Consider the following 53899-nt stretch of genomic DNA (forward strand, 5'->3'; position numbering starts at 1 on the left):
CGAGCATCCCTCCCAGCTCGCGGAGTACCTTGCGGCCGGTAGCAAACCGAAGAGCGACTGGCGCATCGGCACCGAGCACGAGAAGTTCGGCTATCTCACCGACACCCACGAGCCACTGCCCTATGACGGTCCGCGCTCGATCCGCGCCGTGCTCGAAGGGCTGCGCGATCGCTACGGCTGGGACCCGGTCGAGGAAGGCGGGCACCTGATCGGGCTCACCAAGGACGGCGCCAACGTCTCGCTCGAGCCCGGCGGGGCGCTCGAGCTCTCCGGCGCGCCGCTCGAGACCATCCACCAGACCTGCGACGAGGTGAACGAGCACCTGCGCGAGGTGAAGAGCATCGCCGATGCCATCGGCGTGGGCTTCATCGGGCTTGGTGCCGCGCCCGAGTGGTCGCACGAAGAGATGCCGCTCATGCCCAAGGGCCGGTACAAGCTGATGGACGCCTACATGGGCCGCGTCGGCACCACCGGCACCACCATGATGCGGCGCACTTGCACGGTGCAGGTGAACCTCGATTTCGGCTCCGAGGCCGACATGGTCAAGAAGATGCGCGTGGCGCTCGCGCTGCAGCCGGTCGCGACCGCGCTCTTCGCCAACTCGCCCTTCTTCGAGGGCGCGCCCAACGGCATGAAGAGCTACCGCTCCTACGTCTGGCGCCATCTCGACGCCGACCGCACCGGCATGCTGCCCTTCGTCTTCGAGGACGGTTTCGGCTTCGAGCGCTACGTCGACTACGCGCTCGATGTGCCGATGTATTTCGTCTACCGCGACGGCAAGTACATCGATGCGCTCGGGATGTCGTTCCGCGACTTCATGAAGGGCAAGCTGCCGGCGCTGCCGGGCGAGATCCCGACGCTTTCGGACTGGGCCGACCACCTAACCACGATCTTCCCCGAGGCGCGGCTGAAGAAGTTCATCGAGATGCGCGGCGCCGATGGCGGCCCGTGGCGGCGGCTCTGTGCCCTGCCCGCCTTCTGGGTCGGGCTGACCTACGACAGCACCGCGCTCGATGCCGCATGGGACCTCGTCAAGGACTGGGACGCGCCGACCCGCGAAACGCTGCGCATCGCCGCCGCCGACCAGGCGCTCGACGCCCGGGTGGAGAACATCCACATGCACGAGCTGGCGCGCCGGACCGTCGAGATCGCCGAGGCCGGGCTCAAGGCCCGCGCCTGCACCGGCGCCGGCGGACTGCTGCCCGACGAAACGCATTTCCTCAATGCTCTGAAGGAAAGCCTCGACAGCGGCAAGGTGCTGGCCGACGAGCTGCTCGACCACTACCGCGGCGACTGGGGCGGCGACCTCGGCCGGATCTACGCGCAATACAGCTACTGAGGCCGTCGCGGCCGGTCCGCCGCCCGTTCGGCTTCAGGCACTGGCATCGGTGCAGGCGCTGGCTCGGGTTTTGACACGGGCCCCGCTTCTGACACGGATGTCAGGCGCTGACGCGCCGCGAGACGTTGCGCTGGAAATACGCGTGCATCTCCTGCCTGCGCCGGGCGAGTTCGTCCGGCGAGGGCCGCGCCCCGGCTTGCAACAGTACCGCGTGGAAATCCAGCGCGCTCGGCGCGGGTCCGCGGCGACCCCGGGCGGTCCGGCGTCGCGCGCCTTCAGGGTGAGGGCGTTGCAAAGGCAGGACTGAAGGGCGGCGACTGATCCGGACATCCCGAGCCTCCATCTGATCGAAAGGGGGGCGATGCGTTCCGTTCGCACGCGAGGCTCGGCGCCGCGTGGGGTGGAAATGCGACCTGACCGCGGCCAATCGGGGGAGGAGCCTGCGAACACCCGACACCCAGCGATGCCTTCGGCTGGCAGGGTTTGAGGGGCGTTGATCCGGAGGGGGAAGGAAGACCTCGGCGCCACACACTGGGTGGGGGCTGAAACGGCGTGACGCCGAGGGAAGCCTTGAACAGCTACCCCAGCTGTATCGCCCGGCAATCGGGCAAGAATGTGATTGGTTGGAGGTAATCCCGCGGCACCCATGCCCGGCCTTTGACCTCGTGCGAATACGCCCGCGCGGATGCCGGGAGCGGGTTATCATCTGTCGCGCTTCAGGGGGAGAGGGTGTAGACCTCGGCACCGCACACTGGGTGGGGGCTGAAACGGCACGGCGCCGAGGGAAGCCTAAGCAGCTACCCTTCTCTTATCGCGGACCATTCGGGCGGCAATGGGCTCGGATTGCGGCGCTTTCGGGGAAATTGCGCGGCCGCCCGGTCCTTGCCGGGAACGGCGCGGTGCGTCCCCAAACAGAAAGGCGGGTCTCTGAACTGAGAGGCGCTTCCTGCCGGGGCTCTGGCACATCCGCCGTGCCACGGACGACCGAACGCTTTGGCACATCCGCCACGATCAACAAACACGATCACCAAACGAGACACGCTGCTACCGATTGCGCTCCGCCGGCCGAACCCATTGCCCCCCGCAGGCCGAGTAGAGCCCAACCCGCAGGCTGCCCGACGCTTACGCAGGCGCGTCCAGACAATGGCAACTGCTCCGCACCGACCGGCATCCGCATCGCTTCACACGTCTCGGGCCCTTTGGCGGGCACCTTGCTTCGGCTCCTTCAGATAGGACCTGATCTCGAGCCGGTTCCGCCCGTCATGATGCCGACAGCTCAGATGATCCGAGAGGCGCCTGACAAGATCCCCGCCAAAGCCGTGCTCAGGCAGCTTCCGAGCGCCTGCCACAGTCCACGGCAGGCCCCGTTCGCGCTGACGGCGCTCCCGGCATCGCCCTCCCGACCGAACCTCTCAGTCCTGCGACGCCTCCCCCTCCGCCCGAATACGGATCTCGAGCCGGTTGCGTCCGTCGTCGTGTCGATAATTCAGGTGATCCGAGAGGCGCCGGATCAGGTGCCAGCCGAAGCCGCCCTCGGGCAGCTCCTGCGTGCCCACGTCAAGCCGCGGCGGCGCCCCCTCGGGCAGCCGGCGCCCCGGCATCACCCCGCCCCCGTCGCAGATCACCAGCTCGGCGGTCCGGCCACGCGTCACCACGCTCAGCCGGATCTGGCCGTCCCCCGCGCTGCCATAGGCATGTTCCACGATGTTGTTGAGCGCCTCCGCCAGCACGAGCTCGGCGGTGCCGCGCGCCTCGTCGTCCCAACCCGCGTCCCGCAGCGCCCGCCGGACCCGGTCGAGCGCCGCGCGAATCTCCTGCGGGCTGCTGCCCAGCGAAAGCTCCAGCGAGTGGCTGCTCTGAGGCGACGTGTCCGGCATCGGCGCGGGCTCCTCTCGATGCGCGCGTCAGCTGCCCCGCCCGTCGCGCGCCGCGTCCACCGTCTCGTGAATGACGAAAATCGTGTCCATCCGGGTCAGGCGGAAGACCTTGTCGACCATCGGTCGCAAGGCCGCCAGGTCGAGCCGCTGGCCCTGCCCCATGCCCTTCATCGCGGCGACAATGGCCCCGAGCCCGCTGGAATCGATGAACTCCACCGCGCCGAGGTCCAGCACCACGCGGGCGGTCGCGGGCGAGACAGCCTCGCGCACGGCATCCTTGAACTGGATCGCGACGGCGGCATCGATCCTGCCCTCGTCGACGCGGATGATCTGCGGATCCTCCGTATCGGTCACGGTCAGCTGCATGTCAGGGGTCCCGGTTGTCTCAGATCACGGGCAGGCTAGACGGCATTCCTTACCATTCGGTATGCAGGGCCATCGGGTCGAAGGAGGAGACGACATGTCCGAGGTTGTGATCACCGGCGCGGCGCGCACCGCGATGGGCGGATTCCAGGGGGTCTTCGCCGATCTTCCGGCGGCCGAGCTTGGGGGCGCCGCGATCCGCGCCGCCCATGCCGAGGCCGGCATGCCCTCGGTGGACGAGCTCTGGATGGGCTGCGTGCTGCCCGCGGGCCAGGGCCAGGCGCCGGCCCGTCAGGCGGGCTTCGCGGCCGGGCTCGGCGAGACAGTGCCGGCGACCACGCTCAACAAGATGTGCGGCTCCGGCATGAAGGCGGTGATGGCGGCGCGCGACCAGATCGCGCTCGGCCAGGCGGTCACAGTGATCGCCGGCGGCATGGAAAGCATGACCGGCGCCCCCTACCTGCTGCCCAGGATGCGCGGCGGCGCCCGCATCGGCCATGACAAGGTGATCGACCACATGTTCCTCGACGGGCTCGAGGACGCCTACGACAAGGGCCGCCTCATGGGCACCTTCGCCGAGGAGTGCGCCGAGGCCTTCCAGTTCACCCGCGAAGCCCAGGACCAGTACGCCATCGCCTCGCTCGACAACGCGCTCGACGCCGAGCGCAGCGGCGCCCTCGCGAACGAGATCACCCCGGTGCACATCCACGCCCGCACCGGCGAAGAGATCATCACCCGCGACGAACAGCCCGGCCGCGCGCGACCGCAGAAGATCCCGTCGCTGAAACCCGCCTTCCGCAAGAACGGCACGGTGACCGCGGCCAATTCCTCGTCGATCTCCGACGGCGCCGCGGCACTGGTCCTCACCACCCTCGACCAAGCCACCGCCACCGGCGCCACGCCGCGCGCCCGCATCCTCGGCCACGCCAGCCACGCCCAGGCGCCGCACCTTTTCCCCACCGCACCGATCCCCGCCGCGCAGGCCCTGCTCGACCGCATCGGCTGGAAGAAGGGCGACGTCGATCTCTGGGAGGTCAACGAGGCCTTCGCCGTGGTCCCCATGGCCTTCATGAAGGAGATGCGCCTGCCCCGCGACGTGGTGAACGTGAACGGCGGCGCCTGCGCGCTCGGCCACCCGATCGGCGCCAGCGGCGCGCGCATCATCGTGACGCTGCTCAACGCGCTGGAAACCCGGGGCCTCAGGCGCGGCGTCGCCGCCATCTGCATCGGCGGTGGCGAGGGCACGGCGATTGCCATAGAACGCCTCTGACCCTTCATCTTGCCAGATAAACTCCGGGGGTGAGGCGCGCATGCGCCGAGGGGGCAGCGCCCCCTGCCCCGCCGCCACGAGGACCACCATGACCGTCGACTATCCCACGCTCGCCAGGACCGTCGCCGCGCTGACCGAAGGCGAGGACGACGCGGTGGCGCTCATGGCCACCCTCGCCTGCGAGATCCATCATTCCGACGACCGCTTCGACTGGACCGGCTTCTACCGGGTGACCGCGCCCGGGCTGCTCAAGATCGGTCCCTACCAGGGCGGCCACGGCTGCCTCGTCATCCCGTTCTCGCGCGGCGTCTGCGGCGCCTGCGCGCGCAGCGGCGAGACCCAACTCGTGCCCGACGTCGAGGCATTCCCCGGCCACATCGCCTGCGCCAGCTCGACCCGCTCCGAGCTCGTCCTGCCGGTGCGCGACCGCTCAGGCGCCATCATCGCCGTGCTCGACATCGACAGCGACCTGCCCGACGCCTTCACCGAGGCCGACGCGACCGCGTTGCAGGATATCCTCGACGCGACCTTCGCACGCTGACCCGGGCCCCTTGCGGCGCGGCCCGGGCTTTGCCAAAGGGGGCTGCATGAGCGATATCTACGATCCGCCCAAGGGCGACATCCCCATCCTGCACGCCGACACCGACCTGCTGGTGGTCGACAAGCCCGCGGGGCTTCTCTCCGTGCCCGGCAAGGGCGAGGCGCTCGCCGACTGCCTGATCACCCGGCTCGAAGCGGCCTTTCCCACCGTGCGGCTGGTGCATCGGCTCGACCGCGACACCTCGGGGGTGATGGTCTTCGCGCTCACCGCCCATGCGCAACGCCACCTCGGGATGCAGTTCGAGACCCGCAAGACACGCAAGACCTATGTCGCCCGGGTCGCCGGACGGCTCGAGCCGAAGACCGGCACGGTCGATCTGCCGCTGATCGTGGACTGGCCCAACCGGCCGCTGCAGAAGGTCTGCCACGAGACCGGCAAGCCCGCGCTCACCGACTACAAGGTGACCAAGTCGAACGACACCGAAAGCCGTGTCCGCCTGCACCCGCTGACCGGCCGCAGCCACCAGCTGCGGGTGCACATGCTGGCCCTCGGCCACCCGATCCTCGGCGACCCGCTCTACGCTCCCGAGACCGCGTCGCAGTACCCCCGCATGATGCTCCACGCCGAAGAACTGCGCCTGCATCACCCGGAAAGCGGCATTGGTGTGAAGTTCCGCGCCAAGACCCCCTTCTGACGCGCCTCCCCCGGCAGCGCCGACCCGAAGCCGTCTGAGCGACCCCGGACGACAGCCCGCCACCCGAGCCTGTCCCCCCATGCCGACAACGCGTCGCGGCGGGGGGGCGCCTCGCGGTCCCCGACGACCTTCGTCAGCGCCGTGTGGACGGCGTGGGAGACCTCGCCGGTCTGGGCGTTCCAGTAGTGCGACGTGCTCTTGCAGGGCAGCGCCATGTGCGGGTGGACCTGCCGGTGCAGAAACGCGCGCGGCAGCAGGTGAGTGTCGACAAGCGCGGCCCCGGGGTCCTCGATCAGGTGCAGGGCGGTGGCGCGGGTGAGCATGCCGGGGCCGGTCTTGGCGTTGTCCCGCCCGAGCATCGCGCGCAGCGACAGGTCGACGGCCCTGGCGATGACGGGATGGCCACGGGGCGCGCAGAGGAGGTTGTTCTCGATGCTGCCGAGCGTCGGCTCGGGGAACACGACCAGCCCGGCGCCATGCTGCAGCAAGGCCTCCTGGGGGCCGGTCAGCAGGTCGTCCGCGTCGGCATAGATTCCGCCATCCGCCATCAGCAGGAAGTCGCTCTCCTCGGCGACGTGGCTGGCGAGCTTGAAGGCCCGCACGTGCTCGGTGCAGTCAGTGTCGCGCAGCCAGCGGAGGGCCGAGCCCCGGTCGAAGAGCGTGTCGTGCCAGCCCGGGACCGCGCGCCAGCTCTCCATGATCGCCCGAATCGAGTCCGGGACCTCGGTGCGGTTCCAGTACTGGACGATGCGCCGCGGCACGATCGACGCCGCCGCGGGGCGGGCATCCCAGGGTGTACGGTCTGCCAGGCGTCGATGACCTTCTTCGCGGCGAAGTGGTGCCTGCGCACCAGCTGTGGCGGCGGGGCCTTGCCCGGGCGCCTGCGCCGCTGGTCCTCGTAGAGCCGGAGCTCCGAGACCAGCGCGCCGCGGTGCACGACCCCGAACTGCGAGGCGAGCTTGCGGGACTGACCGGGCGCGGTCTTGATGGCGATGGTCTCCGCCTAGGCATCCTCGAGCCGCCCGAGCGCCAGCAGCGCACGCAGCAGGCTCAGGTCGCCGGCGCCGCGCTGCCGGTTGGCGATCTGCGCCCGGATGAGACGGGCCGCCTCGGCCATCTCGCCGGTCTCCATCGCCAGCAGCTGGCGCAGCCCGTCGATCTCGGCGGGGTTCCGACCGCGGTCCAGCGCGTCGAGCCACTCGCGGGCCTCCCCGGTCTCGCCGCTGCGGACATAGGCCTGCATCAGCCTCCGCCGCTGGCCCGACACGCCCGCCCTGCGGCCTCGGCGATGCCCTGATCGCCCGGAAGCACGCCAAGAGCCTCGTCCGCGAGACGGAGACAGGCCCTGGCATCCTTGCGCTTGCGCGCCACCTCCAGCCGACCGAGCCGGGTCTCGCGGTGCAGCGGATCTGCCGCGTGCAATCGGCCTCAGCCGATGCGCGTCCGGCAGGACAGCTTCGCGCCCGGCGAGCCGCATCGCGACCTGCTGCTCATCGCCAGCCACGGGGTGATCGTCGATGACCTCGTGATCGACGCCGGGGCGCTGGTCAACGGCACAACCGTTTCCCATGTGCCGAAATCCGAGCTTCCGCCTACCGTCACCTACGACCACATAAAGACCAGCGACCATGACGTGATCCTGGCCGAGGGACCCGAGACCGAAACCTTCGTCGACGACGTGGGCCGCAAGGCATTCGCCAACTACGACGAATACGTCGCGCTCTATGGCCACGAGGAGGTGATTGCCGAGATGCCGACGTCCAGGATCTTTACCCGGCGACTCGTCCCCGCGTCCATTCGCGCAAGGCTGGCAGCGCGAGGGAACGCCCTCGACCGGGCGGCCTGACACCACTCGCGGTTCGGCATGGGGATGGCGGCCGAAAATCGCCCGCCATCTTTCGCGTGGGACCTGCGGAGGCGGTGGACCGTGCCGCGGTGGGCGAGGTGCTGCGCGACATCGCCAAGGACGACCGGCGCGCGGCGGACGTGATCGTCAATCTGCGGCACACTCCGCTTCGTCTGCAGCCCGAGGAAGAATGCTTGCATCGAGCTCGCCCTGCCGGCGCCATGAGCGAGGACGCCCACCGACACCACGCAGGCGATGAACAACGCGGGCGGGTACCGCTGGGTCGCCACCGCGCTTAAACACATGGCCTTTGCAGAGCCCGACAATGCCGAGGCGAAGAACCTGCTCGCCGACGCGCTGACCCAGATGGGCCACCAGACCAAGATCGGCCCATGGCGGAACTTCCAGCTCTCGGGCGCCAAGGAACTTCGCGACGGCGTCGTCGAGGCCGCCCCCCCCCTGCAACCGCCTCGCCCGACATCGTGCGCAACCTGCCGCTGGGGACCTGCCTCGATTATCTCGCGGTGCGCCTGAACCACCGCGAGGCCGCCGGGCAGGAGATCGCGCTCGACTTCATGATGACTGATGTCGGCGACGCGTTCGAGGCTACGGTGACCAACAGCGTGATGAACGACACGCTGGACGGCCAGGGGCCGAGGCGGACGCCACTGTGACGCTGGACCGGACCGTGCTCGACGGCATCAACCTCGGCCAGACCACGACGATGGACGCGATCGCAGGCGGCTGCGATACGGTCGACGGCGACGCGCAGAAGGTCGAGGACGTCGTGGGCCTACTTGACGGTCTGGCTCAACATCGTGACGCCCTGAGCGGGGCCCTGCTCCGCACGGAGCGTCGCTTGCCGAAGAGCAGAGAAAGACGCCTCCCCGGAGGCGGCTTTTGCTGTCGGGTGGCCGTCCGATGCCCGCGGGAATGGCGTCTCGCCTCCCGCGGTCGTCAGGTCCTGTTTTCCGGCGCGGCAGTCACATCGGAGTGGGTACAGAACTTGCCACATGTCCGCCACATTTTCGCCCAAATCATGAATGATAGGTTCATCTCTCGGATCAGCCGAGGGCTGGCCGGGCTCTGCGGGAACCGCCGCAAAGCCACTTTCGACTTGGTAGGGGTATCGGACATGTATGCTGGAGCCATTGCAGTCATCGTCGCTCTCGGCTGTGTCGCGGAATTGTTTGAAGTCCGCGCTGAAAAGCGTCGTTCGGAAGCCGCGAAATCCAAGCGCGAAGATTTTCCCGGTCTGAGAGACTGACGAGATCCTTCCCGGGTCGCCCTCTGCCGACCCGGACGAAGCTACCTTGGTCTGTTTGGCCGGTTGTTCCCAATCATAGCCCAGAAGACCCGATCCGCTCCGGCCTTGCAGAGCGTGACGCGGGGCAACGCATCTTCAGGCAGCTCTCACCGAGACTGAACCCAACGTTCTCCACGGCGAGAGCCCGAGCGCCAGGGCCCACCCACGCCTGACCGAACACGTGCACGATGCGGTGTTCGCGCGGCGCTTGGCGCCGATCGTCACGCGACACTCCCCCTAAAAGCCCCCTAAAGGAAAGAGGCGGCCCGTTGGCCGCCTCCCCTGTCGTCCGGTCTTACTCGGCGGCCCAGCCCGAGACCGCCTTGATCTCGAGGAAGTCGTGGATCCCGAGGATCCCCGCCTCGCGGCCGTTGCCCGACTGCTTCATGCCGCCGAAGGGCGCGCCCGGGGCGCGGCTCTTGCCGTTCATCTCCACCATGCCAGAGCGCAGCTGCCGCGCGAGGCGGTGGCGGCGTTCGGTGTCGGTGGACTGCACGTAGTTGGTCAGGCCGTAGGGCGTGTCGTTGGCGATCTCGACCGCCTCTTCCTCGGTTTCGAACTTCATGATCGACAGCACCGGCCCGAAGATCTCTTCGCGCGCGATGGTCATGTCCGGGGTCACGTCGGCAAAGACCGTGGGGCGCACGTAGAAGCCCTTGTTGAAGCCCTCGGGACGGCCGGGCCCGCCGGCGACGAGCCGCGCGCCTTCCTTGATGCCGGTCTCGATGAGGCCCTGGATCTTGTCGTACTGCACCGCGTTCACCACCGGGCCAATGTGCCTGCCGTCTTCCGAGGGCGCGCCCACGGTGACCGACTGCGCCACGGCGGCGGCTTCCTCGACCACGCGGTCGTAGATCGGTGCCTCGACCATCATGCGCGAGGGCGCGTTGCAGCTCTGGCCCGAGTTCTGCATCATGTGCAGCACGCCGCGCTTGACCGCCTTGTCGTCGGCATCGGCGAAGATCAGGTTGGCGCCCTTGCCCCCGAGCTCGAGGTGCACGCGCTTCAGGGTCTCGGCGGCGGTCTTCGAAATCGCGCGGCCGGCGCGGGTCGAGCCGGTGAAGCTCACCATGTCCACGTCCGCGTGACCCGAAAGCTGGGTGCCCACGCCCACGCCGTCACCGTTCACGAGGTTGAACACGCCCTTCGGGAAGCCAGCGGCGTCCATCATCTCGGCGAAGAGCATGGCCGAAAGCGGGCTCTCTTCCGACGGCTTCAGGATCATGGTGCAGCCGGCGACGGCGGCGGCGCCGACCTTCAGCGTCACCTGGTTCATCGGCCAGTTCCACGGGGTGATCAGCGCACAGACGCCGACGGCCTCGTGGATCATGCGGGTGTCGGGGAACGCCTCGGAGAAGGCCTTGTCGAACTCGAAGGTCTTGGCGGCGTCGATGAAGTTCTTCAGGTGAAAGCTGCCGGCGCCCACCTGGCTGGCGCGCGACAGCGCGATGGGCGCGCCCATCTCGAGCGTCATCGCCTGCGCCATTTCCTCGGCGCGCTCAAGGTAGACCGCGAGCAGCTTCTCGACGAGCGCGATGCGCTCTGCCACCGGGGTCGCCATCCAGCCCGGCAGCGCGCGCTTTGCGGCGGCCACCGCGGCGTCGGTGTCGGCCTGTCCGCCGAGGGCGATCACCGCGCAGGGCTCTTCGGTCGCCGGGTCGATCACCTGGTGGTCGCGGCCCTCGAGCGCATCCACCCAGGCACCGTCGATGTAAAACTGACGCTTCTCGATCATCTGAAGTCTCCCTTCGTGAGATTTGATCAAATTCTCTCTTGGGCGACACTCTGTCACGCGCCCTCTCCCGCCGCAAGCCGGGGTCTTTACATCGTGACCCGAGACTGTACCTAAATCAGAGAGACCCACGTCCGGCCCCGCACGGACAGGAAAGGAGACTTCCAATGGCACTGCGCATCAACGACGAAATTCCCAACCTTCACGTCGTCACCGACCTTGGCGAGTACGATCTGCACGACTGGATCGGCGACAGCTGGGCGATTTTCTTTTCGCATCCCAAGGACTTCACCCCGGTCTGCACCACCGAGTTCGGCGCCGTGGCGCAGCTTGCCGACGAATGGGCGAAGCGCGGCACCAAGGTGATGGGCATCTCGGTCGACGGCGTCGAGGAGCACAAGCGCTGGAAGGGCGACATCGAGAAGACCTCGGGCGCGTCCGCCGGCTTCCCGATCGTGGCCGACGATGACCTGAAGATGGCCAAGGCGCTCGACATGCTGCCCGCCGACGCCTACCTGCCCGACGGCCGCACCCCCGCCGACAGCGCCACTGTGCGCTCGGTGTTCATCGTGGCGCCGAACAAGAAGGTGCAGCTGATGATGACCTACCCGATGTCGGTGGGCCGCAACTTCGCCGAGGTGCTCCGTGCCCTCGACGGCCTGCAGCGCACCTACGAGCAGCCGCTCGCCGTGCCCGCCAACTGGGAAACCGGCAAGGACGTGATCGTGGCCCTGTCGCTCGACGACGCGGCGGCGGCAGAGAAATACGGCGAGCTCGACATCAAGCTGCCCTACCTGCGCTACGCCAAGGACCCGGCCTGATCCACGGCCCCCTGAACGGCCCCCTGAGATGACGAAGGCCCGCCTGTCACGGCGGGCCTTTTTGCTGGCGGGCGGCGCCCCTCAGACGTCGAAGCGATAGACCCCGCCCCGCCCCCGCGCGATGGCGTGGCGCTCGATCATCCGCCTCGTGTGCGGCGGCTCGCTGCCGCGATGCAGCTCCAGCAGCCGCGCATAGGTGCCGTGGTCGGCCTTGGTCCGGCGGGTGTTGTGGCGGATGTACTCGACCCAGGTCGGTACGTGGTAGGTCTCCTGCCAGATCCGCGGGTTCTCGAGATCGCGCATCAGCACCCAGTTCTGCGCCCCGTCGCGGATCCGCACGCGGCGGCGCTCGGCCATGACCTCGAGGAACTGCGGCAGGTCCTGCGGGTCGATCTCGAACTCGGTGACAGCCACCACCGGCCCGCTGCGCGGCTGCACGTCGAGCTGCAGCATCGGCTCGCGGAAGAGCCCCAGCGGCGACAGGTCGAGATTGCCGTATTCCGGCAGCGGCCGGCGCAGACCGACCGCGGCGGCGAGTGCAAGGATGCCGGCCGCGCCTGCGAAGGCCACCAGCAGGCTCTGCCCGTCCGAGACCGCGCCCCAGAGCCAGCTGCCCAGCGCCATGCCGCCGAAGCTGGCGGACTGGTAGAGCGCGATGGCGCGGCCCACCACCCAGCGCGGCGTCGAGAGCTGCACCGTCACGTTGAAGAGCGACAGCGCCACCACCCAGGCCGCGCCGCTCAGCATCAGCGCGGGCAGGCAGAGCCAGAGCGAGGGCGACACCGCCAGCCCGGCGGTCGAGGCCATCGCCACCAGCGCCGCCAGCCGCACGATGTGCTCGTTGTCCATGCTCGCGCGCAGCCGGGAATTGGCCATCGCGCCGCCGATGGCGCCGACCCCGAAGGAGCCCAGCAGGATACCGTAGGTCGTCGCGTCGCCGCCCAGCCGCTCATGCGCCACCACGGGAAGCAGCGACAGCGCCGCCACCGAGCCGAGGCCGAAGAGGAACGCGCGCCCCATGACGTTGACGAGGTTCGGCGACATGGCGACGTAGCGCAGGCCCGACTGGATCGCGAGGCGCAGCGGCTCGCGCGGCAGCGCGTCGTCCGGCACCGGTGCCTTCCAGAGCCAGAGCGCGCCGATCATGGCGACATAGCTCACCGCGTTCAGCGCGAAGGCGGCCGCGGCGCCCGCCGCCGCCACGATGATGCCGCCGATGGCCGGGCCGATGGAGCGCATGGCGTTGAAGGCCATGGAGTTCAGCGCCACCGCCGAGGGCAGCTCGGAGCGCGGCACGATGTCCCCCATCGAGGCCTGCCACGACGGGTTGAAGAAGGTCGAGCCGGTGCCGATCATGAAGGTCAGCAGCACCAGCAGCCACGGCGTCATCAGCCCGGCCCACGCCAGCAGGGTCAGCAGCGTTGCCGTCGCCATCATGAAGAGCTGCGCCCCGATCATCACCTTGCGGCGGTCGTGGCTGTCCGCCAGCGTGCCCGCGAAGACCGCGAACAGCATGGTCGGCACCGTCACCCCGGCCTGCACGAGGCCCACCATGGCGTCGCTGTCGCTGATCTGGGTCATCATCCAGCCCGCGCCCACCGACTGCACCAGCGTGCCGAGGTTCGACACGAGCGAGGCCAACCATCGGTTGCGGAAGGCAGGAAAGCGCAGGACGGACAGGGGGTTGGATACGGGCTGAGGCATGGCGTGATCCGGGATTGCGGCAACCGCCGGACCGCGGGCCATGCCTCAAACTGTCACAGCCCCGGGCAGGGTCAACCCCCCTTCCCCGAAACGCTGGCGACTTGCCTCGCCCGGAGGCCACGGTCCGGCGGAATGCCTGCCAATAGCGCCCGGTATGCGCATACGTCCCGCCGGGCGCGTCAGTCCCCGGCCACTCACGTCGCTTATGGGCACAGCCCCCTCTGCGCGGCCGGCTTGCCCGCCACGGGCTCCGATCTGCGGCCGGCCAATCCCTGCCGGAAAGTCCCTGACGCAGCGCTGTCCCCGTCCGGGGCGGGGTCAGGATGCCAAGCGGGGCGATCATTACTCCAGATGCAAGGGCACCGCCTCCCCTTCACACGGGACAAGCCACCAACCGGCCTGACTGGCAGGGCGCTGACGAGCGCTTCCAGACGGCCAGATTTGCCGTCGTGGCGGCCTCATTACGCGACCAGCGATCACGAACGCGACGGGAGGCACCGGTCTTTGGCGTCGTCTCGCTTCGGAGACGGGCTGTAGCGGTCCCCGGAGGCCCGGCTCGTCGACGGCAGCGATTGCGCGACTTTCCGAAAACTACCCCGCGGGCAAGAAAATCCAACCCAGCGCACGCCCCGACCCGAGCGCAGGAAAACCCGGCCCGGCGCTTGGACCCGACCCGTGCGCACGAAAAAAGGGCCGGTGCGCACGGCACCGGCCCCTTCCGATAGATCTGTCCCGAGGGCTCAGAGCGTCGGGTACATCGGGAAGCGCTTCAGGAACTCGGTGACTTCGCCGCGGACCTTGGCCTCGACCTCGCCGTTGCCGTCCTCACCGTTGGCGGCAAGACCGTCGACCACCTCGATGATCCAGTCGGCGATCTGGCGGAACTCTTCCTCGCCGAAGCCGCGGGTGGTGCCGGCGGGCGAGCCCAGACGGATGCCGCTGGTCACGGTCGGCTTCTCGGGGTCGAAGGGCACACCGTTCTTGTTGCAGGTGATGTGCGCACGGCCCAGCGCCTTCTCGGTCGCGTTGCCCTTCACGCCCTTGGGGCGCAGGTCCACCAGCACGACATGGGTGTCGGTGCCATGGGTCACGGTGTCGAGCCCGCCCTTGATCAGCTGGTCAGAGAGCGCCTGCGCGTTCTTCACCACCTGAGCGGCGTAGGTCTTGAACTCGGGCTTCAGCGCCTCGCCGAAGGCCACGGCCTTGCCGGCGATGACATGCATCAGCGGACCGCCCTGGATGCCCGGGAAGATCGCCGAGTTGACCTTCTTGGCGATGGTCTCGTCGTTGGTCAGGATCATGCCGCCGCGCGGACCGCGGAGGGTCTTGTGCGTCGTGGTGGTGGCCACGTGGGCATGGGGGAACGGCGACGGGTGCTGACCGCCGGCCACGAGGCCCGCGAAGTGCGCCATGTCGACCATCAGGTAGGCACCGACGCTGTCCGCGATTTCGCGCATCTTGGCGAAGTCGATCTGGCGCGGGATGGCCGAGCCGCCGGCGACGATGATCTTGGGCTTGTGCTCGTTGGCGAGCTCCTGCACCTGATCGTAGTCGAGACGGTTGTCCTGCTGGCGCACGCCGTACTGGATGGCGTTGAACCACTTGCCCGACTGGTTCGGCTTGGCGCCGTGGGTCAGGTGGCCGCCGGCGTCGAGCGACATGCCGAGGATGGTGTCACCGGGCTGGATCAGCGCCTGGTAGACGCCCTGGTTGGCCTGGCTGCCCGAGTTCGGCTGAACGTTCACGTACTCGCAGCCGAACAGCGCCTTGGCGCGGTCGATGGCGAGGTTCTCGGCCACGTCCACCCACTCGCAGCCACCGTAGTAGCGCTTGCCCGGGTAACCCTCGGCGTACTTGTTGGTCATCACCGACCCCTGCGCTTCCATCACGGCGCGGGAGACGATGTTCTCGGAGGCGATCAGCTCGATCTCGTCGCGCTGACGACCGAGTTCGCCGGTGATCGAGGCGAAGAGTTCGGGGTCGCGGTCGGAGAGCGACTGGGTGAAGAAACCGTCATCGCGGTGCGGTGCGTTCATGAGGCGGGTCTCCCGGTGTCGTCATGGATTCGTCACGTGGCGACTAGGTAAAGGAAACCGGCGCCCCCGCAAAGGGATCAAAGCGGCATTGTTCCGGTACAACGGCGACGGCTCTGGCAGGTTGCGGAAACTTGTGCTTGTTTCGGAACCGAACGACCGAGTTCGGGAAACCCATGTCGCTGAAAATCGCCTTTTGCGCCTCGAATGCAGCCATCGCCCAATCCGCGCTGGAGGGGCTTACCCGCCGCTACGGCAACCACGCCGAGAACGGCGCGGACGTGATCGTGGCGCTGGGGGGTGACGGCTTCATGCTGCACACGCTGCACCGGACCGAAGAGCTGGCGGTGCCGGTCTACGGCATGAACCGGGGCACCGTGGGCTTCCTGATGAACGCCTATTCCGAGCACGCGCTCGAGGAACGGCTCGCCGCCGCCGAGGAGGCGGTGATCAACCCGCTCTCGATGCGCGCCCACCGCGCCGACGGCAGCACCCATCGGGCCCTCGCAATCAACGAAGTCTCGCTGCTGCGCGGCGGGCCGCAGGCGGCGCGGCTGGCGATCTACGTGGACGGCAAGCTGCGCATGCCCGAACTGGTCTGCGACGGTGCGCTGCTGGCCACGCCCGCGGGCTCCACGGCCTACAACTACTCGGCCCACGGCCCGATCCTTCCCATCGGCTCCGACGTGCTGGCGCTGACCGCGGTCGCCGCCTTCCGGCCCCGGCGCTGGCGCGGCGCGCTGCTGCCCAAGGCCGCCGAGGTCACCTTCGAGGTGCTCGAACCCGAGAAACGCCCGGTCATGGCCGAGGCCGACAGCCAGTCGGTTCGCGACGTGCTGCGGGTCGAGGTGCGCTCGGAACCCTCGGTCGCGCACCGGGTGCTCTTCGATCCGGGCCACGGGCTCGAGGAACGGCTGATCCGCGAACAATTCGTCTGATCGTCACGGAACCGGCAGGCGGATCCCGGCGTTTTGCTGTCGAACCCCGCGATGAGGCGGGACAGCCTGACGAAAGGAGACTTCCGATGAATTGGGATGTTATCGAAGGCAAGTGGAAACAGTTCAAGGGTGAGGCCCAGGTGCAATGGGGCAAGCTCACCAACGACGATCTCGACCGGATCGAGGGCAACCGCGACAAGCTGGTTGGCGCGATTCAGGAGCGCTACGGCATCGAAAAAGACGAGGCCGAGAAACAGGTCGACGCCTTCCACAACAAGCACGCGACCTGATTTTAGGCCCCGTAAGGCACGTACCCCGTAAGGCACGTACCGGCCCCGGCTTTCCCTCGCCGGGGCCTTCGTGTGTCCGGACCCCGGGTTTCCGGGCAATATCCGCCCTCTCATGCCCTGCACCGCCCCTTGTACCGCCTGCCGCGATCCGCTCTCTATGGCGCATCGACGCAGGGGCTGTGGCCGGGGGACGCGCATGATCGAGGGTTTTCACCACGTCGCGGTGATCTGCGGCGACTACGCCCGCAGCAAGGCCTTCTACACCGAGGTACTGGGCCTCGCGATCCTTGCCGAGACCCACCGGGCCGAGCGTGACAGCTGGAAACTCGACCTCGCGCTTCCGGGCGGCGGCCAGATCGAGCTCTTCAGCTTCCCCGCCCCGCCCGACCGTCCCGACCGCCCCGAGGCCAAGGGGCTCCGCCACCTCGCCTTCACCGTTGCCGATGTCGAGGCCGCCCGCGACCGGCTCGAGGCGCAGGGCGTCGCGGTCGAGCCCATCCGCACCGACGCGCTGACCGGCAAGCGCTTCACCTTCTTCGCTGATCCCGACGGGCTGCCTCTCGAGCTCTACGAGCGCTGAGCCGCGAATCCGTTGCCCGGTGCCGGCCGCGCTGCCATGCTTTGCGCATTGTACCGGGGGGAGGACACCCATGTTCCGCATCATTCTGGCCGCGCTGCTCGCGGCCGGCACCGCGTCCGCTGACTGCGCCGGCGACGCCGAGATTTCCGCATATGTCGACGCCTACCTGTCGCGCACGCCCGCCAAGGCGCTTGGCGCCGACGGCAGCCTCGAGGACGCGCTCTGCACGCAGGGCAAGCTGATCGCGGCGCTCGAGCCCGAGATGGGCCCCGTGGTGGGCTACAAGGTCGGGCTCACCAGCAAGCCAGCGCAAGAGCATTTCGGCGTCAGCGAACCGGTGATGGGCGTGCTTTACCGCGACATGCTGCTGGAAGACGGCGCCGAGGTGCCCGCGGGCTTCGGCACCGTGCCGCTGATCGAGGCCGACCTGCTGCTGGTGGTGGGCGACAACGGCATCCGCGAGGCCACCACGCCGGATGAGGTCGTGGCGCATCTCTCGGCGCTCCGACCCTTCATCGAGCTGCCCGATCTCACCTTCGCCGAGGGCGAGCCGGTAAACGGCATCACCCTCACCGCCATCGGCGTCGCCGCCCGGCTGGGCGTGGTCGGCGCCGACATCCCCGTCGAGGATCCCGCCGAGATCTCGCAGGCGCTGGCGTCGATGGCGGTGACGCTCGCCGCCGCGGACGGCACGACGCTGACCGAGGCTCCCGGTGCGGCGGTGCTCGGCCACCCCGCCAACGCGGTGCTGTGGCTGATGTCGAAAGGCGTGACGCTCAGGGCGGGCGACGTGGTCAGCGTGGGCTCCTTCGGCCCGCTCCTGCCCATCGCCAAGGCCGGTGACGGCGCGACGCTCACCTACGCCGGACTGCCGGGCGACCCGACCGTCTCGGTGCGCTTCGCCGACTGAGGCGCCTTGGCTTCTGCGGGACGCGAAAGCGGTGTTCGGCCGGGATCATCGGGCTGGACACCGGATGCTCCGACGCGTCACGCGCCTCTGCGCCGGACCGTCGACCCGGCTCGCCGGAACGTCCGGCCCACGGCAAGAACCGGGGAGTCGCGCCCCTTGCGTCCCCCTCTTCGGGAAGCCGGGAGAACACCGGCATTACCCCCGTCGCCCCTCAGGATTTTCTTCTTGTCACAACCCGGCGCGATGACGGACCATCGCGACGCAAACGGAAAGCAGGGTGCGCTCCCAATGTCCGAAATCATCTTCTACACCAACCCCATGTCCCGCGGCCGCATCGTGCGGTGGATGCTCGAGGAGCTCGGTCAGCCATACGAGACGCGGGTGCTCGCGTATGGACCGCCGATGAAATCGCGAGACTACCTGGCGATCAACCCCATGGGAAAGGTTCCCGCTGTGCAACATGGAGAGGCCGTCGTGACCGAAGCCGCCGCCTGCTGCGCCTATCTTGCTGCCGCCTTCCCCGAAGCAGGGCTCGCGCCTGAACCGGGCACGCCCGAGAGCGCGGCCTACCTGCGCTGGATGTTCTTCGCCGCGGGACCGGGCGAGGCGGCGATCACCAACGCCCACTTCAATTTCTCGCTGCCGGACGACCCGCAGGCGCGCGGACGCGCCGGGTACGGATCGCTGGAGGCGGTCGCCGATGCACTCGCTGCGATGCTCTCGGACGGGCGAGACTACGTCACCGGAACGACCTTCAGCGCCGCGGATGTCTATGTCGGGTCGCAAATTCTCTGGGGACGGATGCTCGGTTCTCTCCCCGAGAGGCCCGGATTTTCCGACTACGCCGAGCGCCTGACAACACGCCCCGCCGCCGTGCGGGCGCGCGAGATCGACGATGCGTTGATGGCCTCATCCGGTTGAGCAGGCCCGGATCGAACGAGCGGTAACGCACGCGGCCGGGCGCCACGGCGGGACCTGAGGCGGCATCCCCGGTCGCCGCACGACCCGAGACCCCTCGCGGCCGGTTCAGTCCGTCTTGGGCGCGCTGTCCTCCGCGTCGACGATCCGGATTGTGTCGTGGACATGGTGCAGCGGTGACGGGAACACCGGCATCCGCAGCGCATCGCCAGCGCGGAAACGCCAGCACTCCCTCTTGTCACACCCCGCCCGGACACGGCCAAAACACCGGGTCCGGGCGGGAAATTCAGGTCAGGCCGGCACCTTCGAGGCGTAGCCCAGCCCCTTTAGCGCCACGCCGATCTCGTCGAGGATGACCGGGTCGTCGATGGTCGCGGGCATCTTGAACTCTTCGCCGTCGGCGATCTTGACCATGGTGGCGCGCAGGATCTTGCCCGAGCGGGTCTTTGGCAGGCGATCCACCACGGTCACCAGCTTGAAGGCCGCGACCGGGCCGATCTGGTCCCGCACCAGCTTCACGCATTCCTTGCAGACCTCGGCATGGTCGCGGTCGACCCCCGAGCTCAGGCAGATGAAGCCGAGCGGCAGCTGGCCCTTGAGCGCGTCCGACACGCCGATCACCGCGCATTCGGCGACGTCGGGGTGCGAGGCCAGAACCTCTTCCATGGCGCCCGTGGACAGGCGGTGCCCCGCGACGTTGATGACGTCATCGGTGCGCGACATGATGTAGAGGTAGCCGTCCTCGTCCTTCATGCCCGCATCGCCGGTTTCGTAGTAGCCCGGGAACTGGCTGAGGTAGGACTTCTTGTAGCGTGCCTCGGCCTGCCAGAGCGTCTGCAGCGTGCCCGGGGGCAGCGGCAGCTTGATGGCGATGGCACCGAGCTCGCCCGCGGGCAGCTCGTGGCCGCCCTCGTCGAGGATGCGCACGTCGTAGCCCGGCATCGCCACAGAGGGGCTGCCCAGCTTCACCGGCAGCAGCTCGATGCCGATGGGGTTGGCGGCGATGCCCCAGCCGGTCTCGGTCTGCCACCAGTGGTCGATCACCGGCACGCCGAGATGCTTCTGCGCCCATTCGATGGTTGAGGGGTCGGCCCGCTCGCCCGCGAGAAACAGCGCCTGCAGGTCGTGCAGCTTGTAGCGCTTGATCCATTCGCCGTCCGGATCCGCCCGGCGGATGGCGCGCAGCGCGGTCGGCGCGGTGAAGAAGCTCTTCACCCGGTGGTTCTGGATGATCCGCCAGAACACGCCGGCATGGGGGGTGCCGATGGGCTTGCCCTCGAACACGATGGTCTGGGCGCCGGTGATCAGCGGGCCGTAGCAGATGTAGGAATGCCCCACGACCCAGCCCACGTCCGAAGCCGCCCAGAACCGGTCGCCCGGCCCGATGTTGTAGATGTTCTTCATCGTCCATTGCAGGGCGACGAGATGGCCCGCGGTGGAGCGGACCACGCCCTTGGGCTGGCCGGTGGTGCCGGAGGTATAGAGGATGTAGGCCGGGTGATTGCCCTCGACCGGCACGCATTCGGCGGGCTTCACGCCGTACTGGAATCCGTGCCACGAGAAGTCGCGGCCCTCGACCAGCTTCGCCACCTCCTGCGCGCGCTGGAAGATCACGCAGAACTCGGGCTTGTGGGTCGAGAGCGCGATGGCCTCGTCGAGCAGCGGCTTGTAATGCACCACCCGGCCGGGCTCGAGGCCGCAGCTCGACGCGATGATCGCCTTGGGCGTGCAGTCGTCGATGCGCACCGCGAGCTCGTGCGCCGCGAAGCCGCCGAACACCACCGAGTGCACCGCGCCAAGCCGGGCGCAGGCCAGCATCGCCTCGAGCGCCTCTGGGATCATCGGCATGTAGATGATGACGCGGTCGCCCTTCTCGATGCCGCGCATCTTGAGCGCGCCCGCCAGCGACGCCACGCGGTCGCGCAGTTCGGAATAGGTGATACCCTTGGTGGCGTGGGTGATCGGGCTTTCGTGCATGATGGCGATCTCGTCGCCCCGGCCCGCCTCGACGTGACGGTCCACCGCATTCCAGCAGGTGTTGACCAGCCCGTCCGAGAACCACTCGTACATGTCGCCGCCCTTGTCGAACAGCGCTTTCGACGGTTCCTTGACCCAGTCGATGGCGCTGGCGGCCTCCATCCAGAACCCCTCGGGATCCTCCTGCCACGCCGCGTACACGTCCTTGTAGCCCATGGGAAAGCTCCTCCTCTCACATCTGGGTAATGTCATGAGGCATGAGCCCCGCACCGAGCAAGTATGTTACCGCATGGCAGGTCAGAATATCGCAGGGTTTCGCGCTTAACAGGGCGCTAACTTCGGCAAATATTTGCAAACTCCCTAAAATATGAGGGAAATCTGCAAAGTTCTCGTCTGTTTGCGAATTGGCAAACTCTGAAATGGCAAAGTCGCGGTGTGCGTGAATCACTTTTGCCGCGTGCGGCGCCTCCTCCATTCGCCTCGGTCACGGCCACGCCGGCCCTTCGTCGCGAGGGGAACTACGCCATGCCGCTTCGGACACAGAGGTCACGCCCCACAACGGCGCGCTGTTGCCCGACGGCCTGCTGCTCACCACGAACAGGATCTGCCGTCCCCAGTTCGGCGCAGCGGTCACCGGCGAGCTGATCGAGTCGGGCGGGGTCCTGAGCATCTAGAGCAGCGGCCAGCCGCGCTTTGACGGCGCGCCGACCTCTATCGGCACAGGCCGGGGTCGATGTGCAGGGGGCCATCGTCCCGCCCCCGCCCGCCGCACCGATCCTGCGCGGATACGAGGCGGCGGTGGTGGCGCGGACGGTGCTCGCTCAGCCGTAGCTGGCGACCGGGGTGCCACCGATGGCGGCCATGTTGAGCAGCCCGCGCGAGGTGATCGAAGGGGTCACGATATGGGCGCGGTTGCCCATGCCCATGAGGATCGGGCCGACCTCGAGCGCCGAGGCCTTGAGGCGCAGGATGTTCCGCACGCCGCTGGCCGCATCCGCCTGCGCGAAGATCAGCACGTTGGCGGCGCCCTGCAGACGGTTGCCCGGCATCAGGCGCTCGCGCAGCTCGGGGTCGAGCGCCGAGTCCACGTGCATCTCGCCCTCGTAGACGAAATCGCGGGTCTCGCTGTCGAGGATGTCGAGCGCGGCGCGGATCCGCGGGCCGGTGCCGTCGTTCTGGTTGCCGAACTGCGAACGCGAGCACAGCGCGATCTGCGGCGTCAGACCGAAGCGGCGCACGTGGCGGGCGGCACCGATCACCGTCTTGGCGATCTGCTCGGGCGTGGGCTCGGTCCAGACTTGCGTGTCGGCGAGGAACAGCGGGCCGTCCTCGAGGATCATCAGCGACAGCGCGCCATTCGGCTCGAAGCCGCCACCGCCCAGAACCTGGGTGATGTAGTTGAGGTGCCAGCGATACTCGCCGAAGGTGCCGCAGATCATGCTGTCGGCCTCTTCGCGGTGCACCATGATGGCGGCAATCGCGGTGGTGTTGGTGCGCAGGATCGCCCGCGCGAGGTCCGGCGTCACCCCGCGGCGCGCCATCAGCCGGTGGTAGGTTTCCCAGTAGTCGCGGTAGCGCGGGTCGTCCTGCGGGTTCACCACGTGGAAGTCGCGGCCGGGACGGATCTCGAGTCCCATGCGCTCGCAACGGCTCTCGAGCACCTCGGGGCGGCCGATGAGGATCGGCTGCTCGGTGGTCTCCTCGAGGATCGCCTGCGCGGCGCGCAGCACGCGCTCGTCCTCGCCCTCGGCGAAGACGATCTTGCGCGAGGCGGTGCGGGCGGCCTCGAACACCGGGCGCATCAGCAGCGCCGACTTGAAGACGCTCTGGTTGAGCTTCTCCTTGTAGGCCTGAAGGTCGTCGAGCGGACGCGCTGCCACGCCCGACTCCATCGCGGCCTTGGCCACCGCGCTCGACACCACCGACGACAGCCGCGGGTCGAAGGGCTTGGGGATCAGGTAGTCGCGACCGAAGGTGAGCTGCTCGCCGTGATAGGCCGCTGCCGCCTCGGCCGAGGTCGTGGCCCGGGCCAGCGCCGCGATGCCCTCGACGCAGGCCAGCGCCATGGCGTCGTTGATCTCGGTCGCGCCCACGTCCAGCGCCCCGCGGAAGATGAAGGGGAAGCAGAGGACGTTGTTCACTTGGTTCGGGAAGTCCGAACGCCCGGTGGCGATGATCGCGTCGGGGGCGACGGCGCGCACGTCGTCGGGCATGATCTCCGGGGTCGGGTTGGCGAGCGCGAAGATGATTGGCCTATCGGCCATGCGCTTGACCTGCTCGGCCTTGAGCACGCCCGGCCCGGAGAGGCCGAGGAAGAGGTCGGCGCCGTCGATGACGTCGTCGAGCGTGCGCAGGCCGCTCTTCTGGGCGAAGCAGGCCTTCTGCGGGTTCATGTCCTCGGCTCGGCCCTCGTAGACGAGGCCGTGGATGTCGCAGAGCCAGACGTTCTCGCGCTTGACCCCGAGCTTTAGCAGCATGTTGAGGCAGGCGATGCCCGCCGCCCCGCCGCCGGTCGAGACCACCTTGACGTCCTCGAAGGCCTTGCCCGCGACGTGCAGCGCGTTGGTCGCGGCGGCGCCCACGACGATGGCGGTGCCGTGCTGGTCGTCATGGAAGACGGGAATGTTCATCCGCTCGCGGCAGATCTTCTCGACGATGAAGCAGTCGGGCGCCTTGATGTCTTCCAGATTGATCGCCCCGAAGGTGGGCTCGAGCGCGCAGACGATCTCGGCCAGCTTCTCGGGGTCGGGCTGGTCGAGCTCGATGTCGAAGCAATCGATGTTGGCGAATTTCTTGAAGAGGACGGCCTTGCCCTCCATCACCGGCTTTGAGGCGAGCGGGCCGATGTTGCCGAGACCCAGCACCGCGGTGCCGTTCGACACCACCGCGACGAGGTTCCCGCGCGAGGTGTAGCGGGCGGCCGTCTGCGGGTCGGCCTTGATCTCAAGACAGGCCTCCGCGACGCCGGGGCTGTAGGCGCGACTGAGGTCACGGCCGTTGGCCAGCGGCTTGGTCGCGCGGACCTCGAGCTTACCGGGCTTGGGGTTCTCGTGGTAGAACAGCGCCGCCTGGCGGAGGCTTTCCTGTGCGGTGTCGGACATTGCGGCGACGCTCCCGATTTAGTTCAATACTGAACAATCTGATGCAGGCCGAATATCAGGAGTCCGACGAGCCGTAAATGGGAAAGGCGCCCATCCGGGTCGGCGAGGGTCGGTCCGGGCGGAAAACCCCGGGCCGCGGATCAGTAGGCGACGGCCTCGAGAAGCTCGATGCGCTGCTCTGCCTGAAGCACGGTGAGGTCCTCGTAGAACGGCTCTCCGGTGCGCTCGGACAGCTCGCGCAGGCGCTCTTCCTGCGTGGCGCTCATGCGCTGGCGCGGGTCCGGGGGAACGTCGAGTGCGGCGTCGATCTGGGCGGGGCGAAACGTGGCGTTCATTTGATCCTATCCTCTGATCATATTCTACGAGCTGCATCCCAACTCCGCAGGAAGGCGCGAGTTCCATCCGATTGAGCAACTGATTGCGCCCACACCTCGCGCGTGCAGCATTTCGCCGGGTGACAAGGCATCGCGCCACGGCTACAAGGCCTGCGAAAATCCGATATGCACCCAAGGAGCTTTCCTCATGACCACCCTGGTATTCGGCCACAAGTCTCCCGACACCGACAGCACCGGCAGCCCCATCGTCTGGGCCTGGTACCTGAACGAGGTGAAGGGCGAGGCCGCCAAGCCCGCGCTGCTGGGCGAGCCCAACACCGAAGCCGCCTTCATGCTCTCGCACTGGGGTCTGGAAAAGCCCGAGATCATCTCCGACGTGGCCGAAGGCGCGCCGGTGGTGATCGTCGACACCAACAACCCGGCCGAGCTGCCGGCATCGATCAACGCCGCCGACATCACCGCGATCATCGACCACCACAAGCTGGTCGGCGGGCTCGAGACCAAAGGCCCGATCGACATCACAGTGCGTCCGCTGGCCTGCACTGCGACCATCATGGTCGACCTGATGGGCGACGACGCCGCCAAGATGCCCGAGGCCATCAAGGGCGCGGCGCTGACCTGCATCCTGTCCGACACGCTCGAGTTCCGCTCGCCGACCACCACCGCCCATGACAAGGCCGTGGCCGAGAAGCTGGCCGCCGACCTCGGCGTCGACATCTCCGAGTTCGCCTCCAAGATGTTCGCGGCCAAGTCCGACGTCTCGGCCTTCTCCGACGCCGAGCTGATCCGCATGGACAGCAAGGAATACGCGGTCGAGGGCACCAAGTTCCGCGTCTCCGTGCTCGAGACCACCGCCCCCGAGATCCCGCTCGACCGCAAGGCGTCGCTGATGGAGAGCTTCAAGACCGTCGCGGCCGAGGATGGCATCGACGAGGTGCTGCTCTTCGTGGTGGACATCATCAAGGAAGAGGCCACCCTGCTGGTCCCGAACGACCTGGTGAAGACCGTGGCCGAGAAGAGCTTCGGCGCCACCGTTTCGGGCGACACCGTGGTCCTGCCGGGCATCATGTCCCGCAAGAAGCAGATCATCCCGAACCTCAAGCTCTGATCGCCGCACTTGCGCGACGTATCGATACATCCGGTGCCGGCCCCCGCGTGGAGGCCGGCATTTTCTTTTGCGAATGCCGCTGCCCGTCTCGGATGCTGTCCCCGGCCGGGCGCCCTGCCCCGCCGTACGGGCGAAATTTCCTGCCCCGACATCTGGTCATCCGCCCCATGCTGGGCGATGCTCCGCCCGCAGAAACCGCGTCGAGACAAGCCCATGCCAACCGATCCCGTCCACATCTCGGGCGACACCATGTCCGCCACCGTGGCGCCGCTCGGCGCCGAGATGCAGACCCTGCGGACCGCCGACGGTGCCGACCTGCTCTGGCACGGCGATCCCCAGTGGTGGAGCGGCCGGTCGCCCATCCTCTTTCCCATCGTCGGGCGCGCCGCGGATGACCGCATCGCCGTGGGCGATTTCGAGACCGGGATGAAGCAGCACGGCTTCGCCCGCCGCGCGCTCTTCACCCTCGACGCGCACGATGCCCGGAGCTGCCGCTTCACCCTGCGCGACAGCGACGAGACCCGCGCCGTCTGGCCCTTTGCCTTCGGGATCGCGGTGACCCACGCCTTTTCCGGCGACACGCTCGAGGTCGCGGTCGAGATCAGCAACGACGACGCCGAGCCGATGCCCTTCGGGTTCGGCTTCCACCCCGCCTTCGCCTGGCCCCTGCCCGGCGGCGCGGGGAAGCCACACGAGATCACCCTCGCCAATGGCGCCGAGCCCGCCCTGGCGCGGCTGAGCGGCGGTCTCCTGCCGCCCGACCGGCTGCCCTCGCCCTTCACCGCGGGCAGGCTGGAGCTGGCGCATGACCAGTTCGAGGCCGACGCGATGATCTTTCCCGAAGGCGCGGGCGAGGCGCTGCGCTACGGCGTGCGCGGCGGGCCGGCGCTGGAGTTCGAATTCGACAACCTGCCCAACCTCGCGCTCTGGCAGCCGCCCGGCGCGCCCTTCCTCTGCGTCGAGCCGTGGCACGGCATGGCCGCCGCTACCGGCGCCTCGCCGCAGGTGGCCGAGCGCCCGTTCAGCCAGAGCCTCGCCCCCGGCGCCACCAGCCGCTTCGCCTGGCGGGTGACCACGCGGCTCTGAGCCGCCCCCCCCCCCCGCATCACACTGACACCAACTTCGACCCTGAGGCCATCATGACCCGGATCATCCACGCTCTGCCCGAAATATCGAACCAGTACGACGCGATGTTCGTCGACCTCTGGGGCTGCGTCCACAACGGCGTCGAGGCCTATCCCGACGCGATCGAGGCCCTGCGCGCCTACCGCGCCAGCGGCGGCGTCGTCGTTCTGGTCACCAACTCGCCGCGCTCGCGCAAGGAGGTGTTCAAGCAGATCGAGCGCTTCGGCGTGCCCGAGGACGCGTGGGACAACATCGCCACCTCCGGCGACTCGGCGCGTGCCGCCATGTTCACCGGCGCCGTCGGCAACAAGGTCTACTTCATCGGCCTCGAGGAAGAGCGCAGCTTCTTCGAGCCGCTGAAGATCATCACCGACCCGGTCGAGATCGAGACCGTGCCGCTGGAAGAGGCCGAGGGCATCGTCTGCACCGGGCTCTTCGACGCCACCGCCGATCCTGCGGCGATGCGGCCGCAGTTCCTCTATGCCAAGCAGAAGGGGCTGAAGCTGCTCTGCGCCAACCCCGACATCGTCGTCGACCGCGGCCACAGGCGCGAGTGGTGTGCCGGCGCGCTGGCGGCGCTCTACACCGAGATGGGCGGCGAGAGCCTCTATTTCGGCAAGCCCCATCCGCCGATCTACGATCTCGCGCGGCGGCGGCTCTTCGAGGTGGCGCCGGATCTCGACGACCCCGCGATCCTCGCCATCGGCGACGGGGTGAAGACCGATATCCTGGGCGCGGTGGGCGAGGACATCGATTCGCTCTTCATCACCGGCGGGCTCGCCGCGGAAGAGACCGCGACCGAGCTCCACCCGCACGAGGAGTTACTGCTCGAGTTCCTCGCCAGGGAAGGCGTGACGCCGACCTACTCCATCGGGTTCCTGCGCTGAGCCGATTCCGGCCCGCCATGCCACTTTGGTACCGATCAGGCACCGGCGGGCCATTTGCCTCTTGATTTTCTGCAGTCGCGAAGTAATAAAGTTGCTCACGAGCGGTAGCGTAGAGCTTATTTATTACCGGACCGAGGATCATGGAGGCTGAGATGTTGGACAATCTTCCGCGTGGAACGATCTGCATCGAGGATATCGAGATGGGCATGACGCGGCACCTGCGCAAACAGGTGACGGATCGCGACATCGAGATGTTCGCGGAGGTCTCGACCGACCGGAACCCGGTGCACCTCGACGACGCCTATGCCCATGACACGATCTTCGAGGGCCGCATCGCCCATGGCATGCTGACCGCCGGGCTGATCTCGGCGGTGATCGGCGAGCAGCTTCCCGGCCACGGCACCATCTACCTCGGCCAGACGCTGAAGTTCCTCGGCCCGGTGCGCCCCGGCGACGTGGTGCATGCCGAGGTGACGGTGGTCGACATCGACCACGCCAAGCGCCGGGTGACGCTCGACTGCCATTGCTCGGTGGACGGCAAGAAGGTGGTGATCGGCGAGGCCAAGGTTCTGGCGCCCTCGCGCAAGTTCGACTGAGGCGCACAGACCGGAAGCGGCGCCCGGCCGCGATGTCCGGCCTGCCTCCGGCGGGGATATTTGAGGCCATTGGAAGAGCCGGGGTCGCGCGCCCCGGCTTTCGTGTTTTCCGAACCGTCCCGTCGCGGCGTCAGAGCGAGTCTTCGACCCGGAAGCCGTCGGGGATGGTGTCGCGCCCGTCCAGCATCAGCGCGGACATCACCTCGGCGACCTTGGGCGCCATGCCGAAGCCGATCTTGAAGCCGCCGTTGGCGATGTAATGTCCGGGCCGGTCGGGCCACGGCCCCAGCATCGGCGCCCGGCTGCGGGCGCGCGGGCGCGCCCCGGCCCAGCGCTCCACCACCTCGGCCCCGTGCAGCACCGGCATCGCCGCCACGGCGCGCTCGACCAGCGCGTCGCACTGGTCGTCGGTGCTCGAGGGGTCGTCGAACTCGCGCTCGGTGGTCGAGCCCAGCGCCACGGTGCCGTCATGATGCGGCACGATATGCAGCCCGCCGGCGAAGACCTGCGGCACCTCCCCCGCGTCGTGGCGCAAGAGCACCGACTGGCCCTTGATGCCGGTGCCTACCGGCCGGCCCAGCGCCTGCGAGAGATCCAGCAGCCCGCGCCAGCCGGTGGCCCAGAGCACCGCGCCCTCGTCCTCGGCCTCGGGAACGATCTCGACCCCGCGCACCGCCAGCGCCGCCTGCAGCGCCGCCCCGGCCCGGCGCGGCGACATGCGCGCGCTCAGCGTGTCGCGGATCAGCCAGCCGCTGGGGCTGAGCGGCGCCCATGGGCCCGCATCGTCGGCGCGGATCAGCTCCCACACCGCGGCATCGCCCCAGAGTTCGCGCGCGGTCAGCGCCCGCGCCCGCGCCAGCTCGAGCGCCGCGTCGTCGGCCACCGGCTGCAGCCGTCCGCTGCGGGCATAGTCCGGGGACACGCCGCCCTCGGCCTCGACCGCGTGCCAGAAGCCTTCCGCCATCAGCAGGCTCTCGAGCTGGAACGCTTTCTTGGGGTTCCAGTTCTCGGGCACGTGCGGCGCCAATGCGCCCACCAGCCCGCCGCTCGAGCCCGCGCCAAGTCCGTACGGGTCAACCACCCGCACCGTCGCACCGCCGCGCAGGCAGCTCCACGCAATGGAGAGGCCGAAGATCCCCGCCCCGCGCACGGTCACATCCACACTTGCCATTCCCGAGCCTCCCGTCCATGGTCGCGCCCGTTCTACAGCGTTTCGCCTTGAACCTGAATCGCAATTCGGCGCCGTCCGTACCGGCCCCGAACGCGCCGCGAGCCCACCGCAGCAGGCTCAAGCTGAAACCCATTTTGGACAGACCACCATGACCAACCAGCCGGATGCGCCGATCTGGCGCGACGGCGGGGTGCCGGTATCGCCCCGCTTCGACGACCCCTATTACTCGCTCGAGAACGGCCTCGCCGAGACCCGCCACACCTTCCTCGCCGGGAACGCCCTGCCGGAGCGCTTCCGGGACGGCTTTCATGTGGCCGAGCTGGGCTTCGGCACCGGGCTCAACCTGCTGGCGACGCTGCAGCTCTGGCGCGACGCGGGCTGCGCCGGGCGTCTGAGCTTCACCAGTTTCGAGGCCTTCCCGCTCGAGGCCGGCGACATGATCCGGGCGCAGGCTGCCTTTCCCGAACTGTGCGACATCGCCGAGGAGCTGGCACCGTTCTGGCGTGGCGGCGCGCGCAAGATCGAGCTTCCCGACCTCGCCTTCTGCATGGTTGCGGGCGATGCGCGCGAGACCCTGCCCGCCTGGGAGGGCCGCGCCGACGCGTGGTTCCTCGACGGCTTCTCGCCCGCCAAGAACCCCGAGCTCTGGGGGCCGCAGCTGATGGCGGAGGTCGCGCGCCATACCGCGCCGGGCGGCACCGCCGCGAGCTACACCGCCGCGGGCCATGTCCGCCGCGCGCTCGAGGCGGCAGGGTTCGCGGTGACCCGCCAGCCGGGATATGGGCGCAAGCGACACATGACCGTGGCGGAGTTTTCCTGATGGCACAGCAGAACACGAGCCTCGGCATCTGGCTGATGGTCTTCACCACGCTGGTCTTCGCGCTGCAGGACGGCATCTCGCGGCACCTGTCGGCCGAGTACAACGTCTACATGGTGGTGATGATCCGCTACTGGTTCTTCGCAGCCTTCGTGATGGCCGTCGCGGGGCGGCAGGCGGGCGGGCTCAGGGCCGCCGCCGCCACCAGTCAGCCGCTTCTGCAGATCTTCCGCGGCGTGCTGCTGGTGGCCGAGATCTGGGTCATGGTCACCGCCTTCGTGCTGCTGGGCCTCACCGAGAGCCACGCGGTCTTCACCGCCTACCCGCTGCTGGTGGCGGCGCTCTCGGGGCCGATCCTCGGCGAGAAGGTCGGCTGGCGGCGCTGGACCGCCATCGGCGTCGGCTTCATCGGCGTCATCATCATCCTGCAACCCTCGGGCGGGGTGTTCTCGCCCTATGCGGTGGTGCCGCTGGTGGCGGCGCTGATGTTCGCGCTCTACGGCCTGCTGACGCGCTACGTGGCGCGCAAGGACAGCGCCGCGACCTCGTTCTTCTGGACCGGCATCTCGGGGGGGATCACCGCCACCGTTGTGGGCGCGTGGTTCTGGGAGCCTATGACCGGCGCGGACTGGGGCTGGATGGGGCTGCTCTGCATCACCGGCGCGCTCGGGCATTTCACCCTGATCAAGTGCTACGAGGTCGCCGAGGCCTCGGCGGTGCAGCCCTTCGCCTACCTGCAGCTGGTCTTCGCGGCGGCGCTGGGGATGACGGTCTTTGGCGAAACCCTGCGCCCGAACGTGGCGATCGGCGCCTGCATCATCGTGGCGGCGGGGCTCTTCACCCTGTGGCGCGCCCGGGTCAGGGGCTGACCCGGGCGCGCCAGGGGGCCAGGGGATGCGCCGGATCCCGGCGGGCGCCACCACGGCCCCGCCGGTCGCTGTCTTCGGTCAGGCGGCGCCGTCGAGGACGGCCCGGAACTCGCGCCATTCGCCCTTGGACATGCCCGAGCTCTCCTGCGTGACCTCCTCGCCCTTCAGCATCCGGCGCACGCAGTCGAGCGCCGTGGCCGAGAGCTGCGCACCGCCCATGCGGTAATCCTCGAAGGCGCGGAAGGCGAAGGGCACCCAGTCGCGCACCACCTCGCAGATCGCGTCGGCGTAGACGCGGATCTCGTACTGGGCGTGCGCATCGGCGCGCAGGCGCAGGAAGTGCAGCAGGTTGTGAAGATCCACCTTCCAGTACCACTGGGTGTAGATGTTGGCGGGCAGGTTCATCCGCGCCAGCTCCCGCGCGAGGCCCTGCTGGCCCTCGGTCGAGATCATCTCCTCGTAGTGGTCGTAGGCCCGCATTGCGTCGTCGCGCAGGTAGCGCAGCACGCGCTCGGCTTCCTCGCCTGAAAGGGTCTCGCCCCGGCCCTGGTTGTTCACCACCGACTGCGCGGCGAGATGCTCGGGCGCGGGGGTGTAGAACTCGCGGTCGAGAATCGAGTAGCGCGCCGAGTATTCGTTCACGTTCGCGGTGCGGTGGCGGATCCACTGCCGCGCCACGAAGATCGGCAGCTTCACGTGCAGCTTGATTTCGCACATTTCGAAGGGGGTCGAGTGCCAGTGCCGCATCAGGTAGCGGATCAGACCCTCGTCGTTGCTGACCGACTTGGTGCCGCGACCGTAGGACACCCGCGCCGCCTGGCAGATCGCCGCGTCGTCGCCCATGTAGTCCACGACCCGGACGAAGCCGTGATCGAGCACCGGCAGCGCGGTGTAGAGATGTTGCTCCATGCCCGGCGCCACGGCACGCAGGGTCTCCTGCGGGGTGCTGCGCTGCGCGTCGATTTCGGCCTGCTGGTCGGGGCTGAGCGGCATGGGGCGAATCCCTTTTTCTTCAAGCTGCGAGTCGGTGAACCCCATATATGGCGGATCTGACCGTGGAAGCCAGCCATATGGGGTGTGGTTGGCACGCGTGCCGCCGCACGCCCCCCCGGCGGCCACGAACCGCGGCGCCATGGGCTCGTGAGCGCGGCACGAGACTGCACACTCGACATATTCGCTGCGCTCTCTACTCTCTGGAGTCAACCAACTGACGGAAGGAGCATGCTCCATGGGCATCAAGTATCTGCACACCATGGTCCGCGTGAAGGACCTCGACAAATCCATCGCATTCTACGAGCTGCTGGGCCTCACCGAGCGCCGCCGCGTCGAGAACGAGAACGGCCGCTTCACCCTCGTATTCCTGTGCCCGCCCGAACAGGCCGACGGCACCGCCGACGTGGAGCTGACCTACAACTGGGACGGCGATGACGGCCTGCCCTCGGATTCGCGGCACTTCGGCCACCTCGCCTACTCGGTCCCGAACATCTACGAGACCTGCCAGCTGCTGATGGACAAGGGCGTGACCATCAACCGGCCGCCGCGCGACGGGCACATGGCCTTCGTGCGCTCGCCGGACAACGTGTCGGTCGAGATCCTGCAGCAGGGCGACGCCCTGCCCGAGCAGGAGCCCTGGGCCAGCATGTCCAACACGGGCCACTGGTGACGCTGGCGGCCCTCCGGCTGGCGGCGCGAGCCGCAGTGGCGCTGGTGCTCTGCACCGGTGCCGTCCGGGCGGAGGGCTGCCGTCTGGCGCTGCTGATGGCGCTGGACGTATCGTCTTCGGTGGACGACGCGGAATACACCCTGCAGAAACAGGGGCTCGCCGCGGCGCTGGCGGACCCCGATATCTCGCAGTCGATCTTCGGTGGCGAGGGCGACGTGGTGCTGGGCGTCTACGAATGGAGCGGGCGGCGGCAGTCGGTCATCGTGCTCGACTGGACGCCGCTCACCGACGAGGCGGCTTTGCAGCAGGCGGTGGCGCAGATCCTCGCCGCGCCGCGCAGCCACAACCGCTTTCCCACCGCGATGGGCTACGCGCTCGGCTACGGCGCGACGATGCTGCAGCGGGCCCCGGTCTGCTCGCGGCGGGTGATCGACGTCTCCGGCGACGGCATCACCAACGACGGCTTCCGTCCGCAGCAGGCCTACGCGCATTTCCCCTTCACCAACGTGACCGTGAACGGGCTGGCGGTGCTGGGCTCGGACCCGCGGGTGGTGGAGTACTTCCGCGGCGAGGTCGTACACGGCCCCGGCGCCTTCGTCGAGGTGGCGCAAAGCTACGAGGACTTCCGCCGCGCGATGACGCTCAAGCTGTTCCGCGAGCTCAACGACATGATCGTGGGACAGCTCCTGCCCTGAGGCGGTGGCGGGCTGGTCTGCAGGCCTGGGGCGCCGGCGAGCCGTTCCAGGAGCCCAGCGCGCGGTTCTAAGGCATGGAGGTGCCGATCTGAGGACGTCGAGAGCTGAGACATTGCGGTGACGGGCAGACCTCTGCCTCTGCCTCTGCCTCTGCCTCTGCCTCTGCCTCTGCCTCTGCCTCTGCCTCTGCCTCTGCCTCTGCCGAAAAAGCTCACGCGGTTGCCGGACAGTCCAGACCGTTTCCGAACGCCCTGCATCAGCGCCTCACGGCCTCCAACCCTCCAAGCAAGTCCCTTGCGGCCACGGAAGCGCACGAACCCGCAGTTCCGCCATGCCGCGGCAGCGGAAGCGGCAACAATCCTCCCCTGCAGCGCCGGCTTTGTCGCCACCTCAACGAAAGTCGCGGTCGCCAATGTCACATGTGGCATTGTGTCGCCGCGAATCCGTGATAGCCTCGTTATCAGGGAGGAACTTACATGATGGCTTTTGTGATTGGCCTGTTCATAGGCTTTCTGATCATCTCACCCGTGATCGCGCTGGTTGTTGCGGTCGGGCGCCTGTCGCAGGCGCGAGAGGGTGCAATCGCACCGCGCCCGGTGCCGCGCCTCAGGGTCGTGGGCCTCGACGGGACATACTGATCCCGGCGACGCCTGGCCCGCTGACTTCAGATTCCTGAGAAATCGCCACGACGCTCCGAGAGGGCTCAAAGCGGCTGCGTGTGGCCAGAGGTCTGGCCCGCGCGGCCGCCCTTACGTGCGGCGTCGCAAAGGCTTGAGAACAGCTCCACCGAACAGACCGGCATGTGGGCCTGCAGTGTAGCCTCAAAGGCTGCAAGAAAACTCTGCTGTGAACAGCCCCGCGCGTCCGAGACGCCTTCACGTCTCAGCACCGGCCAAAACCGCCTCGCTCGCGGTCCCGTCACCATCAGGCACATGTGTCCCTGTCCCTCCGGCACAACGCCGACACGGCGTCCCCGCACAGGGCCGAGAAACGCGGCGCGGGGTCAGTAGATGTAGCGGATCTGATCGGTCCAGTAGCGCTCCAGACGGCGCAGGGAGTTGTTGATCGTGTCGAGGCCGTTCAGGTCGATCACGTTGCGGCCTTCGAGCCCGTCGGAGTGGCGTTCGAACAGCGATTGCACCATGTCGCGGATGTCGCGGCCCTGCGCGGTGAGCCGCACCCGGACCGAGCGGCGGTCGATCTCGCAGCGCTGGTGATGCATGTAGCCCATCTCGACCAGCTTCTTGAGATTGTAGCTGACGTTGCTGCCCTGATAGTAGCCGCGGGACTTGAGCTCGCCCGCGGTCACCTCGTTGTCGCCGATGTTGTAGAGCAGGAGCGCCTGCACCGCGTTGATCTCGATGACGCCGGTGCGTTCGAACTCGTCCTTGATCACATCGAGCAGAAGCCTGTGCAGTCTTTCGACCAGCGCCAGCGTTTCAAGATACCCGGCCATGTAGCCGCTGAGCGGCTTCTTTCCCATGGAGGCATGAATGCTCATAACGGTCTCCGCCTGTTCTGTTTGAACGGCAGATTTGGGGCAAAAAGACCAACAATCGGTTAAGTCTCATAAGATACTTGGAAAACCGCGCCTTTCTTTTGCCCTCGCGGTCCCGTCACGGGTTGCAGGCCACCGCGGTGATGTCGGCAATCAGCGGCTGCAGCGGTGCAGGCGCCGGGCGCTGGCCGGACACCCACTGGTAGAGATCCTGGTCGTTCTCCTCGAGCAGCGCCTCGTAGGCGTCGAGCTCGGCGGCGCTCATGCCCGCCAGCCGCACGTCGACGTAGCGCATCAGGATGATGTCCATTTCCTTGATGCCCCGGCGCATCGAGCGCATGGTCAGGCGTTTCAGGCGGTTCTCGGGTGTCTCGGTCATGCCTCGTCCTTCAGAAGCCGGCGCAAAGTCTTCTCCAGCCGCCCGAGCCGGTCGCCGGCGGTCTGGATCTCGGTCTTGAGCGCGCGGATCTCCAGCAGCGCCTCGTTCACGTCGGCGGGAAGCGCCGGCTCGGTATCCCCGGGGCCCGAGAGCCCCTCGCCCTCGCCGGTCAGCAGCCAGCCCATCGAGACGTTCAGCAGCCCCGCCAGCATCTGCAGCCGGTTGGCGCGCGGCTCGGAGAGATCGTTCTCCCACCCCTGCAGCGTCTTCAGCTTCACGCCCAGCCGGCGCGCCAGTTTCTCCTGCCCCATCCCGGCGGCCTCGCGGGCGGCGGCGATGCGGTCCCCGAAGGTGGCGGCGTCGGGGCCATACCAGTCGGTCGTGTCGGTCATCTCGCTCTCCTCCCGGTCCGGGCCGGCCTTCCGCGCGGCCACCGAAGCCGCTTGAACGGGTGCGGGGCGCACCCTATGACAGTCAGGACCTCAATACAAACGGTGCCCTCATGGCTTTTCTCTCCGATACCCTCGCGCGCGTGAAACCCTCTCCGACCGTGGCTGTGACCCAGCTTGCGGCGGAACTCAAGGCGCAGGGCAAGGACGTGATCGGCCTCGGCGCCGGTGAACCCGATTTCGACACGCCCGACAACATCAAGGCGGCGGCGGTCGCGGCCATCGAGGCGGGCAAGACCAAGTACACCGCCCCCGACGGCGTGCTCGAGCTGAAACAGGCGATCTGCGCCAAGTTCAAGCGCGAGAACGGGCTCGACTACGAGCCCGCGCAGATCAGCGTCTCGACCGGCGGCAAGCAGGTGCTCTACAACGCCTTCATGGCGACGCTGAACCCCGGCGACGAGGTGATCATCCCCGCGCCCTACTGGGTCAGCTACCCGGACATGGTGCTGCTCGGCCAGGGCACGCCGGTGGTGATCGAGGGCAAGCCCGAGCTCGGCTACAAGATCACCCCCGAGCTGCTCGAGGCGGCGATCACGCCCAGGACCAAGTGGTTCCTGTTCAACTCGCCGTCGAATCCGACCGGCGCGGGCTACACCCGAGACGAGCTGAAGGCGATCACCGAGGTGCTGATGCGCCACCCGCATGTCTGGGTGATGACCGACGACATGTACGAACATCTCGCCTATGACGGTTTCGAGTTCTGCACCCCGGCCCAGGTCGAGCCGCGCCTCTACGAGCGCACCCTGACCTGCAACGGCGTCTCCAAGGCCTATGCCATGACCGGCTGGCGGATCGGCTACGCGGGCGGCCCCAAGGAGCTGATCGCGGCGATGCGCAAGATCCAGTCGCAATCGACCACCAACCCCTGCTCGATCAGCCAGTGGGCGGCGGTCGAGGCGCTGAACGGGCCGCAGGATTTCCTCGCGCCCCGGGCCGAGGCCTTCAAGCGCCGCCGCGACCTCGTGGTCGAGCGGCTCAACGCCATCGAAGGCATCACCTGCCCGGTGCCCGAGGGGGCGTTCTACGTCTACCCCTCGATCGCCGGCCTGCTGGGCAAGACCTCGAAGGGCGGCACCCTGATCGAGAACGACGAGGCCTTCTGCAAGGCGCTCTTGGAAGAGAACGGCGTGGCGGTGGTGTTCGGCGCGGCCTTCGGCCTGAGCCCGAACTTCCGCATCTCCTACGCCACCTCCGACGCGGCGCTGGAAGAGGCCTGCAACCGCATCGCGGCCTTCTGCGCCGGGCTCTCCTGAGCCCGGACAGCCGCGCTCCAGACGGGGTGACGACACAGGAGGGAACGACATGGCCGGCGATCTGCCCGACTACTACTTCCGCATCCGCGAGAACGGCGCCGCGGTGTTCCGAGTGGACACCGCGAACCGCCAGCGCCGGATCGAAATGGACCAGATCGCCGTCGTGAACGTCAAGCGGGACGAGATCCGGCCGCACGGGGACTCTCCGCTCAGCGACGCCGATCTCGCCGCCATCCGCAGCTGGCTGACCGATCGCAAGGCGCTGCTCGCCCAGCGCGACATCGACGACATCCACCGCGCCGTCGATCATCTCAACCTCACCGCCCAGTGGGCGCAGTCCCGCGCCACCGACGACCAGCTCGACGAGGTCACCGACGCGTTGTTGCTGGCGATGCACGACCTGCGCGCGGTGCTGGTCCGCAAGCGCGCGGACAGGCTTAGCAGGGGCTGAAGGGCAGCGCAGGGGCGGATGAGTCTTCGCCTCCCGCACCGCCACCGAGCGCGAAACGGCAACGATCCCCGCCTTTAAACCGGGACTGTTTCCGCCCCTCCACCAATACTCGGAAATCGGGCGGAAATTCGACACGCCCCCGTCGCTGGTACTCTCGCAAGCCTGCTTTTCGCTTTGAAAAGAGGTCCATCTGGGGACCCATGCGCGCTTTGACAGTGTTTGCCGCCGCCGCGGCGCTTGCGATTTCCGCCTCCCAGGCCCTGGCCCGGAACGACGCCCACACCGGCGATGCCACCGCCGATCTCAGCCGCCAGCCGCTGATCCAGGCCTGCCCGGCCGCCAACGACTGCCCCGCCGGACCACAGCCGGTGATGGTGGGCGGCGTGATCTCCTGCGGCTTCCCCACGGCAGGCCCCTATTCCACCCCGTCGGACCACGCGCTACGGGCCGGCCGGGGCTCTGATCGGGGCGATCTGCCCCGGGCCTGCGCGCCGGAAGGCGAAAAGGGCGTGGTCTCGACGTAATCCGCGTGCCCGCAAGGCTTGGCAAAGGCGGACAGGCCGCGTATACGCGCGGCCTGAACCATTTGCCGAGGGTATGACCATGCAGGGCAGTGCAAATCTCAACATCATGATCAAGGCGGCACGCAAGGCGGGCCGCTCGCTGGTGAAGGATTTCCGCGAGGTCGAGAACCTGCAGGTCTCGATGAAGGGTGCGGGGGACTTCGTCAGCCGCGCCGATATCGCGGCCGAGGCCATCCTCAAGGAAGAGCTGCTGGGCGCCCGGCCCAACTACGGCTGGCTCGGCGAGGAAGGCGGCGGCCAGGACGGCACCGACCCGACCCGCCGCTGGATCGTCGACCCGCTCGACGGCACCACCAACTTCCTGCACGGCCTGCCGCACTGGGCGATCTCCATCGCGCTCGAGCACAAGGGCCAGATCGTCGCCGGCGTGGTCTTCGACCCCGCCAAGGACGAGATGTTCTACGCCGAGAAGGGCAGCGGCGCCTGGCTCAACGACTCGCGCCGCCTGCGCGTCTCGGGCCGCACCCGGCTGATCGAGGCGATCTTCGCCACCGGCGTGCCCTTCGCCGCCAAGAAGACCCTGCCCGCCACGCTCAAGGACCTCGCCCGACTGATGCCGGAATGCGCCGGCGTCCGCCGCTTCGGCTCTGCCGCGCTCGACCTCGCCTACGTCGCCGCCGGCCGCTACGACGGCTACTGGGAGCGTGAGCTGCAGATCTGGGACATCGCCGCGGGCTACCTCATCGCGCAGGAGGCAGGCGCGCTGGTCGACGGCGTGCGCGAGGGCCAGGACCCGCTCGAGACGGGCTCGCTCCTCTGCGCCAACAACGCCATCTTCGACGGCTTCGCCAAGGTCATCCGCGAGGTCTGAGTCCCCTTCCGGGGCCACAGGGACTGCGGGCCGCCCTGTCGCGCGGCCCCCGCCCTTCATCTTGCCGGATAAACTCCCGCCGGAGGCGTCCCGACGCCGGCCCTAGCGGTCCGAGGGATGGTTAACGCCGTCCGACCAGCCAATGGGCTCGTGCTCGGCCGGGTTCACCCCCTCGATCGCCCCCATGTTGACGCCGTATTCGTTCGGGTTCGACCGCCGCCGGTGGTACATGTAGATGCCGCAGACCGAGCAGAAATGGTGCTGCGCCGTCATCGTGCCGAACTGGTAAAGCGTCAGCGTCTCCGCCCCCGTCACCACCTCTACTCCGTCGAGCGGCGCCGTCACCGCGGGCGTGCCCCGGCGGCGGCAGTAGGAGCAGTCGCAGCGCCGCGCCGTCGCGAGCCCGTCGCTGAGCGTCACGCGCAGCTCGACCGCGCCACAGTGGCAGGTGACCTTGACCGGATCCGTCATCGTTTGCGTCCTATCCTGGGAATGCGGGTGGTGTCGGCGTAGTTCATCGCCGGGTGCGGCGGGTGGCCGTGGTTGCGGTTCCAGTAGGCGGGGCCGCCCTTGCGCAGCCAGATCGGCAGGATCATCCCCATGCCCGCGACGAAGCCGCCGAGATGCGCCCAGTAGGCCACGCCACTGCCGTCGCCCTGCGCGCCGAACCCGCCCAGAAGCTGCAGCGCGAACCACACGGCCAGCAGGATCCACGCCGGCACCGGCAGGATCTTGAAGAAGATGATCAGGAAGATGAAGATGTCGACCCGCGCCTTCGGAAACAGCAGCAGGTAGCCCCCCATCACGCCCGCGATGGCGCCCGAGGCACCGACGGTGGGCACCGGCGACAGCGGCGCCGCGAGATAATGCGCGAGCCCCGCGATCACCCCGCAGCCGAGGTAGAAGGCAAGGTATCGCCCGTGGCCCAGCTCGTCCTCGATATTGTCGCCGAAGATGAAGAGGAACAGCATGTTGCCGGCAAGGTGCGCCAGCCCGCCATGCAGGAACATCGAAGTCAAGAGGCCCGGGATGCCGTCGCCCTGCGTCACCAGCGCCGGGATCAGCGCCCAGTCGTAGAAGAAGGCGCTGAGCGCGCGGTCGTCGCGGAACAGCGACCAGTAGCTGAAGAAGATGGCGATGTTCGCCACGATCAGGCCGTAGGTCACGTAGGGCGTGCGCCCCGAGGGGTTATGATCGCGGATCGGAAACATCGCCATGACCTTGGCGCGAATTCCCGCCGCGTCAAGCGCGGTGGGCGCGGCACCGGGCCGCGCCCCGCGAGGCTCACATGTTGCCGCCCAGAAGCGCCGCGTTGCCGCCCGAGGCGGTGGTGTCGATGCAGACGTGGCGTTCGGCCCGGGCGTGGCCGCGGTCGGGCTTGCCGGTGACCAGCGTCAGGATCGGACCGTCGCGCCGCGCGAGTGCCTGCCGGTAGGCGCGGCCGTTGGCTTCGTCGCCCCACCAGATCGCCGCCGAGAAGCCCTCGACCTCGGCCAGCGCCTCGGGCGGCACCTTGCCGTGCGAGACCACCGCGACCCCGCCCAGCTTGCGGATGGCCTCGGCCTGCGCCGCGGCACAGTCCGAGCCCGGCCCGAGGCAGAGCACCGGCGGCCTCGCGAAGCTGGTGTACTGGTTGGCCTCCCCCGTCGGCCCCGGCAGCTCGGCGGTCGTGGGCGCCGGCGCATGTCCCGCCGCGTAGAGTGCCGAGGTGAGCCGCTCGGCGATGTCGCGGGTCGACCAGTTGCCCACCGGCCCCGCATGGGCGTGACGGCGGAAACGGTCGCAGTAGAGCGGCCCGCCGGCCTTGGGACCGGTGCCCGAGAGCCCCTCGCCGCCGAAGGGCTGGCTACCCACGATGGCGCCGATCTGGTTGCGGTTGACGTAGATGTTGCCCGCCTCGACGCGCTCGGTCACGTACTGCACCCGGTCGTCGATGCGGGTCTGCAGGCCGAAGGTCAGCCCGTAGCCGGTCTCGTTGATGGCGTCGATCACGCTGTCGAGCTCATCGGCCTTGAAGGTGGCGAGGTGCAGCACGGGCCCGAAGATCTCGCGCTCCATCTCGGCGATGCCGTTGACCTTCAGGATCGCCGGGCCGATGAAATGGCCCTCGGCGGGCACCTCGCGCTCGGCGATGACACGCCCCTCGGCGCGGGCGGCGGCGACATAGGCGGCGATGGCTTCCCGAGCTTCCGCATCGATCACCGGGCCCACGTCGGTCGCCAGATCCCACGGCTGGCCGAGTGTCAGCGCCTCCATGGCACCGATCAGCATCTCGGTCACGTGCGGGGCGATGTCCTCCTGCAGGTACAGGCAGCGCAGCGCCGAGCAGCGCTGGCCCGCCGACTGGAAGGCCGATTCCACCACCGCGCGCACCGCCTGTTCCGGCAGCGCCGTGCTGTCGACGATCATGGCGTTGAGCCCGCCGGTCTCGGCGATGAAGGGCGTGCCGGGCGCGAGGTGCTCGGCGATGGACCGGTGGATGATCTGCGCGGTCTCGGTCGAGCCGGTGAAGGCCACCCCGGCCACCACAGGGGTCGAGGTCAGCGCCGCACCCACGTCGCCCTCCCCCGGCAGAAGCTGCAGCGCGCTCGCCGGCACCCCGGCCTCGTGCAGGAGCTGCACCGCGCGCCAGGCGATAAGCGAGGTCTGCTCGGCCGGTTTCGCCAGCACGCCGTTGCCCGCCGCCAGCGCCGCGGCGATCTGGCCGGTGAAGATGGCGAGCGGGAAGTTCCACGGCGAGATGCAGGCGAAGATGCCCTGGGGTGCCGCCTGCGCGGCGCCCTTGTCGGCGCTGCGGGCGGCGTAGTAGCGCAGGAAGTCCACCGCCTCGCGCAGTTCGGCCACGGCGTCCATCTGGGTCTTGCCCGCCTCTCGGTGCAGCAGCGCGAAGAGCTCGCCGTAATGCGCCTCGTAGAGGTCGGCCGCCTTGGTCAGCACTTCGGCGCGCGTGGCCGCGGGCGTGTCCCAGACCTGCGCCGCCCCGGCAGCGGCGGCAACGGTCGCGGCGGTGGCACGGGTGACCTCGCCCACGATGTCCGAGGGGTCGGCCGGGTTCGCCACCGGCACCGCGGCACCGGCCTCGGCCTCTGCGGCGACCAGCGGGCCCGCCTGCCAGCGCTGCGACCGGAACGGCATGCGCGCGGCGTCGATCGCGGCCAGCGTCGGGCGATGGGTCAGGTCGAATCCCCTGGAGTTCTCGCGCTCGGGCCGGAACAGCGCCGGGCCGCGCGCCAGCGGGCGCCGGTCGCTCGCTTCGAAGGGATCGGTGGCCACCGTCTCGGGCGGCACGCTCTCGTCGACGATCTGGTTCACGAAGGACGAGTTGGCGCCGTTCTCGAGCAGGCGGCGCACGAGATAGGCCAGCAGGTCGCGATGCGCGCCCACGGGCGCGTAGATCCGGCAACGCGTGCCTGCGTCCTTGTGCACGATGCCGTGCAGGGTCTCGCCCATGCCGTGCAGGCGCTGGAACTCGAAGGCGTCGGTGTCGGTCGCCATGTGCAGCACGGCGGCCACGGTGTGGGCGTTGTGCGTGGCGAACTGCGGGTAGATGCGGTCGGTCATGCCCAGCAGCTTGCGGGCGTTGGCGATGTAGGAAACGTCGCTGTGCGGCTTCGAGGTGAAGACCGGGAAGCCGTCGAGCCCCATGACCTGCGCGCGCTTGATCTCGGTGTCCCAGTAGGCGCCCTTGACCAGCCGCACCATGATGCGCCGGTCATGCGCCTCGGCCAGCGCATAGAGCCAGTCGAGCGTTTCGGAGGCGCGCAGCCCGTAGGCCTGCACCACCACGCCGAACCCGTCCCAGCCGCCCAGCGACGGCGCGGCGAAGGCCGCCCCGATGACGTCGAGCGACAGCGACAGGCGGTCGGCCTCCTCGGCGTCGATGTTGAGCCCGATGCCCGCCGCCTTGGCCTCTTCGCAGAGCTGCTGCAGGCGCGGCACCAGCACTTCCATGACGCTGTCCCTCTGCGCCTCCTCGTAGCGCGGGAACAGCGCCGAGAGCTTGACCGAGATGCCCGGATTGTCGCGGATGTCGCGCGCCTTGGCGGCCTTGGCGATGGCGGTGATGGCCTTGGAATAGGCGTCGAGGTAGCGCAGCGCGTCGGCCTCGGTGCGGGCAGCCTCGCCCAGCATGTCGTAGCTGTAGGTGTAGCCCTTGGCCTCCATGGCGCTGCCGCGCTTCATCGCCTTCTCGATGGTCTCGCCCAGCACGAACTGCGCGCCCATCTCCTTCATGGCGCGTCCCACGGCGGTGCGGATCACCGGCTCGCCGAGGCGTTTCATGGCGCTGCGCAGGTGGCCGGCGGGCCCGGGCCGTGCGGCCGGGTCGAGCACCTTGCCGGTCAGCATCAACGCCCAGGTCGAGGCGTTGACCAGCGGCGAGGACGAGCGGCCCATGTGCCGCCCCCAGTCGGACGGCGCGATCTTGTCCTCGATCAGCGCGTCGATGGTCTCGGCATCCGGCACCCGCAGCAGCGCCTCTGCGAGGCACATCAGCGCGATGCCCTCGTCGGTCGAGAGGCCATACTCGGCGAGGAAGACCTCCATCAGCCCGGGCTTGGTGCTGGCGCGGATGCCGCGCACCAGCTGCGCCGCCCGCGCCGAGATGGCGCTCCGGTCCTCGGGCGACAGCGCGGCCTGCTCGCGCAAGCGCGCAACGGTCGCGTCCTCGTCCGCGTACATGTTCTGATCGATGAGCTGACGAAGGTCGGGGGCGATGTCTCGCGGCATGCAATCTCTCCGGTGATTTTCCCCATCATACAGTGGCGTTCGCAGTCTGTTTGACTTATTACTGCGAAATGACAGACTGAATCGTCTGAAAAACCGAGGAAACGCAATGCAAGCCGAGCACGAAGGCTACGACCGCTTCGACCGGGCGATTCTGACCACGCTGGCGGCCGAGGGCCGGGTCTCGATCACCGAGCTTGCGCGCCGGATCGGCCTGTCGAAAAGCCCCACGCAGGCGCGTCTGCGCCGGCTCGAGGAGCTGGGCGTCATCCGTGGCTACCGGGCGATCCTCGACCCGATCCGGCTGGGGCTCGACCACGTGGCCTTCGTCGAAGTGCGCATGTTCGACACCCGCGAGAGCTCGCTGGCCGAGTTCAACAACGCCGTCGCCGCCATCCCCGAAATCGAGCAGGTGCACCTGATCGCCGGCAACTTCGACTACCTTCTTAAGGTGCGCACCGCCGACATGCGCGACTACCGGCGGGTGCTGGCCGAGAAGATCTCGACCTTGCCGCATGTCTCGACGACCTCGACCTACGTCGCGATGCAGGCGGTCAAGGAAGACGGCATCGCGCAACCGCCGGGCACCGCCTGAGCTACCGCGACAGGCACCGCCGGCTCTGGTCAACCGCGCGGAATTCCGGCAAGACAGGGACCGGGCCCGCGTGGTGGAATGGTAGACACAGGGGACTTAAAATCCCTAGCCGTATGGCGTGCCGGTTCGAGTCCGGCCGCGGGTACCACTTAGGACGCCCCGTCGGGTGTCCGCTGCCTTCATTGACAGATCCTGTGAGCCCGCCCATCGCCCTGACGGAGGCTGCGCAGGTTCCCCCACTCCGCCACGCAACGTGGGTCGGGCCGTGCCTTCGTCGCCCATGAACATGACCGACGGGTCGTTAGCGTCGTCGGAAGCCATGCGGCACCGCGGTGCCGCGTTCGCGCGGTCACGCATGCGGACGGCGCTGTGGGTCGGCGAGAATACCGAGCCTACGACGGAGACCCCGGCGCCGGTCTGCGAGGGCAGCAGGTCGCGCCGGGCGGTCACCGCCGCCCGCCGATCAGGACCCGGACGCCCTCGAAAGGACGTCCGGAACCCTCGCTCAGAGCATGCCTTTGGTCGAGGGGATCGCGTCGCCCTTGCGGGGATCGGGTTCCACCGCCTCGCGCAGCGCGCGGGCAACGGCCTTGAAGGCGGCCTCGGCGATGTGGTGCGAGTTGACGCCGTGCAGCTGGTCCACGTGCAGCGTGATACCGCCGTGGGTCGAAAGCGCCTGGAAGAATTCGCGCACCAGCTCGGTGTCGAAGCTGCCGATCTTCTCGGTCGGCAGGTCCACGTTCCAGATCAGGAAGGGCCGCGCCGACAGGTCCAGCGCCGCACGCACCAGCGAGTCGTCCATCGGCAGCAGGCACGCACCGTAGCGGCGGATGCCCCGCTTGTCGCCGAGCGCCTGCACCAGCGCCTGCCCCAAAGCGATGCCGGTGTCCTCGACCGTGTGGTGGTCGTCGATGTGGTAGTCGCCCTTGGCCCGGATCGTCATGTCGATGAGCGAATGCCGCGACAGCTGGTCGAGCATGTGGTCGAAGAACCCCACCCCGGTCTGGTTGTCGTAGCTGCCCGTCCCATCGAGGTCGATGCTGACCTCGATCTCGGTTTCGGCGGTCTTGCGGGCGATGCTGGCCTTGCGCATGGGCTCACTCCTCGGCTGTGGCGCCGCTTATAGGCAAGGCCGCAGGGGCCGCCAAGCAGGCACCGCGCGTCTCTTGTGCGGGCGTGTCGTCTGTGCCAGCTTGCCGCCCAACAAGGAGACCGCCATGACCACCTGCGTATTCGTCCAGATCCGTTGCAAACCGGGCACCACCTACAAGGTCGCCGAGGACATTGCGCTGCGCGAGATCCACTCCGAGCTTTATTCGACCTCGGGCGAATGGGACCTGCTGGTCAAGCTCTACATCCCCGATGACCGCGACATCGGCCATTACATCAACGAGAACCTCGCCGACGTGGCGGGGATCGAGCGGACCCTCACGACGCTGACCTTCAAGGCGTTCTGAGGCGGCTTTTCCGGGCGTTTGCGCCCGGGTGACGCGCCACTGCGGGGAACACGGAAGACGTCCTTTGCGCCCTCCCCGGACCACCCGGATGCACAGCTCGCTCGGGCGGCCTCGTGCGGCGCAAGGCGCGCCCGGATGCGCTGCGGCACGAGACGCGCGCCCGTCAAGGATCAGGGCGCGACCGGCCGTGAGGACCAGATCCCGGTTGGGGCAAGCCGGCCCCAAGCGCACCCGCGGATCCGGACCGGAACGAAACGCTGGCGCGGGGTGATGCGCTTGTGAACGGTCTGCCGCCCCGGCCAGAGGACAGGAGTCGCCTGCCCCTCCCCGGTCGTTCCCCGCAGCGCGGCCCTCCCCACCGAATTGGACCGGCAAAAACGTCCGCGCAAAGCAAAAACCCCGCGCCACGGCGCGGGGTTCTCGTGTCTCTCGGGACGTCGGGCGCGGATCACATGCGCGAGGCGACGTTTTCCCAGTTGACCAGGTTGTCGAGGAAGTTGGCCAGGTAGGCCGGGCGCTTGTTGCGGAAGTCGATGTAGTAGGAGTGCTCCCACACGTCGCAGCCGAGCAGCGCGGTCTGGCCGAAGCAGAGCGGGTTCACGCCGTTCTCGGTCTTGGTGATCTTGAGGCCACCGTCGGTGTCCTTGACCAGCCACGCCCAGCCCGAGCCGAACTGGCCGGCGCCGGCAGCGGAGAAGTCTTCCTTGAACTTCTCGACCGAGCCGAAGCTCTCTTTCAGGGCCGCTTCCAGCTCGGAGGGCATGGCGTTGTCGCCGGCACCCATCATTTCCCAGAACTGGGCGTGGTTCCAATGCTGGGAGGCGTTGTTGAAGAGCCCCGACTGCGCCACGGCACCGGCGTCGTAGGTGCCCTTGACGATCTCTTCCAGCGACTTGTCAGCCCACTCGGTCCCGTCGATCAGCTTGTTCAGCGTGGTGACGTAGGCGTTGTGGTGCAGGTCGTGGTGATACTCCAGCGTCTCCTTGGACATGCCCTTGGAGGCGAGAGCGTCGTGGGCGTAGGGAAGATCGGGAAGTTCGAAAGCCATTGGTGCATCCTCTGGTCTTGAGTGAATTCGTAAGCCATTCCTAGACCTGCACAGGGTGAGGTCAAGGAGTGTCATGGTTTAAACGTGCCACTCCGCGCGATGTTCCGCCCCCGCGTCAACTTGCGGGGCCGGCAGCGGCGATCACGCCTCGTGGAAGCCGACCTCCCCGCCCGGGGCGGCGGCGGTCGTGAGCACCCGGAAAGCGTAGTCTCCCACCGAGCGGAACACGAAGACCTGCGCCTCTTCCGGGCCGCGGAGCCAGTAGCCTGCCGCCACCTGCGCGAGGTGTGAGCGGCGCACCTCGCCCGGGGCGAAGGCGCCGGGGGCCATGTCGGTCGGCGAGAGCTTGGCGAGCACGTCGCGCAGGTGCGGGCCGGTGACGCGGAACTGGGCGCGCGCGTCCGAGACGTCGGTGGCGGCGAAGTGCTGCCCCGCGAGCGCCGCGTTCAGCTGCGCAAGGGTCTCGGTCGCCGCCTCGTAGGGCAGCAGGAACAGCAGCTCGTCGCGCGACATCCAGAGCAGCGCCCGGTCGCCGGACTCCGCGGCCCCGAGCGGGTCGGGAAAGCCCGTGCCGGTGATGCCGCAGACCGCGTCGCGGAAGCCGTCGGAGAAATCCCCGCGCAGGGAAATCTGGCCCTGCGGCGGCAGCGCCTCGACCCGCAGAAGGCCCTCGCTCAGCGCGCCCGCCATGGGGGCGGAGGGCTCTGTCTGGGAGGTGATCACGTCACACATTCTGTTTCTCCCCTTCCGGATCGTAGAACACCGGGCTGACGATGCGCGCGGCGATGGTGGTCAGCTCGTCGCGGGTCTCGTCCTGATCCTCGGCGGTGAACTGCAGCACCTCGCCCATGCGGTCGGGGCCGTGCTTCACCAGCCCCATGGCGATGCCCTTGCGCAGCGTCGGCGAATGGTAGGTCGAGGTCACCCGGCCCTCGGCATTGCGCTGGCCGTTGGCATTGCGTCCCGGGGCGACCGCGTAGGCGCCGTCGGGCAGCACCGAGCCGTCGAGCGTCTCGAGCCCCACGAGCTGCCAGCGGTCGCCGCGCGCCATGTCGATGCGCTCCTGCGCGCGCTTGCCGAGGAAGTCCTCCTTCTTCTTCGAGATCGCCCAGTGCAGCCCGAGATCCTGCGGGATCACCGTGCCGTCGCTCTCGTCGCCGATCATGATGAAGCCCTTCTCGGCCCGCATCACGTGCAGCGCCTCGGTGCCGTAGGGGGTCATGTTCCACTCGCGCCCGGCCTCGATCACCCGGTTCCAGAACGCCCGTCCGCGGTTCGCGGGGATGGCGATCTCGTAGGAGAGCTCGCCCGAGAACGAGATCCGGTAGACCCGCACCGGCGTGTCCGCCAGCGTGCCCTCGGCCCAGGTCATGAAGGGCAGCGTCTCCTTCGAGACATCCATGCCGCCGAGCTTTTCCAGCAGCTTGCGGGCATTGGGGCCAACGACCGCGACCTGCGCGTATTGCTCGGTGAGGTTGGCGGTGTAGACCTTCCAGTCCCACCACTCGCACTGCAGCCAGTCTTCCATGTGGGCATGCACGTGGTCGGCGCCGCCCGAGGTGGTGTGGCAGAGCCAGCTGTCCTCGGAGAGGCGCACCACGACGCCGTCGTCCATCAGGAAGCCGTTCTCGTTGCACATGAGCCCGTAGCGGCATTTGCCGACCGGCAGGGTCGACATCATGTTGGTGTACATCATGTCGAGGAAGCGGCCCGCGTCGGGCCCCTTCACGAGGATCTTGCCCAGCGTCGAGGCGTCGAGCACGCCGAGGCTCGCGCGGGTGGCGTTGATCTCGCGCTCCACCGCCTTGTGCTTGCTCTCGCCCGGCTTCGGGTAGCAGTAGGGCCGGCGCCACTGTCCGACCGGCTCCCACACGGCGTGGTTGGCCTCGTGCCACTCGTGCATCGGCGTGCGGCGCAGCGGCTGGAAGATCTCGCCCCGCGCCTCGCCCGCGATCGCGCCGAAGCTGATCGGCGTGTAAGGCGGGCGGAAGGTGGTGGTGCCCACCTGCGGGATCGGCGTGCCGAGCGCGTCCGAAAGGACCGCGAGCCCGTTGATGTTCGAGAGCTTGCCCTGATCGGTCGCCATGCCGAGCGTGGTGTAGCGCTTGGTGTGCTCGACACTCTCGTAACCCTCGCGGGCGGCGAGCTGCACGTCCGAGACCTTCACGTCGTTCTGGTAGTCGAGGAAGGCCTTCATGCGCAGGTCGGCGCTGGCGCCCTGCGGCATCAGCCAGACCGGGGCGAGCGGCGCCTCGGGGGCGGCCTCGGCGCTCGGGGCCTCGGTCTCGTCGACGTCATGGCCCAGAGCCCCGGCCGCCGCCTTGCCCGCACCATCGGCGCAGGCCAGCGCCGCCTGCAGCGTCAGGTGGCCGTTGGCGGCGCCGGCGACACTCATGAAGGGCTTGCCGTCGGCGCCCGAGGGCGCGCGGGCAGGGTCGGGGCGGAAGAAGGCGCCCTTCTCGTCCCAGGCGAGCTTGCCGCCGCAGTGGGACCAGAGGTGCACCACCGGCGACCAGCCGCCGGACATCGCCACCGCGTCGCAGGGGATTTCCTCGAGCATGGCGCCCTGCCCGTTCTGCATGCAGGTCGCGACCCCGGTCACCCGTTTGCCGCCCAGCACCCTGGCGATGCCACGGCCGGGCTCCACGCGGATGCCGAGCGCGCGCGCCTCCTCCATCAGCGCGCCGCCCCCCATGGGCCGCGCGTCGAGGATCACCGGCACTTCGAGCCCCGCCTGCTTGAGCGTGATCGCGGTGCGGTAGGCGTCGTCGTTGTTGGTGACCACCACGGTGCGGTCGCCGGGGGTCACACCCCAGTTCACCACGTAATCGCGCACCGCCGAGGCCAGCATGACGCCCGGAATGTCGTTGCCGGCAAAGCTCAGCGGCCGCTCGATGGCGCCGGTGGCGGCAAGGATCTGCTTCGCGCGGATCCGCCACAGCCGGTGCCGTGGCCCCTCGGCACCCGGTCGGTGATCGGTGAGACGCTCGTAGCCCAGCGCGTAGGCGTGATCGTAGATCCCCGCCCCCATGCAGCGCAGCCGCAGCCGCACGTTGGGCATGGCCTCAAGCTCGGCTACGGTCTGCGCCACCCATGCCTCGGGGTCGTGCCCGTCGATGCTGCCGCCGTCGACCGGCGTGCGGCCGCCCCAATGCGCGCTCTGCTCGAGCAGCAGCACCTGCGCGCCGGCACGCGCGGCGGATTTCGCCGCCTGCAGGCCGGCAACGCCGCCGCCGATCACCAGCAGATCGACATGGGCGTGGAAATGCTCGTAGCGGTCGGCATCGCGCACCTCGGGGTGGGGCGCCTTGCCGAGACCCGCGGACTGGCGGATCACCGGCTCGTAGACGTGTTTCCAGAACGCGCGCGGCCAGAGGAAGGTCTTGTAGTAGAAGCCCGCCGGCAGGAAGCGCGAAAGCTTGGCGTTGACGCCGCCCACGTCGAAGTCGAGCGAGGGCCAGTGGTTCTGGCTGTCCGCCACCAGCCCGTCGAAGAGCTCGGTCGTGGTGACGCGCTGGTCCGGCTCGAAGCGGGCGCCCTCGCCCAGCCCCACCAGCGCATTGGGTTCCTCGGCGCCCGAGGCCACCACGCCGCGCGGCCGGTGGTACTTGAAGCTGCGCCCCATCAGCATCTGGTCATTCGCCAGAAGCGCAGAGGCCAGCGTGTCCCCCGCGTAGCCGGTGAAGCGCTTGCCGTTGAAGGTGAAACCGAACTGCTTGCTGCGGTCGGTGAAGCGGCCGCCTCTGGCGAGTCTCGTGCTCATGCCCAGCCTTTCGTCATGTCATTGGCGGGGGTCGGGGCGCTCTGGCCCCATGCGCGCCGCGGCGCGCTGTCCCCGGGAATATTCTCAGCCGGAAGCCGCATCAGGCGCCCTGCCCCCAGTCGGGATGGCGCGCGGCGATGCGGTCGCGGATCTCCTGCGGCGGAGCATGGGTCTGGGCGGCATAGGTGCCGTAGACCTCCATCGTCACGCTGTCGCGCGCCGCAAGGAACCACTTGCCGCAGCCATAGGCATGGCGCCAGCGTTCGAGCACGACGCCCTTGGGGTTCTCGCGGGTGAAGAGATAGGTCTCGAAGGCCGCATCGTCGCTGCCCGGCCCCTCGCGTTTGAGGTGGGCCTCGCCTCCGGGCGCCAGTTCGATCTCGGCGGCGTCGATGCCGCAGCAGGGACAGTGAAGGATCAGCAAGGGGCACCTCCGTCGAGGGTCGTGAAACGCAGGAACCCGGTCACCGCGATGAGAGACGCGGCGCCGGGTTCCGGGGTGGTCGGGTCTGTCGGTCGGGCGTTACTGGCCGTCGGTCGCCGATTCAGCAGCACCTTCGACGGCGTCGGCCGCGCCTTCAATGGCCTGGCCGGCGTCCTGGGCTGCGTCGCCCGCGCCTTCGATGGTGACGTTGACGTCGCCGCTGGTGTCCGCGGTGCCACCGGTGTCTCCGCCGAAGACGATATACGCCAGGACGGCCACGACGACGACGAGGATGCCGACGATGAAGGCAATGCCCGCGTTGCCGCCGGACTTGGTCGTTGTGGTGGTCGTAGTGGTGTTGTTGCGCGCCGGATCAGTGGTGGGGTCGGACATGGAAAGGCTCCCGTACATGTGATGTCTGCAGGGAGAACGCCGGTTTTCACGCTCCTGTTCCGTACTCCGGGCGCCACTTCGGCAGGATTTTGCCGGAGCGACCGCGCAATTTTCCGGCAAACACGAAAGTGAGGCGGTTTTCTCTTCGTCGCCGGGACGTCGTTAACCGTCGGACCGCGATCGGTCCCTACCTTGGCCGGGAGGCAACGAGAAAAGGCAGAGACATGAGCAGGCTGATGACCCTCACACTGACGAGCCACCGCGGGCGCGACTATCCCGTCGAGCTCTTCACCCCCGACACGGCCTTCACCGACACCGGGGCGGTCTACCTGTTCCTGCGCATGCCCGAGGGGCGCTCGCTGCAGGCGCAGGTGCTCTACGTGGGCGAGAGCGACCGGATGGCAAGCCAGCTCGGACACGACCGCCGCCCGGGCGGCCCGTGGGAGCGGGCGCTGGCGCTCGGCTTCGACACCGTGGGCGGGCTGCCGCTCGCACGCCCCGAAGACCGCGCGCTGATCGCGCGCGAGTTCATTCACAGCTGGAACCCGCCCTGCAACGACGGCCACGGCACGCTGTCCGGGCTCGTCGGCCTGACGGCACCCTCGGCCTTCCAGCTCCGCCGCGCCATGGTCGGCAAGTAGGCGCCCGGCGCGCCGGTTCCACACCGGCGCCCACATCTGCGCCGCAGGGGCGCTCAATGCGCCACCCCTGCCGCCACGCTCTCGTCGATGAAACGGCCCTCGCGGAAGCGGTTCAGACCGAATGCCTCGGTGAGCGGCGAGTGGCCCTTGGCCATCAGCTCGGCAAAGCCCCATCCCGATCCCGGGATCGCCTTGAACCCGCCGGTGCCCCAGCCGCAGTTGATGAAGCAACCCTCGAGCGGCGTGGTCGACAGGATCGGCGAGCGGTCGCCCGTCACGTCCACGATCCCCGCCCACTGCCGCAGCATCTTGAGCCGCGAGATCATCGGGAAGGTCTCGACCAGCGCGCGCACCGTCTCCTCGACATGCTGGAAGCTCCCGCGCTGCGCATAGTTGATGTAGCCGTCGGTGCCGCCGCCGATCACCATCTCGCCCTTGTCGGACTGGCTCATGTAGCCGTGCACCGTGTTGGCCATCACCACCACGTCCATGCAGGGCTTGATCGGCTCCGACACCAGCGCCTGAAGCGCCACCGACTCGAGCGGCAGCCGGAAGCCCGCCTTCTCGGCCATGACGCCGGAATGTCCCGCCACCACGATGCCCAGCTTGCCGCAGCGGATCTCGCCCAGCGAGGTCTCGACCCCGGTGACCTTGCCCGCCTCCTGGCGCACCGCGGTCACCTCGCAGTTCTGCAGGATATCCATGCCCATGTCCGAGCAGGCGCGCGCGTAGCCCCAAGCCACCGCATCGTGACGCGCCGTGCCGCCGCGCGGCTGCCAGAGCGCGCCCAGCACCGGGTAGCGCGGGCCGTCGATGTTCATGATCGGGCACAGCCGCTTGACCTCGCGCGGCGAGATCATCTCGGTGTCGATGCCCTGCAACCGATTGGCGTGCACGGTGCGCTGGTAGCCGCGCAGCTCGTGCTCGGTCTGCGCCAGCATCATCACCCCGCGCGGGCTGAACATCACGTTGTAGTTCAGATCCTGGCTCAGCCCCTCGTAGAGCGAGCGCGCCTTCTCGTAGAGCGCCGCCGAGGGATCCTGCAGGTAGTTCGACCGGATGATGGTGGTGTTGCGGCCGGTGTTGCCGCCGCCGAGCCAGCCCTTCTCGAGGATCGCGACATTGGTGATGCCGAAATTCTTCCCGAGGTAATAGGCCGTGGCAAGCCCGTGGCCGCCGGCCCCGACGATCACCACGTCGTACTGCGCCCGTGGCGTCGGCTTGCCCCAGGCGCGCCCCCATCCGGTGTGGTCGCGGGCCGCCTCTCGGGCGATGGCAAATGCGGAGTAACGTTTCATCTTGCCTCGAATCCGGGACGGGACCTGTCCGCCTCCGGCCTGACCTCAGCACGACCGCCCCGAGACCGCAACCGTCACGACCGCCCCGGCGCACCGCCCCCGGACGATGCGCCGCGCATGGCGGGGCTTTTTTCCGCGGCTCTCCGCCTATACATGGGGCGGGAAACCGGACGGAGTGGACATGACGGTCTTCTGGATCATCGCGGGGGCGACGGCGCTCCTCGTTGCGGCGCTGCTGGTGGCGGCGCTTCTGCGCGGACGGCGCGAAACCGGGCCCGCCGAGGCCTGGGACCTGCAGGTCTACCGCGACCAGCTGCGCGAGATCGAGCGCGACGCCGCCCGCGGCGCCATCGCCCCGGACGAGGCCGAACGGCTCAAGACCGAAGTCTCGCGCCGCATCCTCGCCGCCGATGCGAAGATGCACGGCGGCAAGCCCGCGGCCCCCCGCGCCTCCGGCCCCGCCATGGTCATGGGCGCGCTGATCGTTCTGGTGCTGCTCGGCGGCGGCATGGGGCTCTACTGGCAGCTCGGCGCGCCGGGCTACGGCGACCTGACGCTGCAGCACCGCATCGCCGCCGCGCGCGAGCTGCGCGCCAACCGCCCCAGCCAGGCCGAGGCCGA

The 53899-nt window shown here is 68.6% G+C and carries 56 protein-coding genes, 1 tRNA gene and 1 pseudogene (2 of these 58 only partly in view); 31 read left to right on the forward strand and 27 right to left on the reverse strand.

Translation table 11 applies throughout. The features are described from left to right. Positions 1-1339: the 3' portion of a glutamate--cysteine ligase gene (locus BLQ77_RS04115; RefSeq protein ID WP_008885842.1), read on the forward strand. Its footprint begins 32 nt before the window's first position; the window shows 1339 of its 1371 coding nt (coding positions 33-1371); the start codon falls outside the window, past its left edge; the stop codon is at positions 1337-1339. A 1412-nt stretch (positions 1340-2751) separates the two neighbouring features. Here the strand turns inward: BLQ77_RS04115 and BLQ77_RS04120 are convergent. Together BLQ77_RS04120 and BLQ77_RS04125 are read right to left on the reverse strand one after the other, a co-directional pair. Further along, positions 2752-3216 carry an ATP-binding protein gene (locus BLQ77_RS04120; protein WP_089955699.1) on the reverse strand — a complete coding sequence of 155 codons (465 nt, stop codon included), beginning with the start codon at positions 3214-3216 and terminating at the stop codon, positions 2752-2754. 27 nt (positions 3217-3243) lie between these two features. Beyond that, positions 3244-3582, reverse strand: a complete 339-nt coding sequence (locus BLQ77_RS04125) for an STAS domain-containing protein (protein ID WP_089955702.1) — start codon at positions 3580-3582, stop codon at positions 3244-3246. A 94-nt stretch (positions 3583-3676) separates the two neighbouring features. Between BLQ77_RS04125 and BLQ77_RS04130 the strand changes: the two genes are divergently transcribed. The 3 genes from BLQ77_RS04130 to BLQ77_RS04140 all read left to right on the forward strand — a co-directional run bounded on the left by BLQ77_RS04130 (position 3677) and on the right by BLQ77_RS04140 (position 6084). After that, complete coding sequence (locus BLQ77_RS04130) at positions 3677-4849, forward strand: thiolase family protein (RefSeq protein ID WP_089955704.1); 1173 nt, start codon at positions 3677-3679, stop codon at positions 4847-4849. A gap of 88 nt (positions 4850-4937) precedes the next feature. Beyond that, positions 4938-5390 carry a free L-methionine (R)-S-oxide reductase MsrC gene (gene msrC, locus BLQ77_RS04135; RefSeq protein ID WP_089955708.1) on the forward strand — a complete coding sequence of 151 codons (453 nt, stop codon included), beginning with the start codon at positions 4938-4940 and terminating at the stop codon, positions 5388-5390. Positions 5391-5436: 46 nt separating this feature from the next. Then, positions 5437-6084, forward strand: a complete 648-nt coding sequence (locus BLQ77_RS04140) for an RluA family pseudouridine synthase (protein WP_089955710.1) — start codon at positions 5437-5439, stop codon at positions 6082-6084. On the opposite strand, the gene BLQ77_RS04145 is transcribed toward BLQ77_RS04140, so the two are convergent. From BLQ77_RS04145 to BLQ77_RS04155, 3 genes are all read right to left on the reverse strand, one after another. Further along, entirely contained in the window at positions 6033-6845 is an 813-nt protein-coding gene (locus BLQ77_RS04145; RefSeq protein ID WP_089955713.1) for a glycosyltransferase family 32 protein, read from the reverse strand. The genes BLQ77_RS04140 and BLQ77_RS04145 overlap by 52 nt on opposite strands. A gap of 242 nt (positions 6846-7087) precedes the next feature. Beyond that, complete coding sequence (locus BLQ77_RS04150; RefSeq protein ID WP_089955716.1) at positions 7088-7327, reverse strand: hypothetical protein; 240 nt, start codon at positions 7325-7327, stop codon at positions 7088-7090. Then, positions 7327-7506, reverse strand: coding sequence for a hypothetical protein (locus BLQ77_RS04155; RefSeq protein WP_089955719.1), 180 nt, complete (start codon positions 7504-7506; stop codon positions 7327-7329). The genes BLQ77_RS04150 and BLQ77_RS04155 overlap by 1 nt, the downstream gene beginning before the upstream one ends. A 13-nt stretch (positions 7507-7519) precedes the next feature. On the opposite strand from BLQ77_RS04155, the gene BLQ77_RS04160 reads away from it, so the two are divergent. The 3 genes and pseudogenes from BLQ77_RS04160 to BLQ77_RS04175 all read left to right on the forward strand — a co-directional run bounded on the left by BLQ77_RS04160 (position 7520) and on the right by BLQ77_RS04175 (position 9197). Further along, the gene (locus tag BLQ77_RS04160; RefSeq protein ID WP_089955721.1) at positions 7520-7930 is read left to right on the forward strand and encodes a Hint domain-containing protein; all 411 of its coding nucleotides are present in this window, start codon (positions 7520-7522) and stop codon (positions 7928-7930) included. A 255-nt stretch (positions 7931-8185) separates the two neighbouring features. Next, positions 8186-8464: an alkyl sulfatase dimerization domain-containing protein gene (locus BLQ77_RS29810; protein WP_089955724.1), complete on the forward strand. Its 279-nt coding sequence runs from the start codon at positions 8186-8188 to the stop codon at positions 8462-8464. Next, positions 8455-9197: pseudogene (locus BLQ77_RS04175) on the forward strand (alkyl sulfatase C-terminal domain-containing protein). The gene BLQ77_RS29810 and the pseudogene BLQ77_RS04175 overlap by 10 nt, the downstream one beginning before the upstream one ends. 334 nt (positions 9198-9531) lie before the next feature. Here the strand turns inward: BLQ77_RS04175 and BLQ77_RS04180 are convergent. After that, positions 9532-10971 carry an aldehyde dehydrogenase family protein gene (locus BLQ77_RS04180; protein WP_089955732.1) on the reverse strand — a complete coding sequence of 480 codons (1440 nt, stop codon included), beginning with the start codon at positions 10969-10971 and terminating at the stop codon, positions 9532-9534. 164 nt (positions 10972-11135) lie between these two features. Here BLQ77_RS04180 and BLQ77_RS04185 point away from each other — a divergent pair, with 164 nt between their 5' ends. After that, complete coding sequence (locus tag BLQ77_RS04185; protein ID WP_008884022.1) at positions 11136-11789, forward strand: redoxin domain-containing protein; 654 nt, start codon at positions 11136-11138, stop codon at positions 11787-11789. An 81-nt stretch (positions 11790-11870) separates the two neighbouring features. Here BLQ77_RS04185 and BLQ77_RS04190 read toward each other — a convergent pair whose 3' ends face one another. Together BLQ77_RS04190 and glyA are read right to left on the reverse strand one after the other, a co-directional pair. Then, a complete protein-coding gene (locus BLQ77_RS04190; RefSeq protein WP_008886221.1) occupies positions 11871-13493 on the reverse strand; it encodes an MFS transporter in 1623 nt (540 codons plus the stop codon). Positions 13494-14233: 740 nt separating this feature from the next. Further along, positions 14234-15529 (reverse strand): serine hydroxymethyltransferase, encoded by a 1296-nt coding sequence (glyA, locus tag BLQ77_RS04195; RefSeq protein ID WP_008886271.1) that lies wholly within the window; start codon positions 15527-15529, stop codon positions 14234-14236. Positions 15530-15702: 173 nt separating this feature from the next. On the opposite strand from glyA, the gene BLQ77_RS04200 reads away from it, so the two are divergent. The 5 genes from BLQ77_RS04200 (at position 15703) to BLQ77_RS04220 (ending at position 19165) form a co-directional block, all read left to right on the forward strand. Beyond that, on the forward strand, positions 15703-16464 hold the full coding sequence (locus BLQ77_RS04200) for an NAD kinase (protein WP_089955736.1): 762 nt from the start codon (positions 15703-15705) through the stop codon (positions 16462-16464). Positions 16465-16550: 86 nt separating this feature from the next. Next, the gene (locus tag BLQ77_RS04205) at positions 16551-16754 is read left to right on the forward strand and encodes a CsbD family protein (protein ID WP_008883744.1); all 204 of its coding nucleotides are present in this window, start codon (positions 16551-16553) and stop codon (positions 16752-16754) included. A gap of 196 nt (positions 16755-16950) precedes the next feature. Further along, positions 16951-17334, forward strand: coding sequence for an SMU1112c/YaeR family gloxylase I-like metalloprotein (gene gloA2, locus BLQ77_RS04210; protein WP_089955740.1), 384 nt, complete (start codon positions 16951-16953; stop codon positions 17332-17334). 70 nt (positions 17335-17404) lie between these two features. Beyond that, positions 17405-18244 carry a 2-keto-4-pentenoate hydratase gene (locus tag BLQ77_RS04215; RefSeq protein WP_089955743.1) on the forward strand — a complete coding sequence of 280 codons (840 nt, stop codon included), beginning with the start codon at positions 17405-17407 and terminating at the stop codon, positions 18242-18244. A 288-nt stretch (positions 18245-18532) separates the two neighbouring features. Further along, on the forward strand, positions 18533-19165 hold the full coding sequence (locus BLQ77_RS04220; protein ID WP_089955746.1) for a glutathione S-transferase family protein: 633 nt from the start codon (positions 18533-18535) through the stop codon (positions 19163-19165). 288 nt (positions 19166-19453) lie between these two features. Here the strand turns inward: BLQ77_RS04220 and BLQ77_RS04225 are convergent, their stop codons facing one another. From BLQ77_RS04225 to BLQ77_RS04235, 4 genes are all read right to left on the reverse strand, one after another. Further along, the gene (locus BLQ77_RS04225) at positions 19454-21355 is read right to left on the reverse strand and encodes a propionyl-CoA synthetase (protein ID WP_008885063.1); all 1902 of its coding nucleotides are present in this window, start codon (positions 21353-21355) and stop codon (positions 19454-19456) included. 16 nt (positions 21356-21371) lie between these two features. After that, the gene (locus tag BLQ77_RS28395) at positions 21372-21614 is read right to left on the reverse strand and encodes a hypothetical protein (protein WP_131821985.1); all 243 of its coding nucleotides are present in this window, start codon (positions 21612-21614) and stop codon (positions 21372-21374) included. Positions 21615-21960: 346 nt separating this feature from the next. Then, on the reverse strand, positions 21961-24240 hold the full coding sequence (locus tag BLQ77_RS04230) for an NADP-dependent malic enzyme (RefSeq protein ID WP_089955749.1): 2280 nt from the start codon (positions 24238-24240) through the stop codon (positions 21961-21963). A 140-nt stretch (positions 24241-24380) separates the two neighbouring features. Further along, positions 24381-24575 (reverse strand): pyrophosphatase, encoded by a 195-nt coding sequence (locus BLQ77_RS04235; protein WP_008884819.1) that lies wholly within the window; start codon positions 24573-24575, stop codon positions 24381-24383. Positions 24576-24762: 187 nt separating this feature from the next. On the opposite strand from BLQ77_RS04235, the gene BLQ77_RS04240 reads away from it, so the two are divergent. The 4 genes from BLQ77_RS04240 to BLQ77_RS04255 all read left to right on the forward strand — a co-directional run bounded on the left by BLQ77_RS04240 (position 24763) and on the right by BLQ77_RS04255 (position 28291). After that, positions 24763-25683 carry a manganese-dependent inorganic pyrophosphatase gene (locus BLQ77_RS04240; RefSeq protein WP_089955754.1) on the forward strand — a complete coding sequence of 307 codons (921 nt, stop codon included), beginning with the start codon at positions 24763-24765 and terminating at the stop codon, positions 25681-25683. Positions 25684-25896: 213 nt separating this feature from the next. Further along, positions 25897-26769 carry an aldose 1-epimerase family protein gene (locus BLQ77_RS04245; RefSeq protein WP_089955757.1) on the forward strand — a complete coding sequence of 291 codons (873 nt, stop codon included), beginning with the start codon at positions 25897-25899 and terminating at the stop codon, positions 26767-26769. Positions 26770-26822: 53 nt separating this feature from the next. Further along, positions 26823-27695, forward strand: coding sequence for a TIGR01459 family HAD-type hydrolase (locus BLQ77_RS04250; RefSeq protein WP_089955760.1), 873 nt, complete (start codon positions 26823-26825; stop codon positions 27693-27695). A 152-nt stretch (positions 27696-27847) separates the two neighbouring features. After that, positions 27848-28291, forward strand: coding sequence for a MaoC family dehydratase (locus tag BLQ77_RS04255; RefSeq protein WP_008884555.1), 444 nt, complete (start codon positions 27848-27850; stop codon positions 28289-28291). Positions 28292-28421: 130 nt separating this feature from the next. Here BLQ77_RS04255 and BLQ77_RS04260 read toward each other — a convergent pair whose 3' ends face one another. Continuing rightward, positions 28422-29462, reverse strand: coding sequence for an NAD(P)/FAD-dependent oxidoreductase (locus BLQ77_RS04260; protein WP_089955764.1), 1041 nt, complete (start codon positions 29460-29462; stop codon positions 28422-28424). Between the two features lie 148 nt (positions 29463-29610). Between BLQ77_RS04260 and mnmC2 the strand changes: the two genes are divergently transcribed. Next, entirely contained in the window at positions 29611-30282 is a 672-nt protein-coding gene (gene mnmC2 / locus BLQ77_RS04265) for a tRNA (5-methylaminomethyl-2-thiouridine)(34)-methyltransferase MnmC2 (RefSeq protein ID WP_089955767.1), read from the forward strand. Beyond that, positions 30282-31148, forward strand: coding sequence for a DMT family transporter (locus BLQ77_RS04270; protein ID WP_008884364.1), 867 nt, complete (start codon positions 30282-30284; stop codon positions 31146-31148). Before mnmC2 ends, BLQ77_RS04270 begins: the two co-directional genes overlap by 1 nt. A gap of 78 nt (positions 31149-31226) precedes the next feature. Here the strand turns inward: BLQ77_RS04270 and thyX are convergent, their stop codons facing one another. Next, complete coding sequence (gene thyX / locus BLQ77_RS04275; RefSeq protein ID WP_008885167.1) at positions 31227-32141, reverse strand: FAD-dependent thymidylate synthase; 915 nt, start codon at positions 32139-32141, stop codon at positions 31227-31229. Positions 32142-32376: 235 nt separating this feature from the next. Here thyX and BLQ77_RS04280 point away from each other — a divergent pair, with 235 nt between their 5' ends. From BLQ77_RS04280 to BLQ77_RS28670, 3 genes are all read left to right on the forward strand, one after another. Beyond that, positions 32377-32811 carry a VOC family protein gene (locus tag BLQ77_RS04280; protein ID WP_089955771.1) on the forward strand — a complete coding sequence of 145 codons (435 nt, stop codon included), beginning with the start codon at positions 32377-32379 and terminating at the stop codon, positions 32809-32811. Beyond that, on the forward strand, positions 32805-33506 hold the full coding sequence (locus BLQ77_RS04285) for a DUF1194 domain-containing protein (protein ID WP_040383893.1): 702 nt from the start codon (positions 32805-32807) through the stop codon (positions 33504-33506). Before BLQ77_RS04280 ends, BLQ77_RS04285 begins: the two co-directional genes overlap by 7 nt. Positions 33507-33982: 476 nt before the next feature. Further along, a complete protein-coding gene (locus tag BLQ77_RS28670; protein WP_008886248.1) occupies positions 33983-34144 on the forward strand; it encodes a hypothetical protein in 162 nt (53 codons plus the stop codon). Between the two features lie 365 nt (positions 34145-34509). Here the strand turns inward: BLQ77_RS28670 and BLQ77_RS04290 are convergent, their stop codons facing one another. From BLQ77_RS04290 to BLQ77_RS04300, 3 genes are all read right to left on the reverse strand, one after another. Beyond that, positions 34510-35007 carry a MarR family winged helix-turn-helix transcriptional regulator gene (locus tag BLQ77_RS04290; protein ID WP_008883662.1) on the reverse strand — a complete coding sequence of 166 codons (498 nt, stop codon included), beginning with the start codon at positions 35005-35007 and terminating at the stop codon, positions 34510-34512. Positions 35008-35122: 115 nt separating this feature from the next. Continuing rightward, positions 35123-35383 carry a succinate dehydrogenase assembly factor 2 gene (locus BLQ77_RS04295; protein ID WP_089955774.1) on the reverse strand — a complete coding sequence of 87 codons (261 nt, stop codon included), beginning with the start codon at positions 35381-35383 and terminating at the stop codon, positions 35123-35125. Further along, on the reverse strand, positions 35380-35775 hold the full coding sequence (locus BLQ77_RS04300) for a helix-turn-helix domain-containing protein (protein WP_008885604.1): 396 nt from the start codon (positions 35773-35775) through the stop codon (positions 35380-35382). Before BLQ77_RS04300 ends, BLQ77_RS04295 begins: the two co-directional genes overlap by 4 nt. A gap of 110 nt (positions 35776-35885) precedes the next feature. Here BLQ77_RS04300 and BLQ77_RS04305 point away from each other — a divergent pair, with 110 nt between their 5' ends. The 4 genes from BLQ77_RS04305 (at position 35886) to BLQ77_RS04320 (ending at position 38934) form a co-directional block, all read left to right on the forward strand. Continuing rightward, positions 35886-37088 (forward strand): pyridoxal phosphate-dependent aminotransferase, encoded by a 1203-nt coding sequence (locus BLQ77_RS04305; protein ID WP_040383892.1) that lies wholly within the window; start codon positions 35886-35888, stop codon positions 37086-37088. 49 nt (positions 37089-37137) lie between these two features. Beyond that, positions 37138-37539 (forward strand): hypothetical protein, encoded by a 402-nt coding sequence (locus tag BLQ77_RS04310; RefSeq protein ID WP_089955779.1) that lies wholly within the window; start codon positions 37138-37140, stop codon positions 37537-37539. A 200-nt stretch (positions 37540-37739) separates the two neighbouring features. Beyond that, positions 37740-38063, forward strand: coding sequence for a hypothetical protein (locus BLQ77_RS04315; RefSeq protein WP_165617021.1), 324 nt, complete (start codon positions 37740-37742; stop codon positions 38061-38063). A gap of 79 nt (positions 38064-38142) precedes the next feature. Then, complete coding sequence (locus BLQ77_RS04320; RefSeq protein WP_008884913.1) at positions 38143-38934, forward strand: inositol monophosphatase family protein; 792 nt, start codon at positions 38143-38145, stop codon at positions 38932-38934. A 102-nt stretch (positions 38935-39036) separates the two neighbouring features. Here BLQ77_RS04320 and BLQ77_RS04325 read toward each other — a convergent pair whose 3' ends face one another. From BLQ77_RS04325 to putA, 3 genes are all read right to left on the reverse strand, one after another. Next, positions 39037-39405 (reverse strand): GFA family protein, encoded by a 369-nt coding sequence (locus BLQ77_RS04325; RefSeq protein WP_089955786.1) that lies wholly within the window; start codon positions 39403-39405, stop codon positions 39037-39039. After that, positions 39402-40145, reverse strand: coding sequence for a rhomboid family intramembrane serine protease (locus BLQ77_RS04330; protein ID WP_089955861.1), 744 nt, complete (start codon positions 40143-40145; stop codon positions 39402-39404). Before BLQ77_RS04330 ends, BLQ77_RS04325 begins: the two co-directional genes overlap by 4 nt. A gap of 73 nt (positions 40146-40218) precedes the next feature. Further along, positions 40219-43662 carry a bifunctional proline dehydrogenase/L-glutamate gamma-semialdehyde dehydrogenase PutA gene (putA, locus tag BLQ77_RS04335; protein ID WP_089955788.1) on the reverse strand — a complete coding sequence of 1148 codons (3444 nt, stop codon included), beginning with the start codon at positions 43660-43662 and terminating at the stop codon, positions 40219-40221. Positions 43663-43768: 106 nt separating this feature from the next. On the opposite strand from putA, the gene BLQ77_RS04340 reads away from it, so the two are divergent. Together BLQ77_RS04340 and BLQ77_RS04345 are read left to right on the forward strand one after the other, a co-directional pair. After that, complete coding sequence (locus BLQ77_RS04340; RefSeq protein ID WP_089955791.1) at positions 43769-44254, forward strand: Lrp/AsnC family transcriptional regulator; 486 nt, start codon at positions 43769-43771, stop codon at positions 44252-44254. Positions 44255-44318: 64 nt separating this feature from the next. Beyond that, positions 44319-44402: transfer RNA gene (locus BLQ77_RS04345), tRNA-Leu, on the forward strand. Positions 44403-44759: 357 nt separating this feature from the next. On the opposite strand, the gene hisB is transcribed toward BLQ77_RS04345, so the two are convergent. Then, on the reverse strand, positions 44760-45347 hold the full coding sequence (gene hisB / locus BLQ77_RS04350) for an imidazoleglycerol-phosphate dehydratase HisB (protein WP_008885931.1): 588 nt from the start codon (positions 45345-45347) through the stop codon (positions 44760-44762). Positions 45348-45471: 124 nt separating this feature from the next. On the opposite strand from hisB, the gene BLQ77_RS04355 reads away from it, so the two are divergent. Beyond that, a complete protein-coding gene (locus BLQ77_RS04355) occupies positions 45472-45711 on the forward strand; it encodes an Lrp/AsnC ligand binding domain-containing protein (RefSeq protein WP_089955794.1) in 240 nt (79 codons plus the stop codon). Positions 45712-46159: 448 nt separating this feature from the next. Here the strand turns inward: BLQ77_RS04355 and BLQ77_RS04360 are convergent, their stop codons facing one another. From BLQ77_RS04360 to BLQ77_RS04380, 5 genes are all read right to left on the reverse strand, one after another. Next, complete coding sequence (locus tag BLQ77_RS04360) at positions 46160-46759, reverse strand: superoxide dismutase (protein ID WP_008884510.1); 600 nt, start codon at positions 46757-46759, stop codon at positions 46160-46162. A gap of 141 nt (positions 46760-46900) precedes the next feature. Beyond that, complete coding sequence (locus BLQ77_RS04365) at positions 46901-47491, reverse strand: sarcosine oxidase subunit gamma (RefSeq protein WP_089955796.1); 591 nt, start codon at positions 47489-47491, stop codon at positions 46901-46903. Beyond that, entirely contained in the window at positions 47484-50522 is a 3039-nt protein-coding gene (locus BLQ77_RS04370; RefSeq protein WP_089955799.1) for a sarcosine oxidase subunit alpha family protein, read from the reverse strand. The genes BLQ77_RS04365 and BLQ77_RS04370 overlap by 8 nt, the downstream gene beginning before the upstream one ends. A gap of 100 nt (positions 50523-50622) precedes the next feature. Next, complete coding sequence (locus tag BLQ77_RS04375) at positions 50623-50946, reverse strand: sarcosine oxidase subunit delta (protein ID WP_089955801.1); 324 nt, start codon at positions 50944-50946, stop codon at positions 50623-50625. A 99-nt stretch (positions 50947-51045) separates the two neighbouring features. Next, on the reverse strand, positions 51046-51339 hold the full coding sequence (locus BLQ77_RS04380; RefSeq protein ID WP_110476874.1) for a hypothetical protein: 294 nt from the start codon (positions 51337-51339) through the stop codon (positions 51046-51048). A gap of 236 nt (positions 51340-51575) precedes the next feature. Here BLQ77_RS04380 and BLQ77_RS04385 point away from each other — a divergent pair, with 236 nt between their 5' ends. Next, positions 51576-51980, forward strand: a complete 405-nt coding sequence (locus BLQ77_RS04385) for a GIY-YIG nuclease family protein (protein ID WP_008885068.1) — start codon at positions 51576-51578, stop codon at positions 51978-51980. Between the two features lie 53 nt (positions 51981-52033). On the opposite strand, the gene BLQ77_RS04390 is transcribed toward BLQ77_RS04385, so the two are convergent. Beyond that, entirely contained in the window at positions 52034-53278 is a 1245-nt protein-coding gene (locus BLQ77_RS04390; RefSeq protein WP_089955804.1) for a sarcosine oxidase subunit beta family protein, read from the reverse strand. A 181-nt stretch (positions 53279-53459) separates the two neighbouring features. Here BLQ77_RS04390 and ccmI point away from each other — a divergent pair, with 181 nt between their 5' ends. Then, positions 53460-53899 carry the beginning of a c-type cytochrome biogenesis protein CcmI gene (gene ccmI, locus BLQ77_RS04395; RefSeq protein WP_089955807.1) on the forward strand. The gene runs 811 nt beyond the window's last position, so the window shows 440 of its 1251 coding nt (coding positions 1-440); the start codon lies at positions 53460-53462; its stop codon lies off the right edge, out of view.

The sequence above is a fragment of the Salipiger thiooxidans genome (genome assembly GCF_900102075.1).
In the GTDB taxonomy this organism is placed as follows: domain Bacteria; phylum Pseudomonadota; class Alphaproteobacteria; order Rhodobacterales; family Rhodobacteraceae; genus Salipiger; species Salipiger thiooxidans.

Excerpts from the sequence above, each read along its gene's own strand:
- BLQ77_RS04255 (WP_008884555.1), top strand. The coding sequence starts at position 27,848 with ATGTTGGACAATCTTCCGCGTGGAACGATCTGCATCGAGGATATCGAG.
- BLQ77_RS04385 (WP_008885068.1), top strand. The coding sequence starts at position 51,576 with ATGACCCTCACACTGACGAGCCACCGCGGGCGCGACTATCCCGTCGAG.
- BLQ77_RS04225 (WP_008885063.1), bottom strand. The coding sequence starts at position 21,355 with ATGGGCTACAAGGACGTGTACGCGGCGTGGCAGGAGGATCCCGAGGGG.
- hisB (WP_008885931.1), bottom strand. The coding sequence starts at position 45,347 with ATGCGCAAGGCCAGCATCGCCCGCAAGACCGCCGAAACCGAGATCGAG.
- BLQ77_RS04250 (WP_089955760.1), top strand. The coding sequence starts at position 26,823 with ATGACCCGGATCATCCACGCTCTGCCCGAAATATCGAACCAGTACGAC.
- BLQ77_RS04355 (WP_089955794.1), top strand. The coding sequence starts at position 45,472 with ATGACCACCTGCGTATTCGTCCAGATCCGTTGCAAACCGGGCACCACC.
- BLQ77_RS04295 (WP_089955774.1), bottom strand. The coding sequence starts at position 35,383 with ATGACCGAGACACCCGAGAACCGCCTGAAACGCCTGACCATGCGCTCG.
- BLQ77_RS04130 (WP_089955704.1), top strand. The coding sequence starts at position 3,677 with ATGTCCGAGGTTGTGATCACCGGCGCGGCGCGCACCGCGATGGGCGGA.
- BLQ77_RS04390 (WP_089955804.1), bottom strand. The coding sequence starts at position 53,278 with ATGAAACGTTACTCCGCATTTGCCATCGCCCGAGAGGCGGCCCGCGAC.
- BLQ77_RS04325 (WP_089955786.1), bottom strand. The coding sequence starts at position 39,405 with ATGACGGATCCGGTCAAGGTCACCTGCCACTGTGGCGCGGTCGAGCTG.
- BLQ77_RS04125 (WP_089955702.1), bottom strand. The coding sequence starts at position 3,582 with ATGCAGCTGACCGTGACCGATACGGAGGATCCGCAGATCATCCGCGTC.
- BLQ77_RS04205 (WP_008883744.1), top strand. The coding sequence starts at position 16,551 with ATGAATTGGGATGTTATCGAAGGCAAGTGGAAACAGTTCAAGGGTGAG.
- BLQ77_RS04290 (WP_008883662.1), bottom strand. The coding sequence starts at position 35,007 with ATGAGCATTCATGCCTCCATGGGAAAGAAGCCGCTCAGCGGCTACATG.
- BLQ77_RS04220 (WP_089955746.1), top strand. The coding sequence starts at position 18,533 with ATGTCCGAAATCATCTTCTACACCAACCCCATGTCCCGCGGCCGCATC.
- BLQ77_RS04365 (WP_089955796.1), bottom strand. The coding sequence starts at position 47,491 with ATGTGTGACGTGATCACCTCCCAGACAGAGCCCTCCGCCCCCATGGCG.
- BLQ77_RS04315 (WP_165617021.1), top strand. The coding sequence starts at position 37,740 with ATGCGCGCTTTGACAGTGTTTGCCGCCGCCGCGGCGCTTGCGATTTCC.
- BLQ77_RS04140 (WP_089955710.1), top strand. The coding sequence starts at position 5,437 with ATGAGCGATATCTACGATCCGCCCAAGGGCGACATCCCCATCCTGCAC.
- BLQ77_RS04340 (WP_089955791.1), top strand. The coding sequence starts at position 43,769 with ATGCAAGCCGAGCACGAAGGCTACGACCGCTTCGACCGGGCGATTCTG.
- BLQ77_RS04150 (WP_089955716.1), bottom strand. The coding sequence starts at position 7,327 with ATGCAGGCCTATGTCCGCAGCGGCGAGACCGGGGAGGCCCGCGAGTGG.
- BLQ77_RS04235 (WP_008884819.1), bottom strand. The coding sequence starts at position 24,575 with ATGAACGCCACGTTTCGCCCCGCCCAGATCGACGCCGCACTCGACGTT.
- BLQ77_RS04190 (WP_008886221.1), bottom strand. The coding sequence starts at position 13,493 with ATGCCTCAGCCCGTATCCAACCCCCTGTCCGTCCTGCGCTTTCCTGCC.
- BLQ77_RS04200 (WP_089955736.1), top strand. The coding sequence starts at position 15,703 with ATGTCGCTGAAAATCGCCTTTTGCGCCTCGAATGCAGCCATCGCCCAA.
- BLQ77_RS28395 (WP_131821985.1), bottom strand. The coding sequence starts at position 21,614 with ATGGAGGAGGCGCCGCACGCGGCAAAAGTGATTCACGCACACCGCGAC.
- msrC (WP_089955708.1), top strand. The coding sequence starts at position 4,938 with ATGACCGTCGACTATCCCACGCTCGCCAGGACCGTCGCCGCGCTGACC.
- BLQ77_RS04185 (WP_008884022.1), top strand. The coding sequence starts at position 11,136 with ATGGCACTGCGCATCAACGACGAAATTCCCAACCTTCACGTCGTCACC.
- BLQ77_RS04245 (WP_089955757.1), top strand. The coding sequence starts at position 25,897 with ATGCCAACCGATCCCGTCCACATCTCGGGCGACACCATGTCCGCCACC.
- BLQ77_RS04230 (WP_089955749.1), bottom strand. The coding sequence starts at position 24,240 with ATGTCCGACACCGCACAGGAAAGCCTCCGCCAGGCGGCGCTGTTCTAC.
- thyX (WP_008885167.1), bottom strand. The coding sequence starts at position 32,141 with ATGCCGCTCAGCCCCGACCAGCAGGCCGAAATCGACGCGCAGCGCAGC.
- BLQ77_RS28670 (WP_008886248.1), top strand. The coding sequence starts at position 33,983 with ATGATGGCTTTTGTGATTGGCCTGTTCATAGGCTTTCTGATCATCTCA.
- glyA (WP_008886271.1), bottom strand. The coding sequence starts at position 15,529 with ATGAACGCACCGCACCGCGATGACGGTTTCTTCACCCAGTCGCTCTCC.
- BLQ77_RS04120 (WP_089955699.1), bottom strand. The coding sequence starts at position 3,216 with ATGCCGGACACGTCGCCTCAGAGCAGCCACTCGCTGGAGCTTTCGCTG.
- BLQ77_RS04370 (WP_089955799.1), bottom strand. The coding sequence starts at position 50,522 with ATGAGCACGAGACTCGCCAGAGGCGGCCGCTTCACCGACCGCAGCAAG.
- BLQ77_RS04240 (WP_089955754.1), top strand. The coding sequence starts at position 24,763 with ATGACCACCCTGGTATTCGGCCACAAGTCTCCCGACACCGACAGCACC.
- BLQ77_RS04160 (WP_089955721.1), top strand. The coding sequence starts at position 7,520 with ATGCGCGTCCGGCAGGACAGCTTCGCGCCCGGCGAGCCGCATCGCGAC.
- putA (WP_089955788.1), bottom strand. The coding sequence starts at position 43,662 with ATGCCGCGAGACATCGCCCCCGACCTTCGTCAGCTCATCGATCAGAAC.
- gloA2 (WP_089955740.1), top strand. The coding sequence starts at position 16,951 with ATGATCGAGGGTTTTCACCACGTCGCGGTGATCTGCGGCGACTACGCC.
- BLQ77_RS04270 (WP_008884364.1), top strand. The coding sequence starts at position 30,282 with ATGGCACAGCAGAACACGAGCCTCGGCATCTGGCTGATGGTCTTCACC.
- BLQ77_RS04300 (WP_008885604.1), bottom strand. The coding sequence starts at position 35,775 with ATGACCGACACGACCGACTGGTATGGCCCCGACGCCGCCACCTTCGGG.
- BLQ77_RS04330 (WP_089955861.1), bottom strand. The coding sequence starts at position 40,145 with ATGTTTCCGATCCGCGATCATAACCCCTCGGGGCGCACGCCCTACGTG.
- BLQ77_RS04310 (WP_089955779.1), top strand. The coding sequence starts at position 37,138 with ATGGCCGGCGATCTGCCCGACTACTACTTCCGCATCCGCGAGAACGGC.
- BLQ77_RS04280 (WP_089955771.1), top strand. The coding sequence starts at position 32,377 with ATGGGCATCAAGTATCTGCACACCATGGTCCGCGTGAAGGACCTCGAC.
- BLQ77_RS04320 (WP_008884913.1), top strand. The coding sequence starts at position 38,143 with ATGCAGGGCAGTGCAAATCTCAACATCATGATCAAGGCGGCACGCAAG.
- mnmC2 (WP_089955767.1), top strand. The coding sequence starts at position 29,611 with ATGACCAACCAGCCGGATGCGCCGATCTGGCGCGACGGCGGGGTGCCG.
- BLQ77_RS04360 (WP_008884510.1), bottom strand. The coding sequence starts at position 46,759 with ATGGCTTTCGAACTTCCCGATCTTCCCTACGCCCACGACGCTCTCGCC.
- BLQ77_RS04380 (WP_110476874.1), bottom strand. The coding sequence starts at position 51,339 with ATGTCCGACCCCACCACTGATCCGGCGCGCAACAACACCACTACGACC.
- BLQ77_RS04260 (WP_089955764.1), bottom strand. The coding sequence starts at position 29,462 with ATGGCAAGTGTGGATGTGACCGTGCGCGGGGCGGGGATCTTCGGCCTC.
- BLQ77_RS04215 (WP_089955743.1), top strand. The coding sequence starts at position 17,405 with ATGTTCCGCATCATTCTGGCCGCGCTGCTCGCGGCCGGCACCGCGTCC.
- BLQ77_RS04305 (WP_040383892.1), top strand. The coding sequence starts at position 35,886 with ATGGCTTTTCTCTCCGATACCCTCGCGCGCGTGAAACCCTCTCCGACC.
- BLQ77_RS29810 (WP_089955724.1), top strand. The coding sequence starts at position 8,186 with ATGAACAACGCGGGCGGGTACCGCTGGGTCGCCACCGCGCTTAAACAC.
- BLQ77_RS04180 (WP_089955732.1), bottom strand. The coding sequence starts at position 10,971 with ATGATCGAGAAGCGTCAGTTTTACATCGACGGTGCCTGGGTGGATGCG.